This window comes from Arthrobacter sp. yr096, assembly GCF_900108925.1.
In the GTDB taxonomy this organism is placed as follows: Bacteria; Actinomycetota; Actinomycetes; order Actinomycetales; family Micrococcaceae; genus Arthrobacter.
On sequence record NZ_FNYI01000008.1, the window covers coordinates 1 to 57,206 of the forward strand.

The following is a 57,206-nucleotide window of genomic DNA, read 5'->3' on the forward strand; positions in this document are numbered from 1 at the left end:
AGCCTCTCTGGCTGATGAGAACTACTGTGCCGGGCCAGAATCAAGAACCCATCCTGCAAACCCGCAACAGTTCCTCAGGAAAACCTCAAGACTCCTGCAGCCCCCACAGCCCCTTCAAAACTGAGCAGTTTCGGAGAAGCCCACACTGCCATTGCGCCGTAGCGTTGGGGTATCCGCAAGAGATCCAGCAGAGAAGAGGGGCCTGCCATGGCTGACACCGGAACCACTGACAAGACCAAGTCCTACGACGGCTTCACGGAGGAAGAGCGCGCGGCCATGAAGGAGCGCGCCCAGGAACTGAAGAAGGCGCCACGTAAGAAGGCCTCCGCGGCAGACGGGGAGGCTGACGTCCTTGCCAAGATCGCCGAGATGCCTGAAGGGGACAAGGCCATGGCGGAGCGGCTCCACGCCCTTGTCAAGGAGCACGCCCCACAGCTCACGCCCAAGACCTGGTACGGAATGCCGGCTTACGCACTGGACGGGAAGAACATCGTCTTTTTCCAGAGTTCACATAAGTTCAAGGCCCGCTACGCGACGCTCGGATTCGAGGAGAACGCCAAGCTCGACGACGGCGCCATGTGGCCCACGTCTTTCGCCCTTACTGAAATCACTCCGGGGGTCGAAGCGAAGATCGTGGAACTTATCAAGAGGGCGGTGGCCTAAGGCTTCGGAGCCCTCAGGCTCCTGCACCCGCAGCAGCCAGGAGGACCAGGCTGAACGACACCCAGTCGTTGAGCACGTGTGCTCCGGTGGACACAAGAATGTTCTTTGTCCGAATGAAGGCCAGCGTCAACACCATCCGTGCGGTGCCGATAACCAGGAGGGCTTGGGCGACGTTCCATCCGTAGGTTGGCAGGTGGGCTGCGCCGAACCACAGTGCTGTGATCACCCAGGCCAAAAGCAGCGCCGTTGTGCGCTTCAGTTTCGCTTTGGTGTACAGCCAATACATGACGGCCAGGAACGGCAGGATGGTGAAGACCTCTTCGCCGAGCAACTGGATGCCGGTTCCGACGTAGAAGGCCACTACTTCGCCGGGTCCGCGTTCCAGGATCCCGTCAGTGGCCTTGTTGGCGTTGGCGCCGAAAAAGGACGAGACGAAGATGCCCACCACGAAGCTGATGGCCAGGTTGGCGAGCCAGAAGATCACCATGGCGAGGTAATCCGCGCCCGTCGGCTTGTGGAAGATCGATTTCCAGAAGGGCCCTGTGAGCCAGATGAACGCGGCCAAGGGGATGGCAACGAACAGTATCCGGGGGAGCAGCGCAATGACGTTGGTGGTTTGGGGAAGCAGAACCAGCGCGGCAAATCCAACCATGCAAGCAAGGATGATGACAATCCATTTCCACGTGGCGACTTCCACGGGCCGGCCGTCATAGAACGGCACATCACGGCCATCATCCCGTTCCATAACGCGGCCGAACCGCTTCCTGCGCTCATCTACAGCGGGAACACTCGTTGACTCGTCCATCCGAAACCCCTTTGGTGCGCCAGGCTAAGAATCGAAGCGGCTGGTAGCTGCCATGAGCCAATCAGGCCGGAGGCTCTGGCTGAGAGAACCATATCGTTGCTACATTGAGGCCGAAAGGGCCACGGCCAACTTTCTGACAGGGCCCTGTCCGCCGTCTACTACCCGGAAGCAGGCCGCCATGGAGCTGGACAAATGACCCCTTCGCTGGCTTTCAGCGTCTTCACATATGTGCTTGCACTCGGCTTTGGGATCTTTGCCCTTAGTTACTACCTGGGCAAGCGCAAGCCGGTTCTTCGTAGTCTCGGCCTGACGTTCAACAGGTGGCTGCCGATAGACGTGGTCATCGGTCTAGCGATCACGTTCGTTGCGATAGGGCTGGTGTTCGTCGTCGAGATGTTCCTGGGGGCGGTGTCGGTCCAGCCAGGCACTCTCACGTGGGCTTCGTTCGCCAACGAAGTACTGGTCCCGTTGCTCGGAGCGGCAGCACTTGAAGAGCTGTTGTTCCGTGTTCTGCTGCTCAGTGGAGTGGCCATAGTGCTGTCACGCCTCCGGCACGGGCGGTGGATCGCCGTGCTGGCGACGGCCGCGCTCTTTGGTGCGGGGCACTTGGGGAACGACGGCGCGACGCTTGTCAGCGCGTTTGGTACAGGACTCGGTGGGGTCATCTATGCCGTCGCATTCCTGACCACCCGCAGCGTTTGGCTTCCGTTCGGACTCCATCTGGGATGGAACATGTCCCAAGGACTGTTCGGGTTTCCGATCAGCGGCCATGTTGTACCGGGCTGGTTCAGCTCCACCTCGTCCGGCCCGGAGATCCTCAACGGCGGCGCCTATGGTCCCGAGGGTGGTATTCCCGGGATGCTCGCGCGCGTCCTGATCATCGCGCTGGTTTTTGTGTACGTGAAAAAGCGGTGGCCAACTGGAAGCATCGCCACTCTTCGGTTCGCGCCGGACCCGGAAAAGCAATCCCGGGCCCGAAGGCAGGCTGCTGCCCGGCCTGCCTGAGCCGGTCCGCTAGTGAGTGGGGTCCGGGTGTGGGGGTACCGGGCCTGGATCGGGAACCGACGGACCCGGCGTGGGATTGGGGCCCGGAATGGGGCTCGGCGGAAAGGGCGTCGTGGGATCCGGCGGTGGCAGCACAGGGCCCGGGTCCGGAGGGAACGGCTCGGGTTCATGGCTCGGAGGAAGCGTCATCGTCTCTCCCTAATGAAACTCGGTGGGTAGCTGCAGCCTACTCGCCGTCGGTCCGCACGTGAACCGATCAACTAATTTTAGGTCATATGACCTAGAATCGGATTCATGAACGATAACTTGCGACTCGATACCAGCGGTCCCGTACTTGTTGTCGGCGGATACGGCACCGTCGGCACAGCCCTCACTCAGCTCGCCTCCCAGGAATGGCCCCTCATCCTGACGGGAAGAAGCCCGGACCGTGGACTCCATCTGGCTACGGAGAACGTCACTCTGAAACGGTGGGACCTCAGCCAACAGGAGCCCTTTGAAGCCCGGGTCAGGGCAGTGATCAGCGCCGTCAACGACCCCCATGACAGAGTGCTCCGCGCAGCTGTCCAGGCCGGAATACCGTATGTGGACGTCACCCGTTGGACCAGCCGCGTCACCAGGGCAATGACGCAGGCCGCTCACTTGCAGCCGGAAGCACCCGTTCTGCTCAGCTCTGGATGGATGGGCGGGGTGACCAGCATCGTGGCGGCAGCACTCGCCCAGGAGGTAGGCGGCGCCGATCAGATCGATATCGCCATCCGCTACGACACCAATGACCGGGCCGGCGCCGACTCCGTTGATTTCATTGACCGGCTGGGACTGGACTTTGAAGTACGCAAAGGCGGTAAGGCCGCCGTCGTAAGTCCCCTGAGCGAGGCGCGCTGGGTTGATATCGCCGGGCACCGCACCAAAGTGGCCCGTCTGGACACTCCGGAGCAATTCACCCTGCCCATCACTCTTGGCGCCGGCTCAGTGTCCACGAGGATCGGCTTTAGTTCACACACATCGACGACGGCGTTGCTTGCCGCGCGGGCGGTGGGACTGTTCCGCTGGGGTAGCGGCGAGCGGTGGGCTCCGCTGCGGCGTGCCCTTTTGTATTCACCCGGATCGGGTGGAACTGCGCATCTCCGGGTTGACGTGGCAGGCCCGGGGGGAGCGAGGACGGCCGTCATTTCCGATCCTCAAGGCCAAGCACATCTGACTGCCGTGGGTGGCTTTCTGGGTCTTCACTCCGTGCTCCGGGACGGTGTGAATCCGGGTGTTTCCTTCCCCGAAACAGTCGCCGATCCGGCGGCCCAGCTGGCGAAACTGGAATCGTGCGGTGTGACAATATTGAGGTCATGACCGAAAGCAAGGGCGCCCTGCGGAAGGCAGCGCTCCTTGACGCTGCAGAAGAAGTGCTGGTCACCAAAGGCAACGCAAACGCCGCGATGCGGGACTTTGCTGCGGCCGCCGGCGTACGGATCGGACACCTGCAGCATTACTTTCCAACCCGCGCCCACCTCATCCGGGCCGTGCTCGAAAGGACGCTGGACCGCTCGCTGCAGCGGCTCGCAGAGGTGGCTGGACTCGATCTCGATCCCCAGGCGGCCGGTGGCCTGACCCGGGACGATTCCCACCGTCTGCTCACTGCGCTGCTCCAGGAGCACTCGGATCTTGAGGACGTGAAAATGCACCTCGAGATCTGGGCTCTGGCGTCTTCCGACGAGCAGGCGTCCTCCGCCCTGCGATCCTTTTACGCACAGTACGCAGCGCACGTAGAGGGCGTAGTCCGGCGGGGGAGGAGCGACCTCCAAGGGGCGGAGGCGCGTGGCATCGCGGCTGCGATAGTGAGTCTCTTCGAGGGCGCCGCGGTGACGCGTTCGGACATTGCCGGCCTAAGAGCAGAGCACGGTGACCAGGCCATCATCCAGACGGCGCAGTGGCTCATTCACGGACAGGAAAGCGCACAGTGACGCACCTTATTGGAACACCGGCCCAGCTCCGTTGGCAGCAGCTGGAGTTCGGCGTCTTCATCCACTTTGGCATCAACACCTTTGCCGGCAAGGAGTGGAGCGATGGCACCATCCCGGCGTCGGGTTTTAACCCGACAGAACTCGACGCCGGCAACTGGGTCCGCGCGGCCAAAGAGGCCGGCGCCCGGTATGTGATCCTGACGGCCAAGCACCACGATGGTTTCTGTCTCTGGCCGTCGGCCACCACGGAATACTCCGTCGCGTCATCGCCGTGGCTGGGTGGCGACGGCGACGTCGTCAGGGAAGTTGCCAAAGCTTGCCACGAGCAGGGGATCGGTCTGGGGCTCTACCTCTCTCCGTGGGACCGCAACGCTGAGTCCTACAGTGATCCCGCGGCTTACGACGATTTCTACATCCAGCAACTCACCGAGCTCTGCACTGGTTACGGGCCCCTGATGGAGCTCTGGTTCGACGGCGCAGGGTCGGTGGGCCGCGAGTACCACTGGGACCGGATCATCGCCGTTGTTAACGAACACCAGCCGGAAGCCATGGTCTTCAACATGGGCCAGCCCACCATCCGTTGGGTAGGCAATGAGAATGGACTGGCCGAAGATCCCGTCAACTACGTCGTGGAGCGCACCGCTGATACCCAGTACACGGAATCGAGCTCGGAGCTCGGCGCGGAAAGCTACCTGCCGCCCGAATGCGACGTTTCCATTCGCCGCGGCTGGTTCTGGCACCCCGACGACCAGCCCAAGACCACCGAGCACCTGCTGGCCATCTACTACCAGTCCGTCGGGATGGGCGCGAACCTCCTTCTGAACCTGCCTCCGGACACCCGGGGGCTTCTTCCGGACGAGGACCTCAGGGTCCTTAAGGAATGGAAGGCAGAGCTGGACCGTCGCCTCTCCGGCGCCGTGGACGCAACGCTGGAAAACCACGACGGCGGAGCCACCCTGAGCTTTCCGGCTGCTGTCACGTTCAATCACCTCGAACTCGTGGAGGACCTGGACTCGGGTCAACGGATAACACATCACACAGTTGCCACTGACGACGGCACCCTTGTTGAGGGGATGACGGTGGGGAACAGGCGCCTTCACCAAACGCCTGTTGTCACCGCCGAAAGGTTGCACGTGAAACTATCCGGCGAAGGCAGCAAGTTGAGGTCTGCCCGCGTATTTACAGGGGCACTGGACGCGGGCGTGCCGACGATTCCTGAGGGGTACGAAGCGCCGACCGAGGCTCCTGACGCGTAGTTCCCAGACGCCGTCCTGATGCTTTCCAGACGCCGTCCTGATACTTCCCAGACGCCGTCGTAGCCGGTGCGGCGGTAGCTGTTGCGTTGTTCGCCGGCCGTGCGGTGCCTGTGGTGGCTGGGCCGGGCTGGGGTGTACCTGTCGCGTGAGGTGGGACAGAACAAGCTGGAGTCCGGATCGCGACGCTGGGAAGCGGAGCCTGGAAATGCATGCGCTAATAATGTCGGTGCCTGCTGGCAGAGTGTGAGCATGGAGCAGATAAGGGAACACAAAGCGGGTGCGGCGCCAGCTGCTGCGCTGGTCCGTGCGCCGTCGCCTTCCCTAGTTTCACCCCGCGTTTCCAGCACGGCTTCAGGCACTGTGTCAGCCGTGGAGCCTGTCGTTGATGCTCCTCCTTCGCCCCGCACCGTCAGCGCTGATCTGATCAATCAACTGCGGGCCTTGGAGGACATGAAGTCCGCCATTACCGGCCTTCAGGCGCGGATAGCTGTGGCCTTCGACCTCGCGCAACGGCAAGAACACGCTGCGGCGGGTGTGCCTGTGTCTGAGCGCGGCCAGGGGGTGGGCGCTCAGCTGGCGTTGGCGCGGAGGGAATCCCCGAACCCGGGCTCCCGGCTGCTCGGCCTGGCGAAAGCGTTGGTAGTGGAGATGCCCCGCACCCTCGCCGCCCTGGAATCAGGCCAGCTCAACGAATGGCGCGCCACGCTACTCGTGAAAGAGACAGCGTGCCTGTCTGTGGAGGACCGGTGCGCGGTGGATGAAGAACTCGCCCCCGACACCGGAACATTCGACGGCAAAGGCGACCGGTCCATCATCGCCGCCGTGAAAGCCGCCGCGTACCGGCGTGACCCACGCTCCGTCGCGCAGCGGGCGAGCCATGCCGCGAGCGAACGGACGGTCAGTCTGCGCCCGGCACCGGACACCATGACCTACCTCACGGCACTGCTGCCCGTCGCCCAAGGCGTCGCCGCGTATGCGGCGCTCACCCGCGCCGCCGACACCGCCCGCTCCACCGGCGATCCCCGCAGCCGTGGGCAGGTCATGGCCGACACCCTCATCGAACGGGTCACGGGCACACCCGGCGGGATCGCCGGGATCAACCTGGACCTCGTCATGACCGACCGCACCTTGTTTCAAGGCGACAGTGAACCAGCCCGCCTCAAAGGCTACGGAATCGTCCCCGCCGAATGGGCCAGAACACTCCTCTGTACCGGCAACCAGACCCCAAACAGGCAGGAGCGTGCGACGCTTCAGGAAGCGCCGCACCGGCAGGTGCCTGCGGGGGTGCAGGAACCAGGGCTTGGGTTTCAAGCCACGGGTGCGCAGGTTGATCCCGGGGGCGTGCGGGTAGCTGCGGCCACGCATGCCGGTTCAGCTGGCCGGCGACCCGGGCCAGGCCAGCACCCCGACCCTGACTCCAGTTCCGGCTCCGGCTCCAGTTCCACGCAGGATGATGAGTTCACCGTGTGGCTGCGCCGGCTCTACACAGCACCCGGAACGGGCGAGCTCCTGAGCATGGACTCCAAAGCCCGGCTCTTCCCACCACGACTCAGACGCTTCATTCAAACCCGGGACGATACCTGCCGCACCCCCTACTGCGACGCGCCCATCCGCCACATCGACCACATCATCCCCTGGCACACAGGGGGTACCACCACCGTGGCCAACGGCGCCGGCCTCTGCGAAGCCTGCAACCACACCAAAGAAAACCCCGGCTGGACCACCAAAACCAAAACCAAGACCATGCCCGGTGGCAGGCACACCCTCGAAATCCGAACACCCACCGGCCACACCTACACATCCAAAGCCCCACCGCTACCGGGGCATCGGCCCTCCAGAACGTAGGCATCCTTGAACGCCAGGAGCCAGGAGCCAGGAGCCGGAAGCCAGGAGCCAGGAGCGAGGAGCCTGGATCCCGCCTTGCGCCAGGAAAGTCAGCTCTGCGCGGTTTCCGGGGACTCTGAATTACGCTCTTGAAAGTCAGCTCCGCGCGGGTTCCTGCGACGCTGAATGGCGCCCGGAAAGTACGCGCGAAAAAACTTTTCAAAAAAGTTCGTACCCGGCGTAACCCTTTGGCGTCCCCCGACGATTACGTCATTGAAAGGGCCGAGCTGGAATTTGTCCCCCATCATGTTCCAGCTCGGCTCTTCCTTGTTCAGAGGAGTTTTCTGACGGACAAGCGGGCCTTCCTATGGATGGCCCGGCAGAGCAGTTACCCTTGGTGGGGTTATCCGTCGAGAAATGGCGGGTGGCCTGGCTATCAAGCCACGGACCTGCCGCCGATCGAAAGTCCCATAACTGTGACCGACGCATTGACCGATGAAGCGCTGAGTGCACTCAAGGGCAATAACGCGGAACTGTTCAGCGCCGTCTATCAGGCGTACGCGGGGCAGGTTCTCGGGTATTTGACTGCCAAAGGTGTGTCAGATCCCGAAGCAGTTACGCAGGATGTTTTCCTTGCGGTCCTTCCGCGGTTGGACGACCTGAGCGGTGGCGTATCCGGACTGCGGACTTTCATATTCTCGGTAGCCCATGCGCGCATGGTGGACGAGCATCGGAAGCACAGCCGGGCACCGGAACACCATGAGTTCGAGCCCGAGCGGGATACACGCGAATCGAGTTCTGCCGAGGCTGAGGCGATGATGCGGCTGGCTCCTCTGGAGGTGATGGCCCTCCTGGACCACCTCGGCGATGATCAGCGGGAAGTCTTGACCCTCCGCATCGTTGCTGGACTCACGGTTGAGCAGGTAGCCGAAATCATGGGGAAAACCGCGGGCGCAGTGAAACAGCTGCAACGGCGGGCTCTTATTACGCTCCGTGAGCATTCGGCAGTAAAGGAATACGTGTCGTCATGACATACAGGGATACAGAACGCGAAGCAATCGTGGACGAGCTCATGCTCGACGCCGATCTCGCTGACGCCTCGGACGTCCGGCAAACGCTCCTGTCACTGGGTTCCATGGCCAATGCGCCGGTTCCAGCACCCAGCGCTGAACTGGCCGCGATGTTGGCTGGCCCTCACGACGAACTATCCAAGCGCCGTTGGCGCCACAAGCACCGCACCGCCGTGGTCAGTGTTGCCGTGGTGGCAGCGATGGGACTCGGGGTGAGCGGCGTTGCCGCCGCGAGCTCGGGCTTCACCCGGAACCCGTCGTTCATTGATGAATTGGTGGGCAGGTTCCAGCCGGCCGTCGCAACTCCTGAACTTCCCGCTCCGGACGCTCCAAGGATCACAACAGAGGCGGCTCCGGCCGTGAATCCTGCTGCGGTTCCGTCCGCCTCGGAAGCTGCGTCGATCCCCGTACCCGCGCCCGCAGCCCCAGCCGAAAACTCCGCACAGGCACAGGCACAGGCACAGGCAATCCCGGCAGCGCCCGCCCCCAACGCTCCAGCCCCTGCCGACGCCACCCACAAGACTGCCAAGGACCCGCAGGAAACGGCGTCCCAGGACAAGGCGAGCCAGGACAAACCAACCCAAGTGCTGCCGTCGCGTCCGGACACAAAGCCGGAGGCCCCAAAACCGGACTCGTCGAAAGCTGCCGCGGCTACGCCTGCCAAGCCAGCTCACGGCGCGCAGGGCAACAAGCCCGGGCAGTGGTCTCCGGCGTTGAGTGAGCGACGCGCAGAGGAAGAATTCCAGAGCGCCATCGATAAGTGGAAGCAGTGGTTGAAGCGCACAGGGCGCTAGAAGCACTATTTGGCTTGTTGGCCCTAGGCGAGGACCTGGCGCTTGGACGAGATCACGCCGGTGTCGAAGCCGGCCAGGTGGAGTCCGCCATGGAAGCGGGCGTGCTCGATTTTCACGCAGCGGTCCATCACCACGTTGAGGCCCGCGGTCTCGGCGTCGCGGGCAACGTCCTCATGCCACGAACCAAGCTGTAGCCACAAGGTCTTGGCCCCTGCGGCGACGGCTTCGTCCAGCACTCCGGGGAGGTCGTCGTGCTTGCGGAACACGTCCACGATGTCCGGGGACTCGGGCAGATCGGCCAGTGAAGCGTACGTCGGCTGGCCCAGGATTTCCTTGACCACAGGGTTCACGAAGTACACCTTGTAGCGCGTTGACGACTGCAAGTAGGTGGCCACGAAGTAGCTGGCCCGGGACGGTTTGTCTGAGGCCCCAACAATGGCGATGGATTTGGCCTCGCGCAGGAGCGCCAGGCGTTCCGGAGCAGATGGGCCGTCCCACGTGCGTTCTGCGGTGCTCATGCCTTCGCTCCTACGGTTTGGGTGCCAACAGTGCAGGCATCCGCGGGTTCTTCATCAACCAAGGAAACAGCCGATTGGGCCTCGGTCAGGGCCTGGTCCAAATCCCAAAGGATGTCCTCCAAGTCCTCCAGACCCACCGAAATGCGGACCAGGTCCTCGGGGACACCGGCGGACTCAAGCTGTTCGGCACTGAGCTGCTGGTGCGTGGTGGAGCCGGGGTGGATCACTAGGGTGCGCGAATCGCCCACGTTGGCCAGGTGCGAGGCCAGCTGCAAGGATTCGATGAATTTCTGGCCGGCCGCGCGTCCACCGGCAACGCCGAACGAGAACACCGAACCCGGGCCCTTGGGCAGGTACTTTTGTGCTCGTTCGAAGTGCGGGTGTGAGGGCAAACCTGAGTAGCTCACGTAGGCAACACGAGGATCGGCATCGAGCCATTCGGCCACGGCCTGTGCGTTCTTCAGGTGTTCGTCCAGGCGCTGGGGGAGTGTTTCGACGCCTTGCAGCAGCTGGAAGGCGGACAGCGGTGAGAGCGCCGGGCCAATGTCTCGCAAGTGTTCGCAGCGCAGTTTGGTGAGGAAGCCGTACTCGCCGAAGTTGCCCCACCAGGACACGTTTCCGTAGGAGGGCACGGGCTCGGTCATCATGGGGAACTTGCCGTTGCCCCAGTTGAAGCGTCCGCTCTCCACGATCACGCCGCCCAGGGTGGTGCCGTGTCCGCCCAGGAACTTCGTGGCTGAATGGATCACGATGTCGGCGCCGTGCTCGAACGGCCGCACCAGATAAGGCGTGCTCAAGGTGGCGTCAACCACCAGGGGGATACCGGCGTCGTGCGCTACTTTGGCCAGCCCCGCAAGGTCCTGGACTTCCGACGACGGGTTGGCCACCACCTCGACGAACAGCGCCTTGGTGTTCTCCTGGATGGCGGTGGCGTAGTCCGCCGGGTCAGTTCCGGGCACGAACGTGGTGTCCACGCCGAAGCGGCGAAGGGACACGTCCAGCTGCGTGACCGTGCCGCCGTAGAGCTGGGAAGCCGCCACGATGTGGTCGCCGGACTGCGTCAGCGCGGCGAACGTGATGAACTCGGCGGCCATTCCCGACGCCGTTGCTACCGCCCCGATGCCGCCCTCAAGGGAGGCGATGCGCTCTTCGAAAGCCGCGACGGTGGGGTTGCCGATGCGCGAGTAGATGTTGCCGTACTTCTGCAGCGCGAAGAGGTTGGCGGCATCATTGGTGTCTTTGAAGACGAAGGACGTGGTCTGGTAGATCGGGACTGCGCGGGCGCCATGCTCGGCGTCGGGAGTGCCGCCGGCGTGCAGGGCGCGGGTGCGGAAACCGAAGGTGCGGTCAGCCATCAGACGGCCACCGACTCGGCAACGGGTGTGGAGCAGAGGTCCAGCTCGGTGCCGTTCTTGCGGGCAAGGTCTGCCTCCAGTTCGCGGACGATCGGCAGGATGTCCTGGCCGAAGGCAGCCACTTCTTCCTGGAAGTGCAGGTAACCGGTGAGGAACAGGTTCACGCCGATCTTCTTGTACTCCACGATCCTCTCGGCAATCTGCTCCGGTGTGCCGATCAGCTGAGTCTTGAAACCGTCGTTGTACTGGACCAGGTCCTCGAACGTGGAGTCAGCCCACATGCCCTTGCCATCCTTGGTGGACGGGCCGGCTTCCTGCACGGCGTCCCGGAAACCCTGAACTGCGGGCTTGTGTGCCTTCTCCACGATCTCGCGAAGAGTGTCACGGGCTTCCTTCTCCGAATCGCGGGCGATCACGAAGCCGTTGAGACCAAACTTCGGCAAGGACAGTGCGCCCTCAGTGCCGCGCTTCGTCTCGCCGGATGCTGCCACAACGCCGGCGATGTTCTCCTTGAAGCCCTCAAGGTCCTTGCCGTTGGAGAAGTACCAGTCGGCGACGCGGCCGGCGGTGGCCTGTGCCGCCGTCGAGTTTCCACCGAAGAAGACTTCCGGATGGGCGCGGCCGGGAACGTCAACGGGTGCCGGGTTCAGCGTGAAGTCAGTGATGTTGTAATACTTGCCGCCCTGGCTGTAGCCCTGCTCGGTCCACAGGCCGCGGAGCACCTTGATGAATTCCTCGGTGCGGACATAACGTTCATCGTGCTCCAGCCATTCGAGGCCGAAGTTGGTGAACTCGCTCTTGAGCCAGCCCGAGACAATATTCACGGCGGCGCGGCCGTTGGAAATGTGGTCCGCGGTGATGATGTATTTCGCCAGGACGCCGGGGTGCCACATGCCCGGGTGGACAGCGGCGATGACCTTGAGTCGCTCGGTCGCAGCGAGGAGCGCGAGGCTGAAGGACGTTGCCTCGTGTTGCTTGTCCGCGCCGTACGAAGCGGCGTAACGGGTCTGGGTCAGCGCGTATTCGAAGCCGGAGTTCTCCGCAATCTGCGCCAGTTTCTTGTTGTAGTCGAAGTCCCAACCAGTGCGCTGCTCGATGGTGGACACCACCAAACCGCCGGACACGTTGGGAACCCAATAGGCAAACTTGAGCGGCTCGGAGAGTCGTGCGACGTTGCTGATCTCAGTCATGAATTTTCCTTTACTAGGGCCCGCTCGCGCAGGACGTCCTGGATGCCGGCAATTGCCGGTTCGTTCTGAAGTGAGGTGGTATCGCCCAGGGCGGTCCCCTCAAAAAGTTGGGTCAGCAGCCGGCGCATGATCTTGCCGCTGCGGGTCTTGGGTACGTCAGCCACCACGACGACGTCGCGCGGCTTGGCGATGGGGCCGATCTCCTTGGCCACGTGGTTGCGCAGGTTCGCGGCGACGTGGGCGGGAACGAGACCGGAGCCCTGTCGGAGCACGACGAACGCGACGACGGCGTGCCCGGTGGTGGGATCAGCCACCGGACAGACCCCGGCCTCCACCACCTCCGGATGGGACACCAGGGCGGACTCGATCTCGATGGTGGACAGCAAATGGCCGGAGACATTGAGGGTGTCGTCTACTCGCCCAAGGATCCAGATGTCGCCGTCGGAGTCGTATTTGGCGCCGTCCCCGGCAAGGAACCAACCGTGCTCCGCGTACTGGCTCCAATAGGAGTCGAAGTAGCGGCGCGGGTTGCCCCACACGGTCCGGGCGATGGCTGGGCCCGGGCGGTCCACCACGATGAAGCCTTGAACACCAGGCTCCGAAAGGGCTCCGGTCTCATCAACCACCCGCGTGCTCACACCGGGAAGTGGCCGTGCGGCGCAGCCTGGCTTGAACTCGGTGTCCGTGGGGGCGGGGGACATGATGGTGGCGCCTGTTTCGGACTGCCACCACGTGTCCACCATGGGAGCAGTACCCCCGCCGATGTTGTCGCGGAGCCAGCGCCAGGCCTCGGGGTTCACTGCTTCTCCCACGGTTCCCAAAACGCGAATGGAGGAGAAATCGTAGCTTTCCGGAACGCCATCGGGGAACCAACCCATCAGGGAGCGGACCAGCGTGGGTGCGGTGTAGTACTGGGTGACCTCGTAGCGTTCGATGATCTCGAAGTGCCTGCCGGGATGCGGGGTGTTGGGCGTGCCCTCGAAGATCACCTGGGTGACGCCGTTGGAGAGGGGGCCGTAGATCTCGTAGGTGTGGGCGGTGACCCATGCGAGGTCAGCCGTGCACCAATGCACGTCGCTTTCCCGCAACGAGGGTTCCGGGTTGCTGAAAAGGTACTCGAAGCTCCACGAGGCCTGCGTGAGATAGCCGCCCGAAGTATGGACCAGGCCCTTGGGCTTACCCGTGGTCCCGGAGGTGTACATGATGAACAGGGGAGTCTCGGCGTCGAAAGCGTCAGGCTCGTGAACGTCCGAGGCGGAGTCAACGACGTCGTGCCACCAGACGTCGCGGCCTTCCTCCATGCTGACGGTGGCCAGGTCCGCGGCCGGGGTGGTGCGGTTGATGACCAGCACATGCTCGATGGCATTGTCACCGGACACCGCGGCATCGGCGTTGTCTTTCACCGGCACAGCCACTCCGCGTCGGAACTGTCCGTCCGTGGTGACCAGGAGCTTGGCTTGTGTGTCCTCCACCCGGAAACGCAGTGCCTCGGCAGAGAAACCGCCGAAAACGAGTGAGTGGATGGCTCCGATGCGGGCTACCGCCAGAGTAATGATCACGGTCTCGGGGATCACCGGAAGGTAGATGACCACGCGGTCGCCCTGGGTGATGCCGAGTTCCAGGAGCGCATTCGCGGCTTTGGATACCTCCCGTTGCAGCTCCGCATAGGTGATGGCTCGGCGGTCACCGGGTTCACCCTCGAAGAACAGAGCTACCTTGTCACCCCTGCCGGCAAGCACGTGCCGGTCCACGCAGTTGTACGCAACGTTCAGTTTGCCGCCGTCGAACCAGCTGATCCGGGGGCCTTGGCCCGCCTCAACATCCGTGGGAGTCCACGTGTGGGCGGTGTGCCACGGCTCATCCCAGTGCAAGCGGCGTGCCTGCTCTTCCCAGAACGCCACCGCTGATCCGCTGTCATCAAAACCGCTCTCATCAAAACCGCTGTGACGCGCCCGCTCGCCCAAATCAGCGCCGTGCACTGCGCCGTCCGTGGGCTCAGTCGAGGACCATCCCGCTGAGCCGTGAGGGGAGCCGGGCGCGTCAAGCAGCCCTGCTTCAGAGGCCGTCGCGTCCGAAGTGGTGTGTGAAATTTTGGGTACGGCAGTCGTCATGGGAAATCTCCATGCCTGGAGTTGCAGCGTTGCGACTCAAGGGATGGTCGCCCTCTGATTCGCTGGGATGGTCGTTCTCCACTAAAGCCGAACGTTCATTTGCCTCAAAACTTCCCGGACGCCCTGCGTAATATTCGCCCCGGGCGCCCTCTTTTCATTCAAAGATGCAGATTATTCGGTCAATCCGGCTGTGGGGGTGCAGGAGTAGGCTTGGGTGATGATGCATGTCAACGATCCAGCCGTCGTGGAGCGGTTGATGCGAACAAAAGGCACATGGGCCGTGGTTGGCCTGAGTACCAACCAGTGGCGTTCCGCGTACGAGGTGGCGCTCTATGTCCGCGACACCATGGGCATGGAGATCATCCCGGTGAACCTCAAGGGCGAGGACGTTCACGGCGAAAAAGGGTACAAAACCTTGGCTGACATCCCTGCGGCGAAGCACCCCATCGACGTAGTGGATTGCTTCGTGAACTCCCAACGCGTCGGAGCCGTCATCGACCAGGCGATTGCGATCGGTGCCAAGGCGGTCTGGCTGCAGCTGGGCGTGTTCGATGACGAAGCAACCCAGCGTGCCAAGGACGCAGGACTCGACGTGGTGGTGAACTCCTGCCCGGCGCGCGAAGGCTGGCATTACGGCCTGTAATTCCCCGGCGCTTTCCTCTGCTAGATTTCAGCTGAATCATTTCTTGAGTCTTGGGGGACAGCCATGTTCGGCGGCCAATCTGCGGTGCCATTTTCCACTCCCAGCAGACGGGCCATCTTCGGAGTCATGGGCGCCTCTGTGGTTGCCGGGTTGACGGCGTGCACTGCCGCCGAAGGCTCCGAGGGTTCCGCCAGCCTTGAAAGTTCGACGCCGGCGCTGACGCCCAGTGCCGCGGGCGGCTCACAGGTTGCTACCGCTACTCCTACGCCAATCCCCACCAAGCGCATCCGCCGCACGTTCATCCCGGACTACCAGTTGCCGCCGATCGTTGGGGGACTCGCACCGGTCATCACCAGGATCCCGACCAAGCACCCGGTGGTGTTTCTGACCATTGACGACGGCAACATCAAAACGCCGGAATCGGTGAAGCTCATGGCCGAATACGACTACCCGGCATCCCTGTTCCTGACCAAGGACACCATCGCGGACAACCCGGCCTTTTTCAACGACTTCAAGGCCCAGGGCAGCCTGGTGGAAAACCATACCGTGACGCACAACATCAACATGGTGCGGCAGTGGGGTTACCAGCAGCAACTGAACGACATGCTGGGCATGCAGGAGTACGCCTTGCAGCACTACGGGCGCCGCCCCACACTGTTCCGGCCCCCGGGTGGTGCGTACTCCACCGTGATGCGCCAGGCCGTGGCTGCCGCTGGGATGAAGGCGATCATCACGTGGGAAGCCAAGGCCAACGCAGGAAAGATGGACTATCAGGTGGGCAACTCGCTGCGCCCAGGCGACATCGTCCTGATGCATTTCCGCGCCGAGTTTGCCGCGGACCTGGCTGCTTTCCGTGCTGCCCAGCTTGCTGCAGGGCTGGAAGTGGTGTTGCTGGAGGACTTCCTGGGCGTGGCGTAAGCGTGACCCCCGGCATGGACCGCCAGTAGGCTCGCTCCATGGATGTTTCCCGTCTCCGCGAGATTTGCCTGGGCTTTCCCGGTGCCTTCGAGGATTTTCCGTTCGGCCCCGAGACGTCGGTGTTCAAGGTGCGTGCCGCCGTCGCCGGTGGTGCCCGCCATGAGTCGAAGATGTTCGCGCTGTCCTCCATGGATCCGGATGACTGGTCTGTGAGCCTCAAATGCGAGCCTGCCTTGGCCGAGCAGCTCCGCGCAGCCCACCCCGAAATCACCGGTGCCTGGCACATGAACAAGACCCACTGGAACGGCGTCCGGCTTGATGGTGGCCTGCCCGATGACATGGTCAGGGACATGGTGGAGGACTCCTATGACCTGGTGGTGGCCACCCTGAGCCGCAAGCAACAGGAGCAGCTGGGGTGGGCCAGACTCACCAATCCCAAGGGCGGCTGACACGCCCACGAACACCTCCCCACGGCGCTGACATGGGACTAGATTGATACTGCATACCTAAAGACCTCAGCTACGGGCTGGTCAGGAGCGGTTTGATGCTGGATCAGAAAACACTGGACCACCTATGGAACTTTCGCGATCCGGCAGCCTCGGAGGCCACCTTTCGCGCCGCAATGATCGAGAACACTTACGACGCCGATGAGCGCGCTGAGCTGGCAACCCAACTTGGGCGGGCCATCGGTTTGCAAGGCCGCTTCGAAGAAGCCGATGCGCTGCTGGACAACATTGACGACGACGAGCCGACAGTAGGCGTGCGCATCCTCCTGGAGCGCGGCCGGGTTTTGAACTCCGGCGGACGTGCTCCCATGGCTGTGCCTCTCCTGGAACAAGCGGCTGAGTTGGCGGACCACCTTGGTGAGGAATTCCTGGCGGTGGACGCCCTCCACATGCTGTCCATCGCGGACGAGGCAAACGCCGAGGTGTGGATGCGCAGTGCGCTCGAATATGCCTCCATAGCCCATGATGATCGAACCAAAGGCTGGATGATTGCTTTGCACGCAAGCCTGGGCACGTTTCTGAGGGGTAAAAACCGGCTCACGGAGGCCATGGTGGAGTTCCAATTGGCCGAACAATGGGCGGAACGACTGGGAACTGAGCGGCAAAGGGCATCAGCCCGGGAAGCGATCACTGAGTGCGGAGAAGCACTCGCCGAAGGTCCGTAGAAAGATCACGCTTTGACAAATGTTGATCGAAACTGCCGCGAAATATTGATTTTCAATCATTCGTGGTGAATTATGTCACAGAAGGTTGGTGCTGCCAGAGCGCCAACCCAGACTGTCTGACTGAACGGCTTTCCCGCCGAAACAGTCGACACTACGAGTCACTGGAGGGTTTAGAAATGAACGTTCAGCACCAGTCCGTCGGTCGCCGTGGATTCCTGCGCGGAGCACTCGCAGCAGCAGTGCTCGTGCCCATGGGGGGAACCATTGCATCCTGTGCTGCAGGTGGCGGTACAACCACCACCGGTCCCACGGGCACCGTCTCCGACACCAACCCGTTCGGCATGGCAGACAAGGCCACCATCGACGCCGTCATCTTCAAGGGCGGCTACGGCATCGACTACGTCGAGTTCGCAGGCAAGATCTTCGAAAAGACCCACGAGGGCTCCACCGCCAAGATTTCCCCGTCCACAGACATTGCCCAGGAGCTCCAGCCGCGCTTCGTTGGCGGCAACCCGCCGGACCTGATCGACAACTCCGGTGCCAAGGCCATCGGCTTCAGCACCATCCTTGCCCAGCTCGAAGACCTCACCCCCCTTGTGGAGGCAAAGAACCTCGAGGGCAAGGTCATCAAGGACACCCTGTACACCGGCGTACTGGCTCCAGGCACCTTCGATGGCAAGTTGGCAGCCCTGAACTACGTGCTGACCGTCTACGCCATGTGGTACTCCGATTCCCTGCTCAAGGAAAACGGCTGGACCGTTCCCAAGACCTGGGATGAAATGTACGCACTGGGCGAGCAGGCGAAGGCCAAGGGCAAGTACCTGTTCGTGTGGGGCAAGGAAGCGGCCACGTATTACCAGGAAATGGCCATCGCCTCCGCTATCAAGGAAGGTGGCGACGACGTCCGCCTCGGTCTGGAGAACCTCAAGGCAGACGCTTGGTCGCACCCGGCTATCCAGTCCGTGTTCACCGCCCTGGACAAGATCGTCAAGGCAGGCTTCTTCAAGCCCGGCGGCTCCGGCACGCAGTTCACTGCGGCCCAGGCACAGTGGAGCAACGCCCAGGAGGCCGTGTTCTACCCGTCCGGTTCGTGGATCGAAAACGAGATGAAGGACCAGACCAAGTCCGGCTTCAACATGATGGGTGCACCCGTTCCCACCGCGAGCGCAAGCCCCAAGATGCCCTACACCGCGCTCCACAGCGCTGCCGGCGAGCCGTTCATTGTCCCGTCGCAGGGCAAGAGCGCAGCCGGTGGCAAGGAACTGCTCCGCATCATGCTCTCCAAGGAAGCTGCCACCAACTTCGCCAAGACCAAGTTGGCTCCCACCATCGTCAAGGACACCGTTCCGGCCGATGGCTTCGGTTCCACGGCGCTGGTTTCGCAGACCAAGCTGCTGGGCGATGCCGGTGAGGATATCTTCACCTGGAACTTCATTGACCTGTACGGTACCAACAAGGATCAGCTGGTTGTCTGGAACAGCTTCCTGGACGGCAAGTCGGACGTCGCTACCCTGACCTCCGCACTGCAGAACATCACCGACAAGGTCCGCAACGACAGCTCGGTCAAGAAGATCGAAGTGAAGTGAGTTCAGTGAAAACTCAGCAGAGCCGGAACGACGACGGCCTGGCCGCCGTCGTTCCGGCGACGGCTCCACCGCAGGTCATCAAGCGGCGGCGGAAGCCATTGACGTGGGACAAGGTCAGTTTCTTCGCGGTGTTCCTCGGACTGCCGCTGGCGATCTACCTCTTGTTCGTGATTTGGCCGTTCATTCAGGCTTTTGGTTACTCGTTGACGGACTGGTCCGGGTTTTCGCCCACCCAGAACTTCATCGGACTTGAGAACTACAGCAAGATTTTTACGGACGATATCTTCATGAAGGCCATGGGGAACAACATCCTCCTGGTCATCTTCCTGCCGATCATCACTATTATCCTGAGCCTGATACTGGCGTCTTTGGTGACCGTGGGTGGCAGCAGCAAGGGCCAGATCAAGGGCCTGCGGAACTCCAGCTTCTACCGTGTGGTGTCTTTCTTCCCGTACACCATCCCCGCTATCGCCATCGGCATCATGTGGGGGCAGATCTACGATCCCTCCGGTGGCTTGCTGAACGGCATCCTGACCGGGCTGGGCATGGACCAGTTCAAGGACTTTGCCTGGCTGGGCGACAAGAACACCGCCATGATTGCCACCATGTTCGTGATCGTGTGGGGCTTTGTTGGCTTCTACATGGTCCTGTTCGTTGCCGGCATCAAGGGCATTCCTGCCGAGCTTTTTGAGGCCGCCAGGATCGATGGCGCGGGTCGCTTCCGCACCGCAGTGTCCATCACCATCCCCCTGATCCGGGACAACATCCAGACCGCCTACATTTACATGGGCATCCTGGCCTTGGACGCGTTCGTTTACATGGCTGCCCTCAACTCGGGCGGTGGGCCGGACAACTCCACTTTGGTTATGGCCCAGCAGCTGTTCTTCACCGCATTCAGCAAGGGACAATTCGGACTCGCCAGCGCCATGGGTGTTGTGTTGGCCGTTGCAACGCTGATCTTCTCCGGCTTGGTATTCGTGGTCAACCGGCTCACCGGCGGAGATAAGGATGTGAGTCTGTAATGACAACAAAAGTCTCAACTCCGGAAAGGAAGTCGCTGCACTTCCAACCGCGGACGCCGGCAACCTCCACCAGCGACAAAGTGGTGGGAGCCGTTTCACACACGGCGCTGACCATTTGGACGCTCATCGTCATCCTTCCGCTCCTGTGGACGTTCATGTCCTCCTTCAAGACGTCCAGCGAGATCTTCGCTTCGCCGTTCGCCTTGCCTGCGGAATGGAAGCTGGATAACTACGTCAAGGCATGGAGCGAGGCCGGCATTGGATCTGCCTTCCTTAACTCCGTGCTGGTGGTGGCTGTGGCCTTGGTGATCGTCATGGTCCTGGGCGCCATGTGTGCCTACGTTCTTGCCCGGTACACCTTCCCGGGAAGCAGGGCCATCTACTACCTGATGCTGGCCGGACTGACGTTCCCGATCTTCCTGGCCATGGTGCCGTTGTTCTTCGTCCTGAAGAACATGGGACTGCTGAACACCCTGCCGGGACTCATCCTGGTGTACGTGGGCTTCGCGCTTCCGTTCACGGTGTTCTTCCTCTTCTCCTTCTTCAAGTCGCTGCCGCACGAAATCACCGAGGCAGCAGCGCTGGACGGAGCAGGGGAGTGGCGGACGTTCTTCCAGGTCATGCTGCCGATGGCCAAGCCGGGCCTCGCCTCGGTTGCCATCTTCAACTTCCTGGGCCTGTGGAACCAGTTCCTGATTCCGGTGTCCATCAACGCCGCCGGTCCGCGCGTCCTTTCCCAGGAACTCGCGGCCTTCGCCGGCCAGATGGGCTATGCCGTGGACTATGGCGCGCTGTTCGCAGCCGTCAGCGTCACCGTCATTCCGGTACTCATCGTCTACGTGATCTTCCAGCGCCAGCTGCAGGGGTCCGTCTCGCAGGGCACCTCAAAGTAGCAGGCACCTGAGTAGCACTGGCACGCTAAAACAGCGTTCGACGGCGGTCCGCACCTTGTGGTGCGGGCCGCCGTCGGGCGTTAAGGCAGGGGCGATAACGGCAGTGACAGAATGGAACGGATCTGTAGTGCAACGAAAGGCAGCAGCCCGTGATCTTTATTGTGGTCAAGTTCAACGTCAAGCCCGACTGGTCCGAGCGGTGGCTGGACCTGGTTGCCGACTTCACCGAGGCAACCCGTGCGGAGCCGGGCAACCTGTGGTTCGACTGGTCCCGCAGCGTGGACAACCCGAATGAGTTCGTGCTGGTGGAGGCTTTCCAGGACGACGCGGCGGAGGCGCACGTCAACAGCGGGCACTTCAAGAAGGCCATGGCGGACATGCCGCAGGCGCTGGTGGAGACGCCGCACATCATCAGCCGGCAATTCGAAGGCAGTGGCTGGGATCGTATGGGTGAGCTGACCATCGCGTAAGGGGCCGTTGCCCAGCTGAGCGTTAAAGAGGCGGTGCCGGACTCATGGAGTCCGGCACCGCCTCTTTTAAGCGCTACTCAGCACTCGTCAGAACATCCAGGGGATTTCTGCGTGGCCGAAGTCGCTGAACGAGCCGAAGCGGCCTGCCTTGAATGCCAGCACCTCGCCGTCCCGGTCCCGGCACGTGGTGACCTGTCCGAAGAAAACCTGGTGATCTCCGACGTCGTACTGCTGCACAACGGTGCAGTCCGCCTGGGCGAGGGCGCCCTTGATGACCGGCAGGCCGCTGTCCGTGATGTCAAAGTCGCCGTCGCCGAAGCGGTCGCCGCCACGGACTGCGAACCGCCGGGCCACTGACTCCTGCTTGGCGCCGAGGATGGACACGGCGAATTTGCCGCTCTCCATCAGTGCCTCTCCGGTCCGGGTGCCGAAGTTCAGCGAGATCATCAGGATGGGTGGTTCCAGGCTGATGGAGGTCAGCGAGCTGATGGTCATCCCGTACTGCTCATCCTCGTGCTGGGTGGTCACCACAGCGACGCCGGTGAGGAAGCGGCCCATGGCGCGGCGCATCCCCATGGCGTCGGGGATGGTGAAGGCTGGTGCCAGGCTCATGTCAGTTGCTCCGCTCCGCTGGTGCCGGATCCGTGTAGTACCGGACTTCGAACATCCTGGCGCCGTTTTCCGAGACCCACGGTCCGTGTTCCATGCCCGGCGGGCGGGTGGCCCAGTCGCCGGCTTTGAAGGTTTTGCCGAGACGCTGGTCCACGAACGAGCCCTCGAAAATGAAGACCTCTTCCCAGAAATCATGGGTGAGGACGCCGTTGGGGGAGGTGTCCGTGCCGGGCTCGAACTTGAGGATCCGGGTGACGCTGTCGTTGTCCGAATCCCGGGCGAGGATGGCCTCGGACAGGCCCTCGATGTGCGGGTTACAGGGTGCGAAGTCCACCGAGGAAACAGGGGTGAACTCGAATTCGGGCTTTGCCATGGTCAGATTCCCTCCGAATCGGTGGTGCTCTGGATGCTGTAGGAACCGAGGAACGTGTCCAGCTCCGCTACCAGGGCGTCGTAGCCGTAATTCCTGTAGGTGTAGGCGCCGCGGACAACGAACGGTGCACCGGCGTAGAACATTTCGTACTGCTGATGGCGGCCGGCGAACTCGGAACCGATGATGTCCCAGGCCAACTTGAAGAGCTTCACCCGTTCCTCGCTGGCGACGCCGGGGGACTGCACATAGCGTTCCATGTCCGGTCGGGTGACGCTGCTGGTCATGTCAGCGATGCTGGAGGGCAGTTGCAGGACGCCGCCACCTACCAGGTCGCGGAGGATCGAGATCACGCGGGGGTAGGTCTCGGACTGCAGGCCCATGGCCCCGTACAGTGCGCTCTTCCCAGGAATCCGCATGCCGGCCTCGTCCGTTGTCGCCGTGTATTCCGCGGCGAGGACGGCCGATTCAACGGACTGCACAATCGCAGCGAGCTCGCCGAGCTTCTCCTGGACACCGGGGATCTTGTCCGTGCCGTTCACCTGGGTGACCTTGCGGGCCACGGAGGCGATGAACTTCAGCTTGGTGGAGAACCGGATCTGGGCTTGCCAGTTGCCCAGGGCGTGGGCGCCGGTGTCGAAGAACTGGCGGCGCAGGGTGTCGATGTTCCGGTTGATGAACACGCGGTCCCACGGGATAAGGACGTCATCGAAGACCACCAGGGCATCCGGCTCGTCGTAGTGGCTGGTCAGCGGGTAGTCGAAGTCGCTGGTGGCGGCGGGTGCGAACGGGCGGCGGCAGTAGAGCTTCAGGCCGTCGGTGGCTACCGGGATGGCGAAGCTGACGGCGAAGTCAACATCGTCCGGCCCCAGCGGCTTGATGCAGGTGACAAAGACTTCATCAGCGATTGCGGCGCCGGTGGCGAGCATCTGCGAACCGCGGACAATGATGCCCTCCTCGGTTTCACGCACGACGCCCACCTGCAGGTATTCGCCTTCCCACCCTGACGCTGTGGTGGCGCGGGAGACCTGCGGGGGAATGATCGCGTAGGACAGGTACAGATTCTCGGACAGGATCTTCTTGTAGTACCGCTCCACGTTGCCGGCGAAGTCGCGCTCGTCGTTCTTGAACACATCCGGGTGGGAGCCGAACGCGGCGAAGAACGTACCAACGTGGTCCGGGCTCCGGCCCACCCAGCCGTGGGTGTGCTTGGCCCACTTCTCGATTGCCTGGCGCCGCAGCACCAGTTCCTCCTGGGTGCGGGGAGCGGCGAACGTGCGGTTGGCTGGTCCGTCTATTTCCTCGGAATGGAACTGCATGCCGTTGGCGGGATCGGCTGCGATGTCGAACAGCTCTGACATGGTCCGGGCAACCTTCGCGAACGCCGGGTGTTCCAGGACGTTGCCGACCACCTCGCCATCGAGGATCACTGTCCGGCCGTCGTTCAGGGACTTCAAATACTGCTTACCGGTTCTCATCGAAGTGAGCCTTTCTTGATTTTGTAGTTATGTTCAATGGTGGTCCCATTCGGGAAGGAGAGCTCCAACTTCCAGGAAGTTCCGTTCACGAACTTCCCGTCCAGCAGCGGCAGGGTGCCGCCGAGGCACATGAAATCGGCGTCGCCGATGTCGGTGCGGGCCAGGAGGCGCTCGACGACGTCCGCCGGCTTGCGCAGGCCGCTCAGCGAACCCTCCTGGTACAGTTCCCCGTCCACCCAGGAGCGCGCGGTGCACTGATCGAGGTCCAGGTCCTCCAAGGATTCGACCGCGATGACCTCGCCTGCGACTGGCTTGGGACAGGCGCGCTTGGAGTCCCCGATATCCCGTGCCTCGATGTCACGGTCCGTGTGGTCCGAACCGATGCCCAGGTAATACTGGCCGTCGTGGCGAAGGTAGAGGGGTTCGATCTCGCCGGAGGTCAGGTTCTCCGAGGTGTCATGCTCGCCGGAGGTTTCGAACAGGTCCGAATCCATGCGGTAGAACATGGGAACCTCGGGTGGCGGTGCCACTCCGATGGCTGCCAGTTCGTCGATGTGGTGCTGGACCGCCTTCGGGTCCCGGCCTGTGTAGCCGGCCACCACTGCGTGGAAATCCGAGACCACGATTGTCTTGTCGGTGCCCACCACCCTGAAGGTGAGTGGGACTTGCCTTGTTGTTTCCATGTTCTTCCTTAGACGGTCAACGTTTGGTAGTTGCTGAGACGGTCGCCGATGACGGGGAACTCGGTGCGGACTGCGTGGACCTGGCCGGGATCGATGTCCACCATGAGCACTGACTCCCCGGCATCTGCCTCGGCGATGACGGTGCCCGTCGGATCCACCACCCTGCTGTGTCCGCCGAGTTCCACGCCTTCCTGGGTGCCGGCGGCGTTGCAGGCGATCACGAAGATCTGGTGCTCCACCGCGCGGGCAGTGGTGAGGAGGCGCCAGTGTTCGCGTCGCGCTGCGGGCCAGGCTGCCGGGACAATCACGATTTCCGCGCCACGGGTGCTCAGCTCCATCCACAATCCGGGGAAGCGGAGGTCGTAGCAGGTGATCCCGGAAACTGCACCGAACGGCAGCTGGGCCACCGGAAGGGCGGAGCCTGCCGTGAGGAGGCTGGCCTCCTTGGACTTGTAACCGAAAACGTGGATCTTCCGGTACGTGTGGGCCACGCTGCCGTCCGGTCCCAGCAGGATGGAGGTATTGCTGAGCTGCCCATCCTGGCCGGCTTCGATGATGCTGCCGAGGTGGAGATGAACGCCCAGGTCTGCTGCCACCCGCGAGCACATGGAGACGGTGGGGCCGTCCAGTGTTTCCGCGAGAGTTTCGTAGTCATCGAAGTGGAAATAGCCGGCGCTCCAGAGTTCCGGAAGGACGATCAGATCGGCGCCGTCGATGCCCCGAAGAATCGCTTCGATGCGGTGGATCCGGTCCTCACGGGTTTCAGGGTCCGGGCTGGCCACCTGGACGAGGGCGATTCTCATGCTTGTTCCTTACTCTCAGAGGCGGGCTGGTCCAGGTCGCTGAGCCGCAGCCCTTTGGTTTCCTTGGCGAACATCACCGAGACCATGGAGATCAGGCCCATGGCGGCGAGGTAGATGCCGATCGCATAGCCCGTGCCGAAGGCGCTGTAGAGGGCCAGGGCAATGATCGGGGACAAGGAGCCGGCGATCAGTGAGGCCAGGTTGTAGGACACCGAGGTACCGCTGTACCGCACATCCGTGGGGAAGAGTTCGGAGAAGAAGGCTCCGATCACCGAGCTGTAGGCGGCGAAGATCAGCAATCCACCAACAGCGGCGGCGATGATGCCCCACAGCTGGCCGGTGTTCAGGAGGAAGAAGAACGCGAACGCCCACACCATGGTGGCAATCGAGGCGCCAATCAAGATGGGCTTGCGGCCCACTTTGTCCGCGTAGAGCGCCAGGATGGGAATGGCGACGACGGCGACGCCCTGGCCGATCATGACGGCGGTGAGTCCGGTCTGCCTCTGCAGTCCCATGATCTGGGTGACGTAGGTGATGATGAACAGCGAGTAGATGTAGAAGCCCGCGTTCTCGCCCATCCGGCTGCCGGTTGCGATGAGGATTTCACGCCAGTTGCGGCGGAACAGGATGGTCAGCGGCATCTTCCGTTCCTTGTTGCCTTCGGCTTCGCGCTTCCGCTGTGCTTCCTTGAACAGCGGGGTTTCCTGAACGTAGAGCCGCAGGACGAGGCCAATGACCACCAGCAGGGCAGACAATCCGAAGGCGATGCGCCAGCCCCATGCCAGGAACTCGCTCTCCGGGATGGTGGCAGCCAGTACGGCCAGCACACCTGCTGCCATCAGGTTGCCCAGGGGCGGGCCCATGTTGGGCCACGAGGCCCAGAAGGCGCGCCGGGCGCTTTCATTGCTGTGTTCGGACACGAGGAGGACGGCCCCGCCCCACTCGCCGCCGAGGGCAAATCCCTGGATCAAGCGAAGCAGCAAGAGCAGTAACGGAGCGGCAATGCCGATCGCGGCGTACGAGGGAATGAAGGCGATGAGGGTGGTGGCGACGCCCATGAGCATCAGGCTGGCCACCAGCGTGGCGCGGCGACCGTGCTTGTCGCCCAAATGGCCAAGGACGATGGCACCGATCGGACGGGCCAGGAAGCCGGCAGCAAACGTTCCGAGTGCCAGCATGGTGCCCACCAGGGGATCATCGGTGGGGAAGTAGAGCTTGTTGAATACCAGCGCGGCGGCCGTGCCGTAGAGAAAGAAGTCGTACCATTCGACGGCAGTGCCGGCCAGGCTTGAAGCAGCCACGACGGGCAGGCTGGAGTGCTTCTGCTGCCTCAGTTCTGCTTTCTTCAAATCGGTCATTCTGGGGATCCTTTGCGAGGGGGAGACGTGGGCTGCGGTTGAGTCAGAGGGCCGGTCTCCCAGGAAATTGGGGTTTTCCGATGCGTGAGCGGAGTCACTGAACATCACTGTAGACGGGTTGTATACAACCTGTCTATATTTGAAGCAGAAGTTTTCCGAACGTCCCTCAGCTTCTGAACACAACTCGTATACTGGGCTTCGCGAGAAAGGCTCTGCATGATCCAGATGACCCCCGCTGCGCAGTCGCAGCCAGAAGTGGCCTACCAGTGGATGAAAAGCTACATCGCAGCCCTGCCCCGTGAGGAAGAGACTTTTCTCAACGAGGGAGTCCTGGCCAAGACCACCGGCACGTCACGAACCCCTGTGCGTGAGGCCCTGCTGCGCCTCGAAGCTGAGGGGTTCGTCAAGCGGATCCCGCACAAAGGCGCCTATGTCCCGCCGATCTCCGATCCCGACGTTCGCGCCATCCTGCAAGCCAGGTCCGTTGTGGAGAAATGGGCGGTCTCCGCACTGGAGACCATGCTGGACGCCCAGATCGATGCCTTCCAGCGAGTCATTGACCAGCAGCAGGAAGCCAAGGATGATCCAGCCCGGTTCATCGAGTTGGACACCGAGTTCCACACCCTCATGGTCCGTGCCGGAGGGAATCCCGTCCTGGCCGATTTCTACGCTTCGCTCCGGCAAAAGCAACTCAGGATCGGCGTCAAGGCAGTTAGCCAGGGAACAGACCGCGCGGGGGACGTCCTCAGGGAGCATCAGTTGATCGTCGATGCCCTCCGCAGCCGCAGCCTCGAAGCAGCCCACCAAGCCATCGACGCCCACCTGGACTCCACACGCTTGGCCGTCATCGGCTACTAGTCCTCGCTGTGCAGCACCCGCTGCCGTGCACTGAGCAGCTCAAACTCCGGACGGGCCGCCACAAACCGTTCAACGGCGTCGAGCACTTGCTGAAGATGGGAGTGGTCCGGAGCCACCAAGGCGACCCCAATCAGAGCGCGCCGATGCTGGTCCTGCAGGCCTGTTTCGGCAGCAGAAACATCGAAGCGCCGCTTCAGCTCGGCCACCAAGGGCCGAATCAGCGAGCGCTTCTCCTTGAGACTATGGACGTCGCCCAAAAGGACGTCGAACTCAATCCAGCCGATCCACATGATTCATTATCACCGCAGGTCACAGGCATATGGGCAGAGGGGTCTTGAGCCAATCTTGAGTCAATCTTGAGCCAACGCAGCAATGCGCCTTGAGTTCCACCCGGCATTGTCTATGAGGTTGGCCCACAACGGCTGACAGACTCATTCGCTGCTAGTTACTCAGGACTGACATCGTGCCCCTCACCCCTGCCCGATCCCGTACCCGATCGCGTGCCGCGGCCGTTATTGTCGCGTGCGCCGCAACCCTGGCCCTTTCCGCCGTCACAGCTCCGGGAGCCCTCGCGGCGCCCTCGCAAGGATCTGCCCTGCAGACCTCCTCCAGCGTTTCTGCGTTGGCCGGCCAAAATGAGCAGACACTGGTGGTGCCGGTGACGGCAGGTCTGGAACCCACACGGGTGAAAGGGGCCATTTCAGTGTCCGGAAAGCCGGAAGGCACGGTCCGCGCAACGGTCAACGGCAGGGTCATCCTGGAAGCCAACGCGTCAGCGAACCTTGTCCTGGACGCAAGGGTCAGCAACGCCGACGTCACCAACCAGCAACTGACAGTGGGGCTGCAGTTCGTCCCGGCAACCCAGACCATGTGTGTTGTTTCCAACGCCACGGCCACCCTCTCCAACCTGGTGGTCGATTTCAGCGGCACCGCCACGGTGCCCACCACGGTGGGCGAGTTCTTCCCGGTGTCCGTCCCCGCCGTCGTGCTTCCCGTCCCCGCGGATCCAGGCGCCGATGTTTCCGCGGCCATCATGACCGCGACAGCCGCCATGTCCCAGCGCTACCCGGACGCTGCCATCACGGTGGTTCCTGAGGCCGAGGTGGGGGCCCGCACGGCAGGCCTCCCGGCCGGCAGCCGGATCCTCAGCGTAGTGGCCGATCAGGGCGGGATCAGCACCAAGCTGGGCACCGCTGCCGGCCTGCCCCAGCTCATCCTCAGCGGCCACGATGAAGAGCTTCGCACAGCAGCCCGCGCGCTCGCCAGCGACAAGACCGCGCTCGCAGTGACCTCTTCAGTGACCGGTCTGACCTCCGCCCTGCCCGCGGCCCCCGGCCTGACCCAGAGCCTCAAGGACCTGGGCAGCACCACGCTCAAGCTGTCCGGCTACGGGACTCCGGAATCCTACGTAGGCGTCACGCAATCGCAGTTCGGCGGCCCCGTCTCCTCGGTGAAGGTCCAGCTCAAGGGCACCCACACAGCAGTTCCGGACAACGCCCAGGCCCAGATTTCGGTCTTCTGGAACGATTACCTGCTCAGCTCCAAGAACCTCGACGGCGGTGACGCCTTCACGGTGGACGCTGACGTTCCAGCCGGGCAGCTTCAGGCGAAGAACGGCCTCCGGATTCGCCTTGCCGCCCTTCCGGCCGGCGGTGATTGCACCGGGCCTGCGGGTGTCATGCCCATGGAAGTAACCCTTGACACCGCGGGAAGCACCCTGGCCGCTGTTCGCGGCGGCTCCACGAAGGCCGGCTTTGCACGCTTCCCCCAGGCGTTTGGCCAGAGTGTTCCGGTGGCCTTCGGAGACGGAAACGCCCAGGCAAACACCGTCAATGGAGCTTCCCTGGTGGCGTCCCTGCAGCGGGACAGTGCCACCTTGCTGGACACCCGCGTGTTGGGCCTTGATGCCTTGGCCGGCTCCAGTGAGTCCGGGCTGGTGGTGGGAGCCACCGCCGAGGTGGCCAACAAGCTCTCGGCACCCCTGCGGTTGGCCGAGTTCCGCACCATCTCGCCCTCCGACGTCGAATATGGCGTGGGGACCACGGCACCGTTCGGCGTGCTGGAAGCGTTTGAGCAGGGCGGACGCGATCTGTTGCTCCTGGGTGCCTGGGCGCCCGAGGGAGACGCGGCAGCAGCCTCCGTGCTGCAGTCATCGCTGGCCACCCACGTGGGCGGGGTCGAAGGTGGTTGGGCCTCCCTGTCCCGCAACCTTCTGGTGACGCAGCCCTCGGGCACGCCCGTCCTGCTGGAAAGCAACGTGCTGGTTCCCCAAAAAGCGGTCACGGACGACTACCGGCCCTACGCCTGGTGGATCGGCGGAGCGGTGCTGGTGCTTGGCCTCGCTTTCGCCCTCAGGACTGTGCTCATGCGGCGTCGCGCCAAGGAAGCTCAGGCGTACGTGGATGCTGAGGAAAAGGCGAGCGAACCGGCAGAACCGGGTCATGGCAACTAGCGTTGCCACGCGCCGCCGGGCTGCCCACCGGCAGCCGGCGTTGTGGTCCCTGACATCGCTGGTGGCGTCGGGTTGGGAACGGCTGGGTGCTCCGGTAGTGGGCCGCAAGGTTCCCGGTACCAGGATCGTTGCCGTGGCGGCCCTGGTGGTGGGATACCTGGCGTGCCTCTACACCATCGGCCATGGCACCAACCTGGATTACTCCGACGCCCAGAGCCACCTCACCATCGCGCGCCGTATCTTCGACAGCAAGGCGCCCGGCTTTGAACAGCTGGGCACGGTCTGGTTGCCCATGCCGCACCTGCTGCTGGCACCGTTCGTGCTGAACATGTGGCTGTTCAGCACCGGTTGGGCCGCCGGAATCCTGGGCATCCTGGCATTGTCCGCCACCGCCACCGGCCTGTACCTGATCGCTGCCCGCCTCGGATTGGGCCGGGCAGGGCGGCTTGCCACCACCCTGGTGGTCCTGGCCAACCCCGCCGTCCTGTACGTCTACACCACGGCTCTCACTGAGCCGGTGCTCATCATGTGCATCGTGGGCGGCATGGCCGGCCTGGCGCATTGGGCCACCAGCCGCCGTCGAATGAGTGCCGGCGAGCTGGCTGTCTTCGCGGGGATTCCGTCTGCAGCAGCGGTGCTCTCGCGCTATGAGGGCTGGGCTCTGGTGATGACCGGAACCCTCTTTGTGCTGATCGTGGCCAAGCGCCGTACGGGTGGATGGCGCGAGGCGTTCACCATGGCCGGCGGCTACGTGATGGTCCCGGCAGCTGCCGTGCTCTGGTGGATTTCCTACAACTGGGCCATCTACGGCAACCCGCTGGAGTTCATGTTCGGGCAATACTCCGCTTACGCACAGCAGAAAAACATTACCGACGGCGGACTGTTGCCCACCAAGGGAAACCTTGGGCTCACGCTGACTACTTTCCATTGGTCGCTGCTGGAGACGGCCGGCGTGGTTGTTCTGGCCTTGGCGGCATGTGGTGCCGTGGTGCTCGTCTTCAGGCGGGGTTTCGCCAACAGCACCCTGCTGGTGGTGGTGACCGGCAGCGCCTATGCCTTCGCGTTGCTGAGCCTGTTCCTGGGGCAAACGGCCATCAACAACGATCATTCGCTGCCGGCCACGTGGTGGAACAACCGCTTCGCGCTGACGGCCTTGCCGCTGGTGGCCATCCTGGTGGCCGTGTTCGTTGAGGAAATCACCCGGCCCGCGCGGCTCAGGCCATGGCTGATCGGCGCTTTGCTGGCCGGGCTCGTGGTGCAGAACGTGTGGTGGAACGAGGATCCCACAGGCCGTCTTGCCGTGCTGGCCGAAGGCAGAATGTCCGCTGAATCCACTGCCAACTCCACTGCGGCGGCCCGCTGGCTCAACCAGCACTACCAGTCCGGTGGAATCCTGATGGACGAAAGTGCCCGTGGAAACGCCGTGCTGCCGGTGATGGGCATTCCGCTCAAGGAAATCTACAACCGAGCCTCCGGCGACTACTTTGGACCCGCACTGGAGGATCCCGCAAAGTATGCACAATGGGTGTTAGTCAACGTCGAGGCAGGCACGGGTGCCCGGGATTCAGGTCCCACGGACCTGGTGTACCAGGCCATGATCAAGGACCCCTCCTTCAACGTCCGCTATTCCGTCGCGTTCTCCACGCCAACCCACCGGATCTATGAAAGGTCCTCCGACTCATGACACCCACGTCCCACACCGCGGACCTGCAGTACAACCGGCAGTCCATCGGCCAGACACTTCTGGCTGCAGGGCTGGTGACCCCGGAACAGATTCAGCGTGCACTGGACCGTGCAGCGAGCGAGGGGGGTCTGCTGGGCCGGCACCTCATACTGGAAGCCGGGCTGGACCGCCGTCGTATTTATGAAGTCCTTGCCGAGCAGTGGGAAGCCCCGCTGGTGGATCTGGTGGCCGAACCCGTCGATGACCGGCTGATGGAGCTGCTCGGTTACAGCGAGCTGGGCGAGCCGCACTGGCTGCCGTGGCGGATGGACGGTGATGTCCTGACAGTGGCCACTGCGGTGGCCCCCACGGCGGCGATTGCGCATGAAGCTGCCCTGACGTTCGGCGCCGGGTCCGTGGTGTTCCGCACCACCACGGACTGGGACATCAACCAGTCCATCCAGCGCTCCTTCCGCCGCCACCTCCTCTACGAGTCCGCCGAACGGCTGGCCGAGGAACGGCCGGGAGAGTCCGCGCGTACTGCCCTGACCCGATGGCAGCGCTATCTTCCGGTGGTCCTGATCGCGGGGCTTGTGCTCGCGTTCGTCCTCTCCGCACTGACGGCCATCATCGTGCTGCTGGCCGCTGCCAACATCGTTTTCCTGGTCAGCATCGGCTTCAAATCGTTGGCAAGCCTGCGCCGTCCCTTCGACAACCTGCACCAGGCCGGAGTCACCAAAGCCCGGGACAGGGAGCGCGCCCGCCGTGGCCTTCCACCCTTGGCAGAGGAACGGATTCCCGACTCCGAGCTGCCTGTCTACACCATCCTGGTGCCCGTTTTCCGCGAAGCCAACATCATCGACAAACTGCTGGGCAACCTGGGGCAGCTGGACTATCCGCGCTCCAAACTGGACGTCCTGGTCCTGTTGGAAGAAGACGATGCCGAGACGATTGCGGCAGCCAAGGCTTCCCGGCCGCCGGAGTATGTCCGCATACTCATCGTGCCCAAGGGCGATCCCCAGACCAAACCCCGTGCGTGCAATTACGGGCTGACGTTTGCCCGCGGTGAGTACGTGGTGATCTACGACGCCGAGGACCGGCCGGACCCGGGCCAGCTCAGGGCGTCCATCGCGGCGTTCAAGCAGGATGAGTTCGAACGGCAGCACCTCAACCCCCACCGCAAACCGCTCATCTGTGTCCAGGCGGCGCTGAACTACTTCAACGCAGACCAAAACGTCCTCACCAGGATGTTCACCATCGAGTACACCCACTGGTTCGACTCAATGCTCCCGGGCCTGGACAACTCCGGCATCCCGCTTCCGCTGGGCGGTACGTCCAACCACTTCGTCACCTCCTTGCTCAAGGAAGTGGGCGCCTGGGATCCGTGGAACGTCACCGAGGACGCTGACCTGGGCCTCCGGGCAGCCGTGGACGGATACCGCGTGGGCGTCATCAACTCCACCACCTGGGAAGAAGCGTGCTCGCAGGTGCCCGCCTGGATCAAGCAGCGCACGCGTTGGATCAAGGGGTACATGGTGACCTCCGCCGTGAACACCAGAAACTCGCTGCGCTACATCAAGAGCACCGGGGTGGCCGGCACCATCGGCTTCCTTGGCCTCATCCTGGGAACACCGCTCGCGTTCCTGGCATACCCGCTGGTGGTCGGCTTCACCGTGGTCACCTACATCGGTTACGACATTGTGGGCTTGGTCCTGCCCCAGTGGCTGTTGGTGGGAGGCGTGGTGTCCATGCTGTTCGGCAACGCCATGATGATCATCGTTTCCGGCGTTGCCACCCTGCGTCGCCATGGCTGGCGGATCGCCATTTTCGCGCTGTTGAACCCCTTCTACTGGGTGCTGCACTCGGTAGCCGCCTGGCGGGCGGCTTGGCAGATGCTCACCAGCCCGCACAAGTGGGAGAAGACTCCCCACGGCCTGGAAGCGGAATACCACGACGACGGCCACTGGGCGGGTTGAGGTCCAGCACCGGATCTTGAGCGAATCTTGAGCAAATGCCGCATCCGGGTTGAGTAACCACCAAGACACTGGACTCAAAGGCCGAAGGATGACCAGCTGAGGGGGTTGGACATGGTGCTCGATGCGTTTTCAGTAAGAGTCGCCCTGGGCGTGGTCACAGTGACCCTTTTGGTGTTGTTCTGCACCTCCTTCCACCGCACCCGCTCGCCGTACGCCGGTTGGTGGAGCCTGGCTTTGATGGAATTCATGGTGGGCAACGCAGCCTTCCTGCTCAATGGTTCATCGCACCAGCAATGGGCCAACCCTCTGGGCAATGTCCTGGTGGTGGCCGGAGCCTTCAGCGTCTGGGCCGGGGCCCGTTCCCTTCGCGACCTTAAAGCGGTGCCATGGCAGCTGGCCATTGGGCCGGCCGTGACGGCCTTGGCATCCATCCTGGAAAACCCCGGCACCAATGTTTGGTCCGGAGGGATGGTCTACCTGGCCATGATGACGGCGGGCATCGCTCTTGCCGCGAAGGATCTCTGGTTGATCAAGGCCTCGCACTCCCAGGTCCACAAGGCGCTGTCACTGGCCGCTGGCCTCCTGGCTGCCTACTACTTGGGCCGCTGGGTGGTATACGTACTGGAAGGCCCCGGCGGGGAAACTTTCCGCACCTACTTTGGGCCCGGCCCATCCGGGCTGGTCTCCATGGTCCTTTTGGTCACCGTGTCCTTCAGCATGACCGCCCTCACCAGCGATCAACTCATCAAGGGACTCAAGGAACGGGCGGCCCGCGACCATCTGACGGGCCTCCTCAACCGTGGAACCTTCCTGGACCTGGCCACCACAGAACTCAACCGGCTCCACTCGACGGGGTCCGGCGCGGCCGTGGTGCTGGCAGATCTCGATCATTTCAAGGCCGTCAATGACGAATACGGTCACGGGGCAGGAGACGTGGCACTGAGGGCGTTCGCTGAGGCCTGTGCCGCTTCGGTCAGGTCAACAGATCTGATCGGACGTTACGGGGGCGAGGAATTCATCCTCTTCCTGCCCGGAGCCACACAGGACCGTGCCGAAAGCATAGCCACCGAAATCAGCCGCCGCATGGCGGCTACACCGACGCCGGACGGCGTCGCATTCCCCACCATCAGCTATGGAGTCACCTCCAGCATCCCGGCAGGAGCAGATTTGACCTTCATGATCGAGGTAGCGGACGCAGCCCTTTACAGCGCCAAGGCTCAAGGAAGAAACCGGATTGTAGGAGCGGACCGCCTGGAGGCGGCCATTATCGCGGATGAGGCACGATCATGACCTTCAACGAACTCACCACCAAGATCCAGATCCAGCACACGCAGGAGCTGTCCGCTTTCCGGCACAACATCACCAGCGCTCCTTACAAGGCCGGAACGCCCACACAGCTCAATGCTGACCGTCGATCGGTCCGCATGGGCCCCGTCCAGTCAGTGGAGGACGGCAACGCCAACCTGACCATTGTGGCGGACGTGGAAGGCCTCGCCTGGTTCACCGCGGACAAAGGACTTCTGGGCAGCTGCATCACGGTGTCCATCGCAGGCCACCGCAGGAACACGGGTACCCGAGTCCACCTGCCGCTGGCCGAATGCGATGCGTGGATTGAAGCGATCCTCGGAGGATCCTGGATCACGCACGTGTACCGGGCCGGGAACAAGGTGGCGGCCGATGGCAGGCTGGACATCGCCTCCTACCGGCTCTTCCTGGACGAACGGCGCAATCCCGTCTCCAAGCCGCAGGCCGTAGCCGACTCGACGCTCCGAAGCCTGGCAGAATCGTGACCAGCACGGCCCCTGACAGTCCTGCCCATCTGGATCCCCGTCTAGGGAAGCTGGAACGGCACATCCAGGCCCTGATGCAGGAACTCCACCAAGCACGCTACGAACAGCGCCGGGAAGCGCTCACGGACGCGCTCACCGGCGTGGGTAACCGCACGGCGCTGGTCAATGCCTTCCAGGAAGCGCAGGTGGCCGCGGCCCGGGGCGCCCCGCAGCCTGCGCTTTTGCTCCTCAACCTGGATGGGTTCAACGCGCTCAAGAAGTCCGCCGGACACGCGGCCGCGGACCAGGTCCTGGTCACCGTCGCGATGCGCGTCCGGTCCGCTGTCCGGGAGAACGACGTCGTCACCCGCCTGGGCGGCGACGAGTTCGCCGTGCTCTTGCCCGCCACCCCGCAAGCCCGGGCCACCGCCGTCGGGAACCGCATCCTGGCCGCGCTGGAACCCAACATAGACCTCGGAAACAACACAGTGCGTTGTGGTGCCAGCATGGGTCTGCGGATCGCCGAGCCGCACCACACGGTGGAGGACCTGCTCCAGGAAGCCGATTTCGCCGTCGATGAGTCCAAAAGCGAGGGCCGGAACAAGCTCAAAGTGTTCGACCCCGCCACGCTGCACGCCAGGCAACTTCAACGGCAGATAGTGGGCGAACTCCGTGAGGCCATCCGCTCTGAGCAACTGGTCCTCTTTTTCCAGCCGATCGTGGAGCTTGCGACAGGAAAAATCGAAGGCTGCGAGGCCCTGGTCCGCTGGGACCATCCCGTCCACGGGCTGATCATGCCCGACCACTTCATTCCGGTGGCCGAAGCCACCGGGCTCATCGCGGAATTGGGAAGATGGGTCCTGCGCACAGCTGTGCGGCAGCTGCGGCATTGGCGCGACAACCCAGCCACTGCGCAGCACACCTTCTCCATGCGCATCAACGTCTCCGCCGCGGACCTGCAAAGCCTGGAGTTCGTGGACGACGTCAGTGAAGCGTTGGCGGAGGAAAGCCTTCCTCCGGAATCGCTGGTGCTGGAGCTGACCGAGAGCGCCATCATCCAGAACAACGAGCTTGACCGCTACACCTTGGCGAGCCTGCACCGATTGGGCGTTGGACTGGAGATCGACGACTTCGGGGCCGGCTACTCGTCCATGGGCTACCTGCGGAAACTCCCCGTGGACCGCGTGAAGGTGGACCGGCAGTTCGTGAAGGACCTGGGCAAAGACCCGTCCCAGCTCAGCTTCCTGGCCGCAATCCAGGAAGTCATCCGCTCTTGTGGCCTGGAAGGGATCTGGGAGGGGATCGAGTCCGCCGAGCAGGCCGAAGCCCTGCGGAGCATCGGGTGTACCAGCGGGCAGGGGTATTACTTCGGCAAGCCGTTGCCCGAGGCTGACTTTACGGAGCAGTTGTCCCGGCAGCAGACCTGGCCGGCGTAAACTCCTGCGGGAACGCGCAAGGCCCCGGCACTCTTCGAGCGCCGGGGCCTTGCGACGTTAACTGTTCCTAGCCGAAATACTTGGGCAGGGTTGCTTCGTGTGCTTCGCGGAGAGCGTCCAGGGAGAGCTCGTCCACGCCGTTGATCTCCAGCTTTCCGCCGGCAGCGTCAACAACGCCGATCCGGAGGTGGGCGAAGCCGCGGGCGGTGCACATGTCCTTGAACCGGACTTCCTCGGAGCGCGGCACGGAAACGATGGCCCGGGCCTGGGACTCGGAGAACAGGGCGGTGAACAGGTCCACGCCGTCGCGCTCCATGAGTTCCTCAAGGGCGATCCGGGCGCCGACGCCGTAGCGCAGCGAGGACTCCACCAAAGCAGCCGCGAGGCCACCTTCGGAGAGGTCGTGTGCTGCGTCAACCATGCCGTCGCGGGAAGCGTTGATCAGGATCTCGCCCAAAGCGCGCTCTGCTGCGAGGTCAACCTTCGGCGGCAAGCCACCAAGGTGTCCGCGGAGGTTGGACCATTCCGAACCGTCCAACTCTGCTGCGGTGGTGCCCAGCAGGTAGATGGCCTGGCCATCCTCACGCCAGCCCGACGGCGTGCGGCGGGCGACGTCGTCCAGCTTGCCCAGAACTGCCACCACAGGGGAGGGGTGGATCGGCGTGGTGCCGGTCTGGTTGTAGAGCGAGACGTTGCCGCCGGTCACGGGGATGCCGAGTTCCATGCAGGCGTCGGAGAGACCACGGATGGCTTCGGCCAGCTGCCACATGACATCCGGGTCCTCGGGGGAGCCGAAGTTCAGGCAGTCGCTGACGGCCATCGGAATAGCACCGGAGGTGGCTACGTTGCGGTAGGCCTCAGCCAGTGCGAGCTGTGCACCCTGGTACGGCTCGAGGTAGGTGTAGCGGCCGTTGGCGTCAGTAGCCAAGGCAACGCCCAAGCCGGTTTCCTCGTCAACGCGGACCACGCCGGCATCGTCCGGGAACGCCATCGCGGTGTTGCCGCCAACGTAGCGGTCGTACTGCTTGGTGATCCAGGCCTTGCTGCACATGTTCGGTGATGCAACGAGTTCGGTGACGGCTGCGGCCAGCTCGGTGGGAGCCGAGGGACGGCCTGCGTCCTCCACGGAACCGGTGAAGGAGTTGGCCTGCACCGAGTCCTGCCACTCCGGCCGGGCGAACGGACGGTCGTAGACCGGGCCGTCGTGCGCAACGGTGCGGGGATCGACGTCGACGATTACTTCGCCTTCCCAGGTGATGATGAGGCGACCGGTATCGGTAACTTCACCCAACCAGGAGTACTCCACGGCCCACTTGTCCATCACAGCTTCGAACGCGGCGATGTTCTCCGGGGTGACCACGGCCATCATGCGTTCCTGCGACTCGGACATGAGGATCTCGCCCGGGGTCAGCGTGGGGTCGCGGAGCAGGACCGAGGTCAGCTCCACTTCCATGCCGCCGTCGCCGTTGGACGCGAGCTCGGACGTTGCACAGGAAATACCTGCGGCGCCGAGGTCCTGGATGCCTTCAACCAGCGAGCCCTTGAAGAGCTCAAGGCAGCATTCGATGAGGACCTTCTCAGCGAAGGGGTCGCCCACCTGGACGGCCGGACGCTTGGAGGGCTTGGTGTCATCGAAGGACTCCGAAGCGAGCACCGAGGCGCCGCCGATTCCGTCGCCACCCGTGCGGGCACCGAACAGGACAACCTTGTTGCCCTTGCCGGAGGCGTTGGCCAGGCGGATGTCCTCGTGGCGCATGACGCCCACGGCCAGTGCGTTCACCAGCGGGTTGCCCTGGTAGACGGAGTCGAACACCATTTCGCCACCGATGTTCGGCAGGCCGAGGCAGTTTCCGTAGCCACCGATGCCGGCAACAGCACCGTGCATGACGCGGGCGGTGTCCGGGTGGTCGATCGCGCCGAAGCGCAACGGGTCCATCACGGCTACCGGGCGGGCACCCATGGAGATGATGTCGCGGACAATGCCGCCGATGCCGGTAGCGGCACCCTGGTACGGCTCAACGAACGACGGCGAGTTGTGGGACTCGATCTTGAACGTCACGGCCCAGCCGTCGCCCAGGTTGGTGACGCCGGCGTTCTCGCCGATGCCAACCAGCATGTCCTTCTTCATTTCCTCGGTGACCTTCTCGCCAAACTGGCGGAGGTGGTTCTTGGAGGACTTGTAGGAGCAGTGCTCGCTCCACATGACGGAGTACATGGCCAGCTCAGCGCCGGTGGGGCGGCGGCCAAGGACCTTGACGATCTCGTCGAATTCGTTCTGCTTCAAGCCCAGCTCGGCCCACGGGAGTTCCGTGTCCGGGGTCTTGGCAGCGTGCTCAACGGTGTCGATGTTGAACTTCTTGGTGGTTTCCGTGGTCACTTGTCGCCTCCCACAATCTTGGTCAGTACGGAGGTGAAGAAGCCCAGGCCGTCGGTGTCGCGGGGAGCGCCATCAAGGCTTTCGGGGCCGAAGCCGGTTTCCACAGCGTGCTCGGGGTGCGGCATGAGGCCCACCACGTTGCCCGCGGCGTTGGAGATGCCGGCGATGTCGCGGCGGGAGCCGTTCGGGTTGAAGCCCACGTAGCGGAACACCACGCGGCCCTCAGCCTCAAGGGCATCCAGGGTCTTCTCGTCGGCGATGTACTGGCCGTCCTGGTTCTTCAACGGCACAATGATTTCCTGGCCGTCGGTATAGTCCACGGTCCACGCAGTGTTGGCGTTTTCCACGCGCAGCGTCTGGTCGCGGCAGATGAACTTCAGGTGGTCGTTCTTGATCATGGAACCGGGCAGCAGGTGCGACTCGGTGAGGATCTGGAAACCATTGCAAATACCCAAAACCGGGAGCTTTGCCTCGGAGTTCGCAGCATCGATGATCTTGGACATCAACGGCGCGAAACGTGAGATGGCGCCTGCGCGGAGGTAGTCGCCGTAGGAGAAACCGCCGGGGATGATGACGGCGTCAACATCGCCGAGCTCCGAGTCAGCATGCCAAAGCGGCACCGCCGTGGCGCCTGCAAGCCGCACTGCACGGGCGGCGTCGCGGTCGTCCAGGGTTCCGGGGAAGGTGACGACGCCGATCTTGGCGCCAGCCAAACGGGGCTCTGCGGCGACGGCTACAGCCTCGCCAATCAGGGGGATCGACGTCATATCAGGCCTCGACGACCTCGACGTTGACAACATCCTCGATCACCGGGTTGGACAGGAGGGTCTCGGCAGCTTCGCGGGCCTGGGCCAGGATAGCGTCGGTCACCTCGCCGTCGACGGTCAGTTCGAAACGCTTGCCCTGGCGGACTGCGCTGAAGCTGTTGAAGCCGAGGCGGGGCAGTGCACCCACGATGGCCTTCCCCTGGGGGTCCAGAATCTCGGGCTTGGGCATGACGTCAACGACGATCCGGGGCATCCGGTAACTCCTGTGCGTGAGTTGGGTGAACCTTAAATAAGGCTGCCGCGGAGATGCCGTCTCACGCCGTTCAGCCGCATTCAAACAGCGTTATTAACACAGGGTTAAACACGGTGGTGATCTGCAATGTTTGAACGGCATGGGGGGCGCTCCGCGAGCTTGCACACCTATTCTACCGGGAGCCGCGCACATACCCTATTCAGCCGGATTCCGCGAGGACACCCCGCCGTGGCGGGGGAAACAGGGTCAGATCAAGGCCCGACGGCGGCACTTTCGCAGGGTGGCGGGCGTCACTAGGATTGCGGCATGGCTGAGAAACCGAAATCGATGGTGCTGGGCGTTGTGGCCGCAGCCGTTTTTGCCGGATTGGGCCGAATGGTCATCCAGAAGATCATGGCGGACCGGGCCGCACGGGAGAGCCGGGTTGCTGCGCCCCTGGATGAAGAAACCCGGGCAAAAATCAGCCAGGCACTGCGCACACCCAGCCGGGCCCCTGGGAAATAGCCCCTATTAGCGCACGTACAAATGCGCTATTTGAGCGGGTTAAACCACGCATTTCCGGCGTAGTTTGGGTAGTACACGCGGGGTTTACCCCAGTACTTTTCAGGATCCAACCAGGAGGAACAATGACCGAACATGTTGCCGAAGTATCCGCCTGCAGCGTTGGCACGTGCGGATTCAACCACAATGGATGTACGGCCTTTGGAATCACCATAGGTGGCAGCCAGGACCACGCTTCCTGCGCAACGTTCATTGACACCAATGCCATGGGTGGCCTGCCCAAGGTCCTCGCCCACGTTGGTGCCTGCCAGCGGTCCGAGTGCGTCCACAACAACAACCTGATGTGCGAGGCACATGACGTCAAGGTTGGACCCGGCCGCGAAGCTGCAGACTGCCTGACGTACGAGCACGCCTGATACTTTCCTTCGACAAAAAGGGTCCCCGCCTCGGTTGAGGCGGGGACCCTTTTTATGGTGGCTACTTCTTCTTGCTTGCCGGATTCTTTGGCGAAGGCTTGGCTGGCGTGGACGTGGACTCCTTGGGGTTGTCCGCGTCCTTCAGTTCCTGTTCGGCCGTGGCCTGGATCAGGGCCATCAAATCCGGGTCCAGGCCGGGGGCAAATTCTTCCTTGCGTTCCGGCGAGATGGTCATGGGGAATCCGTCGGGCATCTGCTGGGTGCTGAGCTCAGTGCCATCGTTCGATGGTGACGCTCCCCGGTAGAGTTTGCCTGCTTCACTCAGGTTGTCTGCGCTGAAGGTGTACTGGATGCTCTGCAGGCCCTTGTCCAAGAGTTTCTTGACCTCCGGGAATTGCTCGGCGTTGGTCTTGGGGATGGGAAGCAATTTGCCCCAGTTCACGCCCAGGCTCTCCAAAGCCTTGGCATAAGCATTCTCGTGCGCCTGGTCACGGACAATGAGGTACGCGATGGTGGAACGCGCGGTCTTGTTGTCCGTCATTTCGTAGATGCGGCACTTCTGCAGCCTGCCCGTTGATTCCAGCATCAGGTTGTAGAGCAGGTCCAGTACCAGGTTGCCGCTGTTGTAGACGTAGGAGCCACTCCACGGATTGCCGGCAGCATCCACGGGCAGTGCGCCCTGGGCACCCACCAGGTAGTGGTGGATATTGCTGGTGTCCAGCGCGATCTTCAGGGGAGTCGCTCCCTTTGCTCCGGGTTCGTCCACAGGATCGGACTTCTTACCCTGGTAGCGCGGTGAACCATCCAGGAGCTGGGAAATGGTAGTCCCGATGAGCTCCACGTGGCTGATCTCTTCGGTGCCGATGCCCTGGAGGAGGTCCTTGTAGGGTTTCGAGGCGGCGTCACCCCGGAAATTCATGCTTTGGAAGAGGTACTGCATCATGGTGCGCATCTCGCCGAACTGTCCGCCGAGACCTTCCTGGAGGGCATTGGCGGCCGCGGGATCCGGCTCGTCGGAGGCGATTTCATTGATGAGAAGCTGGGTGTGCAGGTACATACGTTTCCTCACGTTGTCTCATGCTGTGCGTGGGATGGAAACCCTCTGCTGGCCACCCCGGACTCCATAACATAAGCATGCTTACTATTTTCACGCAAGGGTATTTCCCGCAAGGAAACCGGCCGGACTGAGCCGGATTGATGCGGGTGTTGGCTAGCCGGCCACCTGGTTGGTCAGTGGCTTGCCGTCCTTGAGTGCGGCGATGTTTTCTGTGACCAGACGGGCGGAACCTTTGGGGCGGTTGCCTGCCACGTGCGGCGTGATGATGAGGTTCGGGGCACTCCACAGTTTCGAGTCGGTGGGGAGGGGCTCAATCTTGGTGACATCCAAGGCCGCGGCGCGCAGGCGGCCCTCGGTAAGAGCTGCAAGAAGTGCGTCTTCGTCCACCGTTGCGCCGCGGCCCACGTTCACAAAAATTGCCGTTGATGGCAGGGCAGCGAGGATCTCCTTGTTGAGGGAGTCCGTGGTTTCCGGGGTGGCGGGCAGGATGGAGATCAGCACGTCGGTTGCACCCAGGACCTCGGACAGTTCGTCGGTGGAAACCACGGGGAATCCGTAACGTTCGCCCTTGGAGTTGGCGACGCCGGTGACCGTCGCGCCCAATGCTGCCAGCAGGGGAGCGAGCCGCCCCGCGATGGAGCCGAAGCCCCAAATGGTGACCTTGGCGCCGTCGAGCGTGTAGAGCTGTTCGGTGGCGGGGTTGGACTGTTCGGCGTTGTAGGGCTGGTTCCACGTGTTTGCCTTCTGGGAATCCTGCAAAACGTCCAGCCGGCGCACGGCTGCCAGTACCAGTGCCAGCGCGTGCTCGGCCACCGGGCCGTCGTGGAGTGAGCGGCCCGAGGTGATGGCCACGGTGTCCGCGAAGCCGGCGGCGAGCACGGAATCCGGGCCGGCCGCGAGCGTCTGGACCAGTTTCAGATGGGGCATTGACCCGGCGGCGTCGGACAGGTTTTCTGACGTGTTCCGCCATACCACCAGAACCTCGGCGTCCCGGTGTTCAGCAGGAATCGGCTGGTCCACCGCGTAAACCACCACATCGTCACGCGCGGCAGCGAGGTGGGCGAGGTCCAGTTCGATGGTGTCCGGGACGAGGATTTTCACGGTGGCTCCAGGGGTCTGTGTTGCGGGGGGCTTTTCGCTCTCGAGGCTATCTCTTCGCCCGGCCCGGGGTGGCTCGTGAACTTCATCTCTAGCAATGTGACGACTGACACCTTATGGTTGTAGGACGTTCGACGTGGCACGTAACACAAGCAGTCTTCATGTCGTCGTTTCGCATCCTCCCGCTCGAAGCAGTTTCGAAAGGACATCGGATTTGAGATCCCCTTCAGCACCTCTGGCCCGCATCGCCGCAACCGGCATCGTGAGCCTGGGCCTTCTGGCCGGCCTGGGCCTTCCCGCCACTGCCGCGCCCATCCCGCCCAGCAACCCTGCGGCAGCTCCCGGCAGTTTCACCGAAGCCAACATCGGAGCTGACCGCACCGCAGCCAACTTCTTCTACCGGATTCCCGCCCTGACGTACCTGGGCAATAATGTGGTGCTTGCCGCGTGGGACGGACGTCCGGATTCAGCGGCGGACGCTCCCAATCCGAACTCGATTGTGCAGCGCCGCAGCACTGACGGCGGCCAGACCTGGGGACCCGTCACGGTCATCGCCGCGGGACACGTTGGCGATGCCAGTGGACCCAAGTACGGCTACAGCGATCCCTCCTACATCTACGATGCCGAGGCGGGCAAGGTCTTCGCCTTCTTCGTGTACTCCAAGGACCAGGGCTTCGGTGGCAGCCAGTTCGGCAACAGCGACGCTGACCGGACGGTGATTTCCTCAGCGGTCATCGAGTCATCGGATGGCGGGCTCACATGGAGTCAGCCGCGGCTGATCACGGGCGTCACCAAGCCCGGGACCAGCAAAACCAGCCCTGTGGCGGGCGATGTCAGGTCCAACTTCGCGTCCTCCGGTGAAGGCATCCAACTCAAGTACGGCCAATACAAGGGCCGCCTGATCCAGCAATATGCCGGTGATGTCCGCCAGGCGGACGGCACCAACAAGATCCAGGCCTACAGCGTCTACTCGGATGACCACGGCGCCACTTGGCACAAGGGCGCCAACGTCGGGGACCGCATGGACGAGAACAAGACTGTGGAACTCTCGGACGGCCGTGTGCTCCTGAACTCGCGGGACAACGCCAACCAGGGCTACCGCAAGGTGGCCATCTCCACGGACGGCGGCGCCAGCTATGGTCCCGTGACGCAGGACACCGAACTCCCGGATCCCGCCAACAACGGCGCCATTGCTCGGATGTTCCCCAACGCAGCGCAGGGCTCAGCTGATGCGCAGAAGCTCATTTTCACCAACGCCAACTCCAAGACCGGCCGCGAAAACGTCTCCGCCCGCGTCTCTTGCGATAACGGCGCCACGTGGCCGGGCGTCCGCACCATCCGTTCCGGATTCTCCGCCTACTCCACCGTGACCCGCCTGGAAGACGGCAAATTCGGTGTGCTCTACGAAGGCAACTACACGGACAACATGCCGTTCGCGAAGTTCGACGACGCGTGGCTGAACTATGTTTGCGCCCCGCTCTCGGTCCCGGCCGTCACCACTGCGCCGGGCGCTACGCAGCAGGTCCCCGTGACCGTTACCAACCAAGAAGCCGCCACATTGTCCGGCGCAACCGCCACTGTGTACACACCCAGTGGTTGGTCGGCCACCACGGTGCCGGTTCCCGACGTCGCTCCCGGCGCCTCGGTCACTGTCAACGTTGCGCTGACAGCGCCGGCCAACGCCAGCGGTCCGCAGAACCTCAACGCAGCCTTCACCACGGCGAATGGCCGGGTTTCGCAGTTCACCTTCGCCGCCACCGTGCCGGTGGCCCCGCAGGTCGGCCTGACCATCACCGGAACGGCGCCCGCCCGCGACGTGGTGGCCAGCCCGTACCAAGTGGGCGAGGTCCTCAGCTACTCGCTCAACGTCAAGAGCACCGCCAACGTCACGGCCAACTCGGTGCCGCTCTCCGGGACCTTCGACTCCGGGTTCCTTCCGCCGTCGGCCCCTAACTGCCGCTACAACAACCTGGCCGCAGGTGCGAATTACACCTGCACCACCGCCAAGCACGTGATCACGGCAGCAGATGTCCAACGCGGCTACTTCGTGCCGGAGGCAAGCTTCAGCATCACCTCCAGTTCGACGCCGTCACTCACCAAAACCGTCCCGTTCACCGGCGCTGCGGTGGCCCTGCGTGACGGACTGCTGACGGCCGACATCGCCGGGGCGCGTGCCGACGTCGGGCGTGACCTGGCAACCCAGCCGTACGCGGCCGGAGACCTTGTCCCGTATACGTTCTCGGTGAAGAACACGAGCCCGCTGGTGGAGAAAGTGGTCCCCACTGCCGGTAACTTCAGCCCCTTCCTCCCGGAAGGGCCAGGCAACTGCCGCTACAGCGTGCTCCCCGCAGGCCAGAGCTACCAGTGCGCCACCCCGCGCCATACCGTGACCGCAGAAGAAGCCGCGCAGGGGTTCTTTGTCCCCACCAGCACCTGGGACGTGAGCTCGGCGGGCCAAACCACCAAGACCTTCACGGTGAATGGCGGCGAAGTGGACCTGAAAGTCCGCGAGCCCAAGCTGGAAGGAACTGTGTCCGCCCAGTGGAGCGACGCTGACGGCGACCGGTTCGCCAGCGTCGGCGATCCCGTGACGTACACCTACACGGTAGGAAATGCCGGGAACGTGGCGGTCACCGGGCTGGAAGCACCCGAGGCCGGCATCTCGGCAGCCACGTTGGCCGCCGGTGACACCGTCACCGCTACCCGCGATCATGTGCTGACTTCCGCGGACGTTGCGGCGGGGACTCTGGAAGGGGTTTCTTTCAGGGCGACCGCACGCAACGGAGCCCTGGAGGCCGCAGCTGCGGCATCGGGTGACCCTGTGGAGTTGAAGGTCCAGCCCCTCCAGCCATCCTCTGATCCCGCCATCGCCCCGCAGGAGCTGGGCACGCCACCCCTTGACCTGGGCGCCGCGGACAAATACCGGACCGGCCAGAAGGTGGTGCTCAAGGGGCTCGAGTATGGCCAGTGGTACTACGTGTACTTGAACAAGACGGGATACCGCCTGGGGTGGATCTTCCCCACCACGGACAACACGGTGGAGTTCATCCTTCCCCCGGATGCGAAGAACGGCCGTGACGACGTTGTGGTCCTGGACGAGGATGGCGCCCAGGTCTCCTTCGACAGGCTGCACGTGACACCCAAGGGCTGACTTTTTGGGGCTGTGACAAGCGGCGGACCGCGGGTCATTTACCGCGGTCCGCTGTTGGTCGTTCCATGACGAATCACCCGCACTGTGACAAGACAAATTTCCCAAAATGTGCTGTATGTCATATTCGGCTATCACTAGGTACTCTGTGACTCGGCTGGTTGCGCGGCTTTGACAAGAACTGTCAAAGGTTCAACCAACTACTAGTTGACAGGCCTTGGTGATGGAGCCCGGGCCTCCCTCAGTGAAAGGTGCAACCACTCGTGAAATCACAAGGAAAGAGCTTCGTCAGAAGCGGGGGGCTTCGGAAGGCCGCGGCGCTCGCCGTCGGACTGCCGTTGCTGCTCTCGTCAATGGCGATGCCTGCCCAGGCCGCTCCCGCCCCGGAGACGCCCGGGAACGTTGCGGGCGTGGCCAAGAAGAACCTTGACCCCAGCACATACAAGGACGGCCGCTACATGGTGGTCCTTGCCGAGAAGCCTGCGGCTACTTACGACGGCGGCACGGCGGGACTCGCGCCTACCAAGCCGGAGGAGGGCAAAAAGCTCGACGCCGACAGCGCCGAGGTGAAGGAATACCAATCGCACCTGCAGCAGAAACAGCAGGAGGTCGCGAAACAGGAAAACATCACGATCGAGCGTGACTTCACCACGGCAGTCAACGGTTTCAGTGCCAACCTGACCGCAGACCAGGCCATTAACCTGGCCAAGGATCCCAAGGTCCTCATGGTTGCCCCGGACACGCAGTACGCCCCGGACTACTCCACCACCGACTTCCTCAAGCTCAGCGGCCCCAACGGTACCTGGGCCACGCAATACGGTGGGCAGGACAACGCCGGCAAGGGCACCGTTGTTGGCGTGATCGACACCGGCTACACCCCGTCCAACCCGTTCTTCGCCGGAGAGCCCGTCGGCCCGCTGGTGGGCAACCCCCAGGTAGGCGTTCCCTACCGCACCGCTGACGGCAAGATCGCCATGCTGAAGGCCGATGGCGATACGTTCATCGGCGAATGCCAGGCCGGTACCGATACCGGCGCTGACTACGACGGCAGCGCCTGCAACTCCAAGGTCCTCAGCACCCACTACTTCGCCGACGCCTTCCTGGAAACAGTCCCGCCGGAAAACCGTGCCCCGGAAGAAGTCATCTCCCCCGTTGACGTGGACAGCCACGGCACCCACACGGCCAGCACCGCGGCGGGCAACGCCAACGTCGACGCCGTCGTGGACGGCCGCAGCTTCGGAACCACCAGCGGGATCGCTCCCGCCGCCAAGCTCTCCGTGTACAAGGTCTGCTGGGAAGACACCGATCCTGCCACGGGTGGCTGCTACGGCTCCGCTTCCGTCGACGCGATCGAACAGGCCATCCTGGACGGCGTGGACGTCCTGAACTACTCCATCTCAGGCTCCACCACGTCCACCACGGATCCCGTATCCCTGGCGTTCCTCTCGGCAGCTTCCGCCGGCATCTTCGTGGCAACCTCGGCCGGCAACTCCGGGCCGACCGCCAGCACCGTGAACCACGGAGCACCGTGGCTGACCACGGTTGCCGCTACCTCGTTCTCGCAGGAGCTTCAGGGCACTGTCGAATTCTCAGACGGCAGCAAATTCCGCGGAGCGTCCATCATGAACCGCGAGGTGAGCGGGGCCGGCGTCGTGCTGTCCACCAACGCTGCAAGCGGTGAAGGCAACGCGGCACTCTGTGCTCCCGGGTCCCTGGATCCGGCCAAGGTTGCCGGCAAGGTTGTGGTCTGTGACCGCGGCGTTGTTGACCGTACCGCCAAGAGCGCCGAGGTCCTGCGCGGCGGTGGCGTGGGCATGATCCTGGTGAACCTGACGGATTCTTCGCTGGACACGGACAAGCACGTCATCCCCACGGTCCACGTGAACCCGCCAGCAACGCAGACCATCAAGGACAAAGTGACGGCCAACCCGGCCATCACCGTGTCCCTGCTGAACCGCGACACCACGGGCCTGCCTGCTGAAGCGCAGCCGCAGATCGCTGGATTCTCCTCCCGCGGACCGCTGCTCGCTACCGACTCGGATCTGTTGAAGCCCGACGTATCCGCTCCCGGTGTCGCAATCCTCGCCGGTGTTTCCCCGATCGGAACCGGTGGAGACAACTTCGGCTTCCTGTCCGGAACATCCATGGCCTCACCGCACGTGGCCGGTTTCGGCGCACTGATCCTGGGCAAGAACCCGCAGTGGTCCCCGGCTACCGTGAAGTCCGCCATGATGACCACCGCCGGTCCGGTCAAGCTGGCCAACGGCGCCATCAACAAGGATGTCTTCGCCACCGGTGCCGGACAGGTTGACCCCGCAAAGGTCCTCAGCCCGGGCCTCGTCTACGACGCCACCACGGAGGACTACCTCAAGTTCATCCAGGGCACCGGCATGGACCTGGGCATCGAAGGGCTCGGTACCACCGCTGCCCGCGACATGAACGTACCTTCCTTCGCGCTGGGCAACCTGGCCGGCAAGATCGAGGTCACCCGCACGGTCACCGCACTGACCCCGGGCCTGTACCGCGCCTCAGTCAACGTCCCCGGCGTCAACGTCAAGGTCACCCCGTCCGTCCTGAACTTCGGGGCAGCCGGAGAGAAGAAGACGTTCAAGGTGCAGTTCGAAAACAACAACGCAGCCCTGGGCAAGTTCGCCATGGGTTCGCTGAGCTGGCAGGGCGCCAACAAGACAGTCACCTCGCCCATCGCCGTCCGGCCGCAGTCCGTCATTGCGGACAAGGCCCTGGCGTTCACGGGAACCGGGCCCAACGGCTCCGCCACCATCAACATCACCTCCGGCACCAACCTGCCCGTCGGTGTCACGGTTGACGGACTGTCCAAGGCTGATTCCTCGGCAGTGGAACTGGTCCCGGGTCCCTTCGCAGGCGAGACCAACGCGTCCAACTACGTGAAGAAGGTGACCGTTGGTGAGGGCAGCGCCCTTGCCAAGTTCTCGGTGATTTCCTCCAACGAGGCCGCGGACTTCGACATGCTGGTCCTCACCCCCTCCGGCCAGCAGTTGCCGGCCGCAACGGCCTCGGCCAGTGAGACACTGTCCGTTCCCAACCCGGCACCCGGCGACTACTACGTCTTCGCCAACCTCTATGCCAGCCCCAACAACCAGCCCACCAAGGCCACTGTTGATGCTGCCGTCCTGGGTGCCAACCAGGGCAACGCCACCGTGACGCCGAACCCGATCCGCCTGGCCAACGGCAAGACGGGCCAGATCACGCTGAACTGGAAGAACCTGACCCCGGGTTCCTACATCGGCCGCCTCACCTTCGCAGGGACCAGCGAGCCGAGCTTCGTCACCGTCCTGGTCAACCCGGGCGGAGCCGTAGTGGTCCCGGACGAGGAAGACCCCAAGAAGGACAAGAAGGACAAGAAACCGCGCGGCAAGATCCGCGCTGACGAGCCGGTACAAAGCAACAACGCCGGCTAAGGCTTTCTTGATGTAGTGACGGCAGTGGCCGGTGGGGCTTCCCACCGGCCACTCTGCTTTACCCGTCAAGCACCTGCCGGCTCTTGAACGAATTGAGTCCTTCCTGCGGGGAGGCCCTCCGGCTGGTCCACGTCGCTGAGGCAAACATTTTCCTAGAGCCACGCACGCAGCCCGGGCCCGGTGTCCTCGCGTTCCAAAGCCACCGTCATCACGGCCTTGAGATAGCTCAACTTGTCGCCCGTATCGAAGCGCCGGCCACGGAACACCACCCCGTACACTCCGGAGCCCGGTCCGTCGGAAACCGCAAGGGTTTGCAGGGCATCCGTCAGCTGAATTTCCCCTCCACGGCCCGGAGGCGTTTGCTCAAGTACCTCAAAAACCCGTGGATGAAGAACGTAGCGGCCAATGATGGCAAGGTTCGACGGCGCGTGGTCGGGTTCAGGTTTTTCGACAAGACCGCGGACCCTGAAGGCCCCCTCCACGTCGCTGGAGGCAACGTCGGCACAGCCGTAGGAACTGATCTGTTCCGGCTCCACCTCCATCAAGGCCACCACTGAGCCCCCGGTGCGTTCCTGGACCTGGGCCATGTCGTCCAGAATGCTGTCCCTTTCATCGATGAGGTCGTCGCCGAGCAGCACCGCGAACGGTTCATTGCCAACGTGTGCCCGCGCACGCAGGACGGCATGGCCCAGTCCTTTCGGGTCGCCTTGGCGCAGGTAATGCAGATCCGCCAGCGACGAGGACTCCTGGACGGCAGCCAATTTGGTGTGGTCTCCCTTGGCTATCAGGGTTTGTTCCAGGAAGGGCTCGCGGTCGAAGTGATCCTCCAAAGCCCGCTTGTTCCGCCCGGTGATCATCACAACGTCAGTAATACCCGCCCGGACTGCTTCTTCCACGACGAACTGGATGGCGGGCTTGTCTACGACGGGGAGCATCTCTTTGGGCATCGCCTTGGTGGCCGGCAGGAACCTCGTTCCGAGCCCCGCAGCGGGGATGACTGCCTTACGCATGGGAATCCTTTGGTTGGTGGTTGGTACCGGCAACAAAGTCCGCCGGGCAGTAATCGGACATATCCTCAAAAGCTGTTGAGGGGTCCCAGTGATGGAAAATGGCGCATGGGAAAGCGTCCGCCAGGGCGGTGCGGGAATTCCTGTCGAAGGGTTCAAGGACCATGACGTCGCGGAACTGAGCGAAGACAGCACCGGGAACGTCGCGGAGCCTCCGGGGAAGCGCCGAAGGGACCACCAGCAGGTCCGCTTCGGTCTCGCGGAGATGCTGCCCGAGACAGTCTCCAGTCAGTGATTCGTGGTGGTTGATCAGATCGACCGTCCCGCCCGCGGCCAGAACCGCCCACACATCGATCATGGACCCCGGGTGCACCATGCTGCTGAGTCCAAGCACGGTGCGCGTCGAGAGGCTGAACCTCTTTTCAGCGCCCTCAAGAACAGCTGTGAACTCCTGGAGATCCACCGCAGTTGGCCCGGCGGCAGGCTCTTCATGAAGCCACACGGCAGGGGGAAAAGACGGTGCGGTTCCGGACCCGGGGGCAGCCTTGAGGTAGTCGCCGTCGGGGTGCATGAAGCCGGTAGCCTGCTCAAGGATCGCATGGGCAGGCAGCGTTCCTTCGGCACCTGAGTGGAGCGGAAGCCCGGCAGCCCCCAGTGCCCACAGCGCCGCGGATTCCACCAGGCTGTCCGGGCCCGGGGCTGCGGCAAATGCCACGAGTTCACCCGCCCGTACGCCTTTGAGCTGCATGGCCAGGGCCCTGGTGTTGATCTGCCTGTCCACGGCCGCGTAAGGGAAGTCATGGCAATTCCACCGAAGGGCCACCTTGCCAGGGTGGTGCCTGGCTACATCATGAATGGCTGAAACGAGGGGATGCACTCCTTACCCCTTCCTGGGCGGCTGCCCCTTCCTGGGCGGGCCGGGCACCGGTGTCTCCAGGGGACAGCCGGGCAAAGGCGCGGGCGATCAGCGTGTTGGAGCTGATGCGGTCCTCCAGGGAGGGAACAGGGCTGCTGATCATCAGTTCATTGACCCCCAGTTCTTCCGCCAGGACGGTGAGTTGATGGGCAACGTCGTCCGCGGCGCCGACGATCAGCCGGCTTTCGTTGTTTTCAGTCCGGCGAAGCTCCTCTGCGGACCACCCTGCAGGATCTGTGGTGAGGGGGAAGGGTTCGTCCAGGCCGAGGTCTTTCCGTGCCCTCCAGAGCCTCACCGGGTTGGCGAGTTCCTGTGCCTTGGCATCGGTGTGGGCAGCGATGGCCCGCACAGCAAGGAGCGCCTCCGGTTGCTTCCGCACCGCACCGGCACGAAAGTTCTCCCGGTAGTGCGCCAGGGCTGTCCTGGCGCTTCCGGTGTTGAGGAAGTGGGCATGGGCGTATCCTGCTCCGGTGGCGGCGGCCAGGGGCGCCGAGCCGGTGCCGGCGCCCAGCAGCCAGATGTCCAGGTCATCCCGGCCCTCCGTTCCGGGCATCAGGCCAAGCCGTGCATGCAGTTCGATGATCTTCTCGTTGAAGGAACCCGTACCGCCGCTGCCGGCCCGGCCGAGGCCGAGGTTCACGCGGCCCGGATGGAGGGCCGCAAGGATGTCGAAGGACTCCGCAACCTGCCAGGGTTCATGCAGGCCCAGCAGGACCCCGCCGGAGCCGACAGTGATCCTGGTGGTGGCATCCAGGACGGCCATCGCCATGAGGGCGGGAGTGGTGCCGGCGAAGCCCGGGGAATCGTGGTGTTCGGCGAGCCAGAAGCGGTGGTAGCCGGCTTCCTCCGCAGCACGGGCCAACGCAATGGTTTCACCCAGTGCCCCGGCCTTGCTGTGGCCGGCGGCGATGGGGGATTGGTCGAGGACTGAGAGCTTCATCGCGTCGAGGTGGTGGTGCCGGGCTTGGAGGACGGAACGATCGTGTAATCGGCCAGGAAAACGAGGTTGTGGATCTCGGCCGACGCAATGGCACGCAGGATCGGCAGTTCCTGTGCGGCCTGTTCGGGGGTAAACACGTTCAGCGGCCATTCTTTGACCGTCCCGCCCCGTAAGTGGGGGTGGTGGAAACCGCGTCCGTAATAGGCGTGAATGGTGATCGGTGGGATGCCGGCGGCGCGCTGTTCGGCCCACCCCAGCGTCCAGGAGCAGATCAGCCCGGTGTCCGGTGAACGGCCAATGCCTGAGGACTCCACGGTGCCCTGGCCCAGCATGAGGACATCATTGACTTCATCCAGAGCCTGGCGTGCGTAGGGTTCCAGCAGATCGACTGCCGAGCGGAAGAGAGCTTCCTTGTCCTGCCGGCTCACGGCCTCTCCGTGCGTTCCATCGCGGAGGTCAGCGAAGTGCCGCAGCAGGGCCTTGGTGTAAGCGGCGTCCGGGCTGGTGGTGGTGCTCATCTCATGCTCCTTCAGTTGTAGCTGGTTGGTTGTTCTTGAGGCTCAGGCGGGTTTGGATCCACCGATGGACCGGGTTCGCCGGGGAGCTGTCCAGGAAGTGTCCGTGGGCGACGGCCGGGCTTACTTCCAGGTCCACAGGGACCGACGATGCTGCCAACCGCTGGGCGAATTGCTCGACGTCGTCGCGCACCGGGTCAGCCGCGCCGACTATGAGGGAAACAGGACAGAGCCCAGTGAGTCTGGCCGCGTGCAACGGCGAAAGGTACAGCCGTTCCCGTAGGTCGGTTCCGGAGCCGGCGTACTCGCCCCACGCATCCAGCAGCAGTGATCGGGGCGGGAAGGACCTGCTGCGCCGGTAAGACGCTGCGCTGCACTCGGGATCCAGCGGGGGATAGGCCAGGACTTGTCCGTGAAGGGGCAGCCCATTGTCCCGGAACCAGAGTGCGACACCCGCGGCCAGGGTTCCACCTGCGCTGTCACCGCCCACCAGCACCGGGTGACTGTACTTTTGCTGTGCCCAGAGAGTGGCTGCGGCGATGTCCATCACCGCGGTGGGGTGGAGCCATCGGGGAGCGAGCCGGTAGCCAACGCTGATGATCCTTGCAGTGCCAAGAGAGGCCAGAGCGGCGCACGCTTCATGCCAACCTTCAATGGACCCGCGGGTCCAGCTGCCGCCATGCGCCCACACCAGTGTTACGGACGGGCGGGCCGCGGCTTCATAAACGCGCAGCCGGATATCCGCACCGTCCGCCCCCTGCACAAAGAGGTCCGACCACGGCACAGTGGGCCGTTTTTCGCGGAGGCGCGGGGCCCCGGGCAGCGCAGAAGTATCTGAAGTCATGCTTTCATCCTTCATGCCATGAAGGATCCGCGCCTGTCCCTGTTCTGCCTATCACTGACAGGGGGTGGATAACTTTGCCTGGCACTGCCAATACTTGCTCCAGTGGGACAGTGTTGTGGCCTGGCGAAGGTTTCGCACCGTTCCACTTCTTTGTGCCGATCCGTAGGTGCGCAGAGATTGAATGATGACCTTGGGGGTAATTGTGGGAACTGTCCTATTGGAAGAACTGTCCTTCAGCAGCGGGTTGACTCACGCCGTGGTGCTGCGGGACGTGCAGCAGTACGAGGTGACAGGACCCGTCGTCGTGGTGAACCTTGCCGGCAGCGACGCGTTCGTCGGTCACGGACAGTCAGCGGCATTACCGGCCTTTAGCTCCACGATTCTCCACGGCGGTTCCATAACAGGGGCCCTGCTCGCCATGCTTTCCGTGGAGACGGTCCAGAATGGGGAACAGCTGGCACGGGACCTCGGGTGGTCCGACTTCTACGGTGCCCAAACCGGACAGCCGGTCCTGCTGCGCTCCTCGCAGGACACCGTGGGGACGGTCCTGCTGGACCCTGCGTTGGTTCTGCGCCAGCCCGGGCTGACGCCGGGAGAGAAGTCCTTCATTGTGAAGGCCAATCTGTGGTTCAGCCCTGCAGGAACCGACTGCGGAATCCATAACCGGCATGACTTCATCGAGGTCCACACCCAGATTTCCGGTCTCGGACGCATGCAGAAATTCACATCTCAGGACCACGCGTCCCTCTATGAGGACCAGCTGTTGAGCCCCGGCAATACCAACCCCGTGCCGTTCTGTCTGGAGCGGGAGGGTACTTTCACCTACCCGTGGCACCAGTACCGGGCAGACACAGACTGTATCTGGCTCGCGCTGGAATACCACCTCAGCTAATCACTCCGTCTCATATCCGCCGGCGACAACCGGCAGGTCCTTTATGCCCATTTTCAGGAGAGCAGCAATGAAAAACATTGGAATTGTCTTCGGGACACGACCCGAAGCTGTGAAATTTGCCCCCATCATCCACGCCCTGATCCAGGATCCCCGTTTCCGCCCGGTGCTGATTTCCACCGGCCAGCACCGCGAAATGCTTGACAGCACGCTGGAGGAATTCGGCATCACCCCTGATGTTGAACTGCGCATCATGAAAGAGCAGCAGACCCTCTCCCAGGTGACCCACCGGATACTGGAAGGACTCTGCTCCGGAGACCACATGGAAGGCCTCGACGCCGTCATGGTCCATGGGGACACCGCCACAACCCTGGCCGGCGCCCTGGCCGCACTGCACCGCTCCGTGCCCATCATCCACGTCGAGGCCGGCCTGCGAAGCGGGAACAATTACTCGCCGTTCCCCGAAGAAGTGAACCGGAAGCTGGTGGCGCAGATCGCCGCGCTGCACTTGGCCCCCACTCCGGGAAACAGCGCCAACCTGATCCGTGAAGGCGTCCGGGAACACTCAATCGTGATCACCGGAAACACCATAGTTGATGCCCTGCAGTGGGGGATGAACAACCTTCGCGGCTACGGGGAACCGGCATTGGCGGATCTCGACAATGATCCCCGCAAGGTGATCCTGTCCACCACCCACCGGCGTGAAAGCCACGGCAAGCCCATGCGGGAGATCGCTGCCGCCTTGGCTGACATCGCCCGGCGACGTGAGGACGTGCGCATTGTGGTCCCGCTGCACCTGAACCCGAAGGTTCGCGAAGTCATGGTTCCGGTGCTGAGCGGTATCCCCAACGTGGACATGGTGGACCCTCTTCCATACCTGAGCTTCTGCAGGCTCCTGCAGCGCAGCGACCTGATCCTCTCGGACAGCTCCGGGGCCGAGGAAGAAGGCCCGGCGCTGGGCAAGCCGACGCTGGTGTTGCGGGAAATCACCGAACGCAGCGAGTCGATCCTGACGGGAAGTTCGCGCCTGGTCAGCCGAAACCGTGGCCAGATCGTTCACGAGGTGGAACGCCTGCTGGATGATCCGAACGCCTACATGGAGATGGCGACCGCGATTAACCCCTACGGTGATGGCAAAGCCACCGACCGGACCATTGCCGCCGTGGCCCACTATTTCAAGTTGGGCCCGGCCGCCATGCCGTTCGTGCCGGGCGCAGATTTCGTGCCGGCACCGACACGGACCGCAGCATGACCAGGATGCCGTTGGGGCTGCTGGCCCTCGCGGTGGGAGGCTTCGGCATCGGCCTCACCGAGTTCGTCATCCTGGGACTATTGCCGGAGGTGGCGGCGGATTTCTCCGTCAGCATTCCGGTTGCCGGGCACCTGGTTTCCGGTTACGCATTAAGCGTCGCCGTCGGAGGGGTGCTGGTGACTGCAGCGACGGCGGCCCTTCGCCCCAAGACTGTTCTGTGCGCCTTGATGGTGCTCTTCATTCTGGGAAACCTGCTGTCAGCGGTGGCCGGGGACTACGCAACCATGTTTGCGGGCAGAATCGTGGCGGCGCTGTGCCACGGGGCGTTCTTCGGGATTGGAGCCGTGTTGGCTTCACAGCTGGTCACCCCGGATCGCAAAGCCAGGGCAATCTCCATCATGTTCGCCGGGCTGACCATCGCCAACGTCCTCGGCGTTCCCTTGGGTACGTTCCTCGGCCAACAGCTGGGATGGAGATCCACTTTCTGGGCGATCACCATTGTGGGAATCATCGCCCTGGCCGGACTGATGGCCTACGTACCGGCGCAGGACGCCGTCGAGCGGGGACCGGGACAGCTGCGACGCGAGCTCGGGGCTTTCACGTCCGGCCAGGTGTGGCTGTCCATTCTGGTCACCGTCTTCGGGTTCGGGGCCATGTTCGGCGCGTTCACTTACTTCGCACCGATGCTCACCGAGCTCGCCGGGATGCCGGCAGGGGCGGTGCCGTGGATGCTGGTCATTTTCGGCGTCGGACTGTTCACCGGGAACATCATCGGTGGCAAGGCGGCGGACGGAAACCTGGACAAATCCTTGGTGGCCCTCCTCTCGGCATTGACCGTTGTTTTGCTGGTCTTCACAGTTACCGTCCATAACCCGTGGGGTGCGGCGGTGACACTGTTCCTCCTCGGTGCTGTCGGATTCGCGGCAGTGCCCGGAATGCAGACCCGCGTCCTGTCCTTCGCGCACAGAGCGCCAACGCTGGCTTCCGGAGTCAACATCTCCGCGTTCAACCTTGGCAACGCGATAGGCGCCCACCTCGGCGGGACAACCATCGCGGCAGGGCTTGGCTTGGCCTCACCCATC

At 63.3% G+C, this 57,206-nt stretch carries 52 protein-coding genes (1 of these 52 running past the window's edge); 30 read left to right on the forward strand and 22 right to left on the reverse strand.

Features of this window, described 5'->3' with window-relative positions; translation table 11 throughout:
- Nucleotides 1–207: 207 nt before the first annotated feature.
- Entirely contained in the window at nt 208–663 is a 456-nt protein-coding gene (locus BMY91_RS18315) for an iron chaperone (RefSeq protein WP_090824544.1), read from the forward strand.
- 13 nt (nt 664–676) lie between these two features.
- On the opposite strand, the gene BMY91_RS18320 is transcribed toward BMY91_RS18315, so the two are convergent.
- Nucleotides 677–1,468, reverse strand: a complete 792-nt coding sequence (locus tag BMY91_RS18320) for a CPBP family intramembrane glutamic endopeptidase (RefSeq protein WP_090824546.1) — start codon at nt 1,466–1,468, stop codon at nt 677–679.
- 192 nt (nt 1,469–1,660) lie between these two features.
- Here BMY91_RS18320 and BMY91_RS18325 point away from each other — a divergent pair, with 192 nt between their 5' ends.
- The 7 genes from BMY91_RS18325 (at nt 1,661) to BMY91_RS18360 (ending at nt 9,369) form a co-directional block, all read left to right on the forward strand.
- Complete coding sequence (locus tag BMY91_RS18325; RefSeq protein ID WP_090824548.1) at nt 1,661–2,473, forward strand: CPBP family intramembrane glutamic endopeptidase; 813 nt, start codon at nt 1,661–1,663, stop codon at nt 2,471–2,473.
- 294 nt (nt 2,474–2,767) lie between these two features.
- Nucleotides 2,768–3,814: a saccharopine dehydrogenase family protein gene (locus tag BMY91_RS18330; RefSeq protein ID WP_090824549.1), complete on the forward strand. Its 1,047-nt coding sequence runs from the start codon at nt 2,768–2,770 to the stop codon at nt 3,812–3,814.
- Nucleotides 3,811–4,425 carry a TetR family transcriptional regulator gene (locus BMY91_RS18335; protein ID WP_090824551.1) on the forward strand — a complete coding sequence of 205 codons (615 nt, stop codon included), beginning with the start codon at nt 3,811–3,813 and terminating at the stop codon, nt 4,423–4,425. The genes BMY91_RS18330 and BMY91_RS18335 overlap by 4 nt, the downstream gene beginning before the upstream one ends.
- Nucleotides 4,422–5,681, forward strand: a complete 1,260-nt coding sequence (locus BMY91_RS18340; protein WP_090824554.1) for an alpha-L-fucosidase — start codon at nt 4,422–4,424, stop codon at nt 5,679–5,681. Before BMY91_RS18335 ends, BMY91_RS18340 begins: the two co-directional genes overlap by 4 nt.
- A 249-nt stretch (nt 5,682–5,930) precedes the next feature.
- The gene (locus BMY91_RS18345) at nt 5,931–7,526 is read left to right on the forward strand and encodes an HNH endonuclease (RefSeq protein ID WP_090824556.1); all 1,596 of its coding nucleotides are present in this window, start codon (nt 5,931–5,933) and stop codon (nt 7,524–7,526) included.
- Nucleotides 7,527–7,981: 455 nt separating this feature from the next.
- Nucleotides 7,982–8,536, forward strand: coding sequence for an RNA polymerase sigma factor (locus BMY91_RS18355; RefSeq protein ID WP_090824560.1), 555 nt, complete (start codon nt 7,982–7,984; stop codon nt 8,534–8,536).
- On the forward strand, nt 8,533–9,369 hold the full coding sequence (locus BMY91_RS18360; RefSeq protein ID WP_090824561.1) for a hypothetical protein: 837 nt from the start codon (nt 8,533–8,535) through the stop codon (nt 9,367–9,369). The genes BMY91_RS18355 and BMY91_RS18360 overlap by 4 nt, the downstream gene beginning before the upstream one ends.
- 23 nt (nt 9,370–9,392) lie before the next feature.
- Here BMY91_RS18360 and BMY91_RS18365 read toward each other — a convergent pair whose 3' ends face one another.
- From BMY91_RS18365 to acs, 4 genes are read right to left on the reverse strand one after another with little or no spacing between them, the layout of a single operon-like run.
- Nucleotides 9,393–9,887 (reverse strand): CoA-binding protein, encoded by a 495-nt coding sequence (locus tag BMY91_RS18365; protein WP_090824563.1) that lies wholly within the window; start codon nt 9,885–9,887, stop codon nt 9,393–9,395.
- Entirely contained in the window at nt 9,884–11,242 is a 1,359-nt protein-coding gene (locus tag BMY91_RS18370; protein ID WP_090824565.1) for an O-acetylhomoserine aminocarboxypropyltransferase/cysteine synthase family protein, read from the reverse strand. Before BMY91_RS18370 ends, BMY91_RS18365 begins: the two co-directional genes overlap by 4 nt.
- Nucleotides 11,242–12,432 carry a dimethylsulfone monooxygenase SfnG gene (gene sfnG, locus BMY91_RS18375; protein WP_090824566.1) on the reverse strand — a complete coding sequence of 397 codons (1,191 nt, stop codon included), beginning with the start codon at nt 12,430–12,432 and terminating at the stop codon, nt 11,242–11,244. The genes BMY91_RS18370 and sfnG overlap by 1 nt, the downstream gene beginning before the upstream one ends.
- Nucleotides 12,429–14,543, reverse strand: a complete 2,115-nt coding sequence (gene acs, locus BMY91_RS18380) for an acetate--CoA ligase (protein ID WP_090824568.1) — start codon at nt 14,541–14,543, stop codon at nt 12,429–12,431. Before acs ends, sfnG begins: the two co-directional genes overlap by 4 nt.
- A 217-nt stretch (nt 14,544–14,760) precedes the next feature.
- Here acs and BMY91_RS18385 point away from each other — a divergent pair, with 217 nt between their 5' ends.
- From BMY91_RS18385 to BMY91_RS18420, 8 genes are all read left to right on the forward strand, one after another.
- On the forward strand, nt 14,761–15,186 hold the full coding sequence (locus BMY91_RS18385) for a CoA-binding protein (protein WP_090824570.1): 426 nt from the start codon (nt 14,761–14,763) through the stop codon (nt 15,184–15,186).
- 63 nt (nt 15,187–15,249) lie between these two features.
- Nucleotides 15,250–16,104, forward strand: a complete 855-nt coding sequence (locus tag BMY91_RS18390; RefSeq protein WP_090824572.1) for a polysaccharide deacetylase family protein — start codon at nt 15,250–15,252, stop codon at nt 16,102–16,104.
- 38 nt (nt 16,105–16,142) lie between these two features.
- Nucleotides 16,143–16,553: an MmcQ/YjbR family DNA-binding protein gene (locus BMY91_RS18395; protein ID WP_090824574.1), complete on the forward strand. Its 411-nt coding sequence runs from the start codon at nt 16,143–16,145 to the stop codon at nt 16,551–16,553.
- 95 nt (nt 16,554–16,648) lie between these two features.
- On the forward strand, nt 16,649–17,275 hold the full coding sequence (locus tag BMY91_RS18400; protein WP_090824576.1) for a hypothetical protein: 627 nt from the start codon (nt 16,649–16,651) through the stop codon (nt 17,273–17,275).
- Nucleotides 17,276–17,451: 176 nt separating this feature from the next.
- Nucleotides 17,452–18,861, forward strand: a complete 1,410-nt coding sequence (ngcE, locus tag BMY91_RS18405) for an N-acetylglucosamine/diacetylchitobiose ABC transporter substrate-binding protein (protein ID WP_090824577.1) — start codon at nt 17,452–17,454, stop codon at nt 18,859–18,861.
- Between the two features lie 5 nt (nt 18,862–18,866).
- Nucleotides 18,867–19,883 carry a carbohydrate ABC transporter permease gene (locus BMY91_RS18410; protein WP_090824858.1) on the forward strand — a complete coding sequence of 339 codons (1,017 nt, stop codon included), beginning with the start codon at nt 18,867–18,869 and terminating at the stop codon, nt 19,881–19,883.
- Nucleotides 19,883–20,776 (forward strand): carbohydrate ABC transporter permease, encoded by an 894-nt coding sequence (locus tag BMY91_RS18415; protein WP_090824579.1) that lies wholly within the window; start codon nt 19,883–19,885, stop codon nt 20,774–20,776. The genes BMY91_RS18410 and BMY91_RS18415 overlap by 1 nt, the downstream gene beginning before the upstream one ends.
- Before the next feature lie 149 nt (nt 20,777–20,925).
- Nucleotides 20,926–21,246, forward strand: a complete 321-nt coding sequence (locus tag BMY91_RS18420) for a putative quinol monooxygenase (RefSeq protein ID WP_090824581.1) — start codon at nt 20,926–20,928, stop codon at nt 21,244–21,246.
- Nucleotides 21,247–21,333: 87 nt separating this feature from the next.
- On the opposite strand, the gene BMY91_RS18425 is transcribed toward BMY91_RS18420, so the two are convergent.
- Genes BMY91_RS18425 through BMY91_RS18450 form a run of 6 tightly spaced genes read right to left on the reverse strand, consistent with a single transcriptional unit; the run spans nt 21,334 to nt 26,550 of the window.
- On the reverse strand, nt 21,334–21,858 hold the full coding sequence (locus BMY91_RS18425) for a flavin reductase family protein (protein ID WP_090824583.1): 525 nt from the start codon (nt 21,856–21,858) through the stop codon (nt 21,334–21,336).
- Between the two features lies 1 nt (nt 21,859).
- Nucleotides 21,860–22,231, reverse strand: coding sequence for a cupin domain-containing protein (locus tag BMY91_RS18430; RefSeq protein WP_090824585.1), 372 nt, complete (start codon nt 22,229–22,231; stop codon nt 21,860–21,862).
- Between the two features lie 2 nt (nt 22,232–22,233).
- Entirely contained in the window at nt 22,234–23,706 is a 1,473-nt protein-coding gene (locus BMY91_RS18435; RefSeq protein ID WP_090824587.1) for a 4-hydroxyphenylacetate 3-hydroxylase family protein, read from the reverse strand.
- A complete protein-coding gene (locus tag BMY91_RS18440) occupies nt 23,703–24,389 on the reverse strand; it encodes a DUF2848 family protein (protein ID WP_090824589.1) in 687 nt (228 codons plus the stop codon). Before BMY91_RS18440 ends, BMY91_RS18435 begins: the two co-directional genes overlap by 4 nt.
- 8 nt (nt 24,390–24,397) lie before the next feature.
- Nucleotides 24,398–25,192 carry a carbon-nitrogen family hydrolase gene (locus BMY91_RS18445; RefSeq protein WP_090824591.1) on the reverse strand — a complete coding sequence of 265 codons (795 nt, stop codon included), beginning with the start codon at nt 25,190–25,192 and terminating at the stop codon, nt 24,398–24,400.
- A complete protein-coding gene (locus tag BMY91_RS18450) occupies nt 25,189–26,550 on the reverse strand; it encodes an MFS transporter (protein WP_090824592.1) in 1,362 nt (453 codons plus the stop codon). Before BMY91_RS18450 ends, BMY91_RS18445 begins: the two co-directional genes overlap by 4 nt.
- Before the next feature lie 216 nt (nt 26,551–26,766).
- On the opposite strand from BMY91_RS18450, the gene BMY91_RS18455 reads away from it, so the two are divergent.
- Entirely contained in the window at nt 26,767–27,408 is a 642-nt protein-coding gene (locus BMY91_RS18455; protein ID WP_090824594.1) for a GntR family transcriptional regulator, read from the forward strand.
- Here BMY91_RS18455 and BMY91_RS18460 read toward each other — a convergent pair.
- Nucleotides 27,405–27,698 carry a DUF503 domain-containing protein gene (locus tag BMY91_RS18460; RefSeq protein WP_090824595.1) on the reverse strand — a complete coding sequence of 98 codons (294 nt, stop codon included), beginning with the start codon at nt 27,696–27,698 and terminating at the stop codon, nt 27,405–27,407. The genes BMY91_RS18455 and BMY91_RS18460 overlap by 4 nt on opposite strands.
- 173 nt (nt 27,699–27,871) lie before the next feature.
- Here BMY91_RS18460 and BMY91_RS18465 point away from each other — a divergent pair, with 173 nt between their 5' ends.
- The 6 genes from BMY91_RS18465 to BMY91_RS18490 all read left to right on the forward strand — a co-directional run bounded on the left by BMY91_RS18465 (nt 27,872) and on the right by BMY91_RS18490 (nt 36,704).
- Complete coding sequence (locus BMY91_RS18465; protein ID WP_090824596.1) at nt 27,872–29,860, forward strand: cellulose biosynthesis cyclic di-GMP-binding regulatory protein BcsB; 1,989 nt, start codon at nt 27,872–27,874, stop codon at nt 29,858–29,860.
- Nucleotides 29,850–31,544, forward strand: a complete 1,695-nt coding sequence (locus tag BMY91_RS18470) for an ArnT family glycosyltransferase (protein WP_090824598.1) — start codon at nt 29,850–29,852, stop codon at nt 31,542–31,544. Before BMY91_RS18465 ends, BMY91_RS18470 begins: the two co-directional genes overlap by 11 nt.
- On the forward strand, nt 31,541–33,499 hold the full coding sequence (locus BMY91_RS18475) for a glycosyltransferase family 2 protein (RefSeq protein WP_090824600.1): 1,959 nt from the start codon (nt 31,541–31,543) through the stop codon (nt 33,497–33,499). The genes BMY91_RS18470 and BMY91_RS18475 overlap by 4 nt, the downstream gene beginning before the upstream one ends.
- Nucleotides 33,500–33,610: 111 nt before the next feature.
- Nucleotides 33,611–34,789 carry a GGDEF domain-containing protein gene (locus BMY91_RS18480; protein ID WP_090824602.1) on the forward strand — a complete coding sequence of 393 codons (1,179 nt, stop codon included), beginning with the start codon at nt 33,611–33,613 and terminating at the stop codon, nt 34,787–34,789.
- Nucleotides 34,786–35,289, forward strand: coding sequence for a hypothetical protein (locus tag BMY91_RS18485; protein WP_090824604.1), 504 nt, complete (start codon nt 34,786–34,788; stop codon nt 35,287–35,289). The genes BMY91_RS18480 and BMY91_RS18485 overlap by 4 nt, the downstream gene beginning before the upstream one ends.
- Entirely contained in the window at nt 35,286–36,704 is a 1,419-nt protein-coding gene (locus BMY91_RS18490; RefSeq protein ID WP_256212824.1) for a putative bifunctional diguanylate cyclase/phosphodiesterase, read from the forward strand. Before BMY91_RS18485 ends, BMY91_RS18490 begins: the two co-directional genes overlap by 4 nt.
- A gap of 67 nt (nt 36,705–36,771) precedes the next feature.
- Here the strand turns inward: BMY91_RS18490 and purL are convergent, their stop codons facing one another.
- The 3 genes from purL to purS are packed head-to-tail and all read right to left on the reverse strand — an operon-like array spanning nt 36,772 to nt 40,101.
- Complete coding sequence (gene purL / locus BMY91_RS18495; RefSeq protein WP_090824606.1) at nt 36,772–39,081, reverse strand: phosphoribosylformylglycinamidine synthase subunit PurL; 2,310 nt, start codon at nt 39,079–39,081, stop codon at nt 36,772–36,774.
- On the reverse strand, nt 39,078–39,848 hold the full coding sequence (gene purQ / locus BMY91_RS18500; protein ID WP_090824608.1) for a phosphoribosylformylglycinamidine synthase subunit PurQ: 771 nt from the start codon (nt 39,846–39,848) through the stop codon (nt 39,078–39,080). Before purQ ends, purL begins: the two co-directional genes overlap by 4 nt.
- 1 nt (nt 39,849) lies before the next feature.
- Nucleotides 39,850–40,101: a phosphoribosylformylglycinamidine synthase subunit PurS gene (gene purS, locus BMY91_RS18505; RefSeq protein ID WP_011773385.1), complete on the reverse strand. Its 252-nt coding sequence runs from the start codon at nt 40,099–40,101 to the stop codon at nt 39,850–39,852.
- Between the two features lie 306 nt (nt 40,102–40,407).
- Here purS and BMY91_RS18510 point away from each other — a divergent pair, with 306 nt between their 5' ends.
- Together BMY91_RS18510 and BMY91_RS18515 are read left to right on the forward strand one after the other, a co-directional pair.
- Entirely contained in the window at nt 40,408–40,605 is a 198-nt protein-coding gene (locus tag BMY91_RS18510; protein WP_090824610.1) for a hypothetical protein, read from the forward strand.
- Between the two features lie 122 nt (nt 40,606–40,727).
- Nucleotides 40,728–41,018, forward strand: a complete 291-nt coding sequence (locus BMY91_RS18515) for a DUF1540 domain-containing protein (protein WP_090824612.1) — start codon at nt 40,728–40,730, stop codon at nt 41,016–41,018.
- 61 nt (nt 41,019–41,079) lie between these two features.
- Here the strand turns inward: BMY91_RS18515 and BMY91_RS18520 are convergent, their stop codons facing one another.
- Entirely contained in the window at nt 41,080–42,075 is a 996-nt protein-coding gene (locus tag BMY91_RS18520; protein WP_090824614.1) for a manganese catalase family protein, read from the reverse strand.
- Between the two features lie 153 nt (nt 42,076–42,228).
- Nucleotides 42,229–43,176, reverse strand: a complete 948-nt coding sequence (locus BMY91_RS18525; RefSeq protein ID WP_090824616.1) for an NAD(P)-dependent oxidoreductase — start codon at nt 43,174–43,176, stop codon at nt 42,229–42,231.
- A 211-nt stretch (nt 43,177–43,387) separates the two neighbouring features.
- Between BMY91_RS18525 and BMY91_RS18530 the strand changes: the two genes are divergently transcribed.
- Together BMY91_RS18530 and BMY91_RS18535 are read left to right on the forward strand one after the other, a co-directional pair.
- Entirely contained in the window at nt 43,388–46,324 is a 2,937-nt protein-coding gene (locus BMY91_RS18530) for an exo-alpha-sialidase (protein ID WP_256212825.1), read from the forward strand.
- Nucleotides 46,325–46,674: 350 nt separating this feature from the next.
- Nucleotides 46,675–49,761 carry a S8 family serine peptidase gene (locus tag BMY91_RS18535; protein WP_090824861.1) on the forward strand — a complete coding sequence of 1,029 codons (3,087 nt, stop codon included), beginning with the start codon at nt 46,675–46,677 and terminating at the stop codon, nt 49,759–49,761.
- A gap of 152 nt (nt 49,762–49,913) precedes the next feature.
- On the opposite strand, the gene galU is transcribed toward BMY91_RS18535, so the two are convergent.
- Genes galU through BMY91_RS18560 form a run of 5 tightly spaced genes read right to left on the reverse strand, consistent with a single transcriptional unit; the run spans nt 49,914 to nt 53,983 of the window.
- A complete protein-coding gene (gene galU / locus BMY91_RS18540) occupies nt 49,914–50,771 on the reverse strand; it encodes a UTP--glucose-1-phosphate uridylyltransferase GalU (protein ID WP_090824619.1) in 858 nt (285 codons plus the stop codon).
- Nucleotides 50,764–51,645, reverse strand: coding sequence for an acyl-CoA synthetase family protein (locus BMY91_RS18545; protein ID WP_090824621.1), 882 nt, complete (start codon nt 51,643–51,645; stop codon nt 50,764–50,766). The genes galU and BMY91_RS18545 overlap by 8 nt, the downstream gene beginning before the upstream one ends.
- Entirely contained in the window at nt 51,617–52,624 is a 1,008-nt protein-coding gene (locus BMY91_RS18550; protein ID WP_090824623.1) for an LLM class flavin-dependent oxidoreductase, read from the reverse strand. The genes BMY91_RS18545 and BMY91_RS18550 overlap by 29 nt, the downstream gene beginning before the upstream one ends.
- Nucleotides 52,621–53,142 (reverse strand): hypothetical protein, encoded by a 522-nt coding sequence (locus tag BMY91_RS18555; RefSeq protein ID WP_090824625.1) that lies wholly within the window; start codon nt 53,140–53,142, stop codon nt 52,621–52,623. Before BMY91_RS18555 ends, BMY91_RS18550 begins: the two co-directional genes overlap by 4 nt.
- Nucleotide 53,143: 1 nt before the next feature.
- Nucleotides 53,144–53,983 (reverse strand): alpha/beta hydrolase, encoded by an 840-nt coding sequence (locus BMY91_RS18560; protein WP_177179955.1) that lies wholly within the window; start codon nt 53,981–53,983, stop codon nt 53,144–53,146.
- A gap of 202 nt (nt 53,984–54,185) precedes the next feature.
- On the opposite strand from BMY91_RS18560, the gene BMY91_RS18565 reads away from it, so the two are divergent.
- The 3 genes from BMY91_RS18565 to BMY91_RS18575 all read left to right on the forward strand — a co-directional run.
- Nucleotides 54,186–54,875, forward strand: coding sequence for a hypothetical protein (locus BMY91_RS18565; protein ID WP_090824863.1), 690 nt, complete (start codon nt 54,186–54,188; stop codon nt 54,873–54,875).
- 67 nt (nt 54,876–54,942) lie between these two features.
- The gene (gene wecB / locus BMY91_RS18570) at nt 54,943–56,124 is read left to right on the forward strand and encodes a non-hydrolyzing UDP-N-acetylglucosamine 2-epimerase (RefSeq protein ID WP_090824628.1); all 1,182 of its coding nucleotides are present in this window, start codon (nt 54,943–54,945) and stop codon (nt 56,122–56,124) included.
- A gap of 5 nt (nt 56,125–56,129) precedes the next feature.
- Nucleotides 56,130–57,206: the 5' portion of an MFS transporter gene (locus tag BMY91_RS18575; RefSeq protein ID WP_090824865.1), read on the forward strand. The gene runs 135 nt beyond the window's last position; 1,077 of the gene's 1,212 nt are visible here — the first part of the coding sequence; the start codon lies at nt 56,130–56,132; its stop codon lies beyond the right edge, outside the window.

Excerpts from the sequence above, each read along its gene's own strand:
- BMY91_RS18315 (WP_090824544.1), top strand. The coding sequence starts at position 208 with ATGGCTGACACCGGAACCACTGACAAGACCAAGTCCTACGACGGCTTC.
- BMY91_RS18320 (WP_090824546.1), bottom strand. The coding sequence starts at position 1,468 with ATGGACGAGTCAACGAGTGTTCCCGCTGTAGATGAGCGCAGGAAGCGG.
- BMY91_RS18325 (WP_090824548.1), top strand. The coding sequence starts at position 1,661 with ATGACCCCTTCGCTGGCTTTCAGCGTCTTCACATATGTGCTTGCACTC.
- BMY91_RS18330 (WP_090824549.1), top strand. The coding sequence starts at position 2,768 with ATGAACGATAACTTGCGACTCGATACCAGCGGTCCCGTACTTGTTGTC.
- BMY91_RS18335 (WP_090824551.1), top strand. The coding sequence starts at position 3,811 with ATGACCGAAAGCAAGGGCGCCCTGCGGAAGGCAGCGCTCCTTGACGCT.
- BMY91_RS18345 (WP_090824556.1), top strand. The coding sequence starts at position 5,931 with ATGGAGCAGATAAGGGAACACAAAGCGGGTGCGGCGCCAGCTGCTGCG.
- BMY91_RS18360 (WP_090824561.1), top strand. The coding sequence starts at position 8,533 with ATGACATACAGGGATACAGAACGCGAAGCAATCGTGGACGAGCTCATG.
- BMY91_RS18365 (WP_090824563.1), bottom strand. The coding sequence starts at position 9,887 with ATGAGCACCGCAGAACGCACGTGGGACGGCCCATCTGCTCCGGAACGC.
- BMY91_RS18370 (WP_090824565.1), bottom strand. The coding sequence starts at position 11,242 with ATGGCTGACCGCACCTTCGGTTTCCGCACCCGCGCCCTGCACGCCGGC.
- sfnG (WP_090824566.1), bottom strand. The coding sequence starts at position 12,432 with ATGACTGAGATCAGCAACGTCGCACGACTCTCCGAGCCGCTCAAGTTT.
- acs (WP_090824568.1), bottom strand. The coding sequence starts at position 14,543 with ATGACGACTGCCGTACCCAAAATTTCACACACCACTTCGGACGCGACG.
- BMY91_RS18385 (WP_090824570.1), top strand. The coding sequence starts at position 14,761 with ATGATGCATGTCAACGATCCAGCCGTCGTGGAGCGGTTGATGCGAACA.
- BMY91_RS18390 (WP_090824572.1), top strand. The coding sequence starts at position 15,250 with ATGTTCGGCGGCCAATCTGCGGTGCCATTTTCCACTCCCAGCAGACGG.
- BMY91_RS18395 (WP_090824574.1), top strand. The coding sequence starts at position 16,143 with ATGGATGTTTCCCGTCTCCGCGAGATTTGCCTGGGCTTTCCCGGTGCC.
- BMY91_RS18400 (WP_090824576.1), top strand. The coding sequence starts at position 16,649 with ATGCTGGATCAGAAAACACTGGACCACCTATGGAACTTTCGCGATCCG.
- ngcE (WP_090824577.1), top strand. The coding sequence starts at position 17,452 with ATGAACGTTCAGCACCAGTCCGTCGGTCGCCGTGGATTCCTGCGCGGA.
- BMY91_RS18415 (WP_090824579.1), top strand. The coding sequence starts at position 19,883 with ATGACAACAAAAGTCTCAACTCCGGAAAGGAAGTCGCTGCACTTCCAA.
- BMY91_RS18425 (WP_090824583.1), bottom strand. The coding sequence starts at position 21,858 with ATGAGCCTGGCACCAGCCTTCACCATCCCCGACGCCATGGGGATGCGC.
- BMY91_RS18430 (WP_090824585.1), bottom strand. The coding sequence starts at position 22,231 with ATGGCAAAGCCCGAATTCGAGTTCACCCCTGTTTCCTCGGTGGACTTC.
- BMY91_RS18435 (WP_090824587.1), bottom strand. The coding sequence starts at position 23,706 with ATGAGAACCGGTAAGCAGTATTTGAAGTCCCTGAACGACGGCCGGACA.
- BMY91_RS18440 (WP_090824589.1), bottom strand. The coding sequence starts at position 24,389 with ATGGAAACAACAAGGCAAGTCCCACTCACCTTCAGGGTGGTGGGCACC.
- BMY91_RS18445 (WP_090824591.1), bottom strand. The coding sequence starts at position 25,192 with ATGAGAATCGCCCTCGTCCAGGTGGCCAGCCCGGACCCTGAAACCCGT.
- BMY91_RS18450 (WP_090824592.1), bottom strand. The coding sequence starts at position 26,550 with ATGACCGATTTGAAGAAAGCAGAACTGAGGCAGCAGAAGCACTCCAGC.
- BMY91_RS18455 (WP_090824594.1), top strand. The coding sequence starts at position 26,767 with ATGATCCAGATGACCCCCGCTGCGCAGTCGCAGCCAGAAGTGGCCTAC.
- BMY91_RS18460 (WP_090824595.1), bottom strand. The coding sequence starts at position 27,698 with ATGTGGATCGGCTGGATTGAGTTCGACGTCCTTTTGGGCGACGTCCAT.
- BMY91_RS18470 (WP_090824598.1), top strand. The coding sequence starts at position 29,850 with ATGGCAACTAGCGTTGCCACGCGCCGCCGGGCTGCCCACCGGCAGCCG.
- BMY91_RS18475 (WP_090824600.1), top strand. The coding sequence starts at position 31,541 with ATGACACCCACGTCCCACACCGCGGACCTGCAGTACAACCGGCAGTCC.
- BMY91_RS18480 (WP_090824602.1), top strand. The coding sequence starts at position 33,611 with ATGGTGCTCGATGCGTTTTCAGTAAGAGTCGCCCTGGGCGTGGTCACA.
- BMY91_RS18485 (WP_090824604.1), top strand. The coding sequence starts at position 34,786 with ATGACCTTCAACGAACTCACCACCAAGATCCAGATCCAGCACACGCAG.
- purQ (WP_090824608.1), bottom strand. The coding sequence starts at position 39,848 with ATGACGTCGATCCCCCTGATTGGCGAGGCTGTAGCCGTCGCCGCAGAG.
- purS (WP_011773385.1), bottom strand. The coding sequence starts at position 40,101 with ATGCCCCGGATCGTCGTTGACGTCATGCCCAAGCCCGAGATTCTGGAC.
- BMY91_RS18510 (WP_090824610.1), top strand. The coding sequence starts at position 40,408 with ATGGCTGAGAAACCGAAATCGATGGTGCTGGGCGTTGTGGCCGCAGCC.
- BMY91_RS18515 (WP_090824612.1), top strand. The coding sequence starts at position 40,728 with ATGACCGAACATGTTGCCGAAGTATCCGCCTGCAGCGTTGGCACGTGC.
- BMY91_RS18520 (WP_090824614.1), bottom strand. The coding sequence starts at position 42,075 with ATGTACCTGCACACCCAGCTTCTCATCAATGAAATCGCCTCCGACGAG.
- BMY91_RS18535 (WP_090824861.1), top strand. The coding sequence starts at position 46,675 with ATGGCGATGCCTGCCCAGGCCGCTCCCGCCCCGGAGACGCCCGGGAAC.
- galU (WP_090824619.1), bottom strand. The coding sequence starts at position 50,771 with ATGCGTAAGGCAGTCATCCCCGCTGCGGGGCTCGGAACGAGGTTCCTG.
- BMY91_RS18550 (WP_090824623.1), bottom strand. The coding sequence starts at position 52,624 with ATGAAGCTCTCAGTCCTCGACCAATCCCCCATCGCCGCCGGCCACAGC.
- BMY91_RS18555 (WP_090824625.1), bottom strand. The coding sequence starts at position 53,142 with ATGAGCACCACCACCAGCCCGGACGCCGCTTACACCAAGGCCCTGCTG.
- BMY91_RS18560 (WP_177179955.1), bottom strand. The coding sequence starts at position 53,983 with ATGACTTCAGATACTTCTGCGCTGCCCGGGGCCCCGCGCCTCCGCGAA.
- wecB (WP_090824628.1), top strand. The coding sequence starts at position 54,943 with ATGAAAAACATTGGAATTGTCTTCGGGACACGACCCGAAGCTGTGAAA.